Genomic DNA, 56550 nt, shown 5'->3' with positions numbered 1-56550 from the left:
CGCACGTCTCCGCCCGTTGGTCCCTGCCGCTCGCGCTTGCGGCCGGCATGCTCACTCTTGCCGGGTGTTCGAAGCAGCCGGCAAGCAAGGAGCAGGCTACGGCAACCGGCGAACCGGCTGCGGCAGAGACCTCCACGGTCACGGAAGCGCCGCTGCCCTCCGAAATTCCGGAGAGCCTGCGCGGCCGCTGGGGCCTTGTGAATGGCGATTGCACAAGCACGCGCGGCGATGCCAAGGGCCTGCTCACGATCGATGCCACGCGGCTGACTTTCTACGAATCGGTCGCCAGCCTCGGCACCGTCAAGTCCGCCGCCGACGATGCAATCGAAGCCGAATTCGCCTTTTCGGGCGAAGGCCAGAGCTGGAAGCTTGACGTCTCGCTCGCCAGTCCCGACGGCGGCCACACGCTTGTCCGCAAGGACACCGGGCCCGACGCCGCGCCCGAAACGCTTACTTACACGCGGTGCCCCTAGAGGCGCGCACCAGCCAGCAGCAGGATTGAGATGAGCGCACAGTTTGAAACGGGGCAGTTTGGCCTCACCGAAGACCAACTCGCGATCCAGGAAACGGCGCGCAAGTTCACCGCCGACCGCATCACGCCATACGCTGCCGAGTGGGACGAGAAACACCACTATCCGGTGGACGTGTGGAAGGCGGCCGGCGAGCTTGGCTTCGGCGCGATCTATGTTTCCGAGGAAAACGGCGGCATCGGCCTCGGCCGTCTCGACGCGGCGCTCATCATGGAGGCCATGTCCTACGGCTGCCCGGCCACCAGCGCTTATGTCTCGATCCACAACATGGTCGCCTGGATGATCGACACGTTCGGCGATCAGCAGATCAAAGATCGCTACCTGCCCGATCTGGTGACGATGGAGAAGATCGGCTCCTATTGCCTCACCGAACCCGGCTCGGGCTCGGACGCGGCGGCGCTGAAGACAACGGCGCGGCTGGACGGCGATCACTACGTGCTCAACGGCACCAAGCAGTTCATTTCCGGCGGCGGCGTCAACGACGTCTACGTGGTGATGGCCCGCACCGGCGATCACAAGTCGCGCGGCGTATCCTGCTTCGTGGTGGACAAGGACACGCCCGGCCTGTCCTTCGGCGCGCCAGAGAAGAAGCTGGGCTGGAACGCCTCGCCCACCGCGCAGGTGGTGTTCGAGGATTGCCGCATCCCGGTCGAAAACCGCGTCGGTGCGGAAGGTGACGGTTTCAAGTTCGCGATGGCCGGCCTCGACGGCGGCCGCCTCAACATCGGCGCCTGCTCGCTGGGCGGTGCGCAGCGCTGCCTTGATGAGGCGATTGCCTATGTGAAGGACCGCAAGCAGTTCGACCAGCCGATCGCCGAATTCCAGAACACCCAGTTCCGCCTGGCCGACATGGCTGCCGAACTGGAGGCCGCGCGCGCGCTGCTCTACCTCGCCGCCGCCAAGGTCACGGCCGGCGCGCCGGACAAGACCCGCTTTGCCGCCATGGCGAAGATGATGGCCAGCGACACCGGCTCGTCGGTTGTCGACCGGGCGCTCCAGATGTTCGGTGGATACGGCTATCTGAAGGATTATCCTATCGAGCGCTTCTGGCGCGACTTGCGCGTCCATCGTATCCTCGAAGGCACCAATGAGGTCATGCGCATGATCATCGGGCGTGACCTCCTGAAGTAACCCGCGCGAGGACGATCATGACCATCGATATCCTGACTGAAGAACTGCTTACGTCCCGCGAAGGTGTGGCCGGTGTGATCGCGCTGAACCGTCCGAAGGCGATTCATGCGCTCACTTTGGGCATGTGCGAGTCGATGAGCGATTCGCTGGCCGAATGGGCCAATGACCCGGCCGTGAAAGCCGTGTGGATCGAACACAGCGAGGGCCGTGGGTTCTGCTCGGGCGGCGATATCAATCTCTTGCGCCGCTCGGCGCTGGAGGATGGCGGTCATTCGGGCCGCAGGTTCTTCTTCGAGGAGTATCGGCTGAACCACCAGCTCTTCGAATATGCCAAGCCCGTGGTCGCCTTCATGGACGGCATTACCATGGGCGGCGGCGTCGGCATCTCGCAGCCCGCGCATTACCGCGTTGCCACCGAGAACACGCGCTTCGCCATGCCTGAAACAGGGATCGGCCTGTTCCCCGATGTCGGCGGCGGCTGGTATCTCTCGCGGCTGGACGGGCGGCTCGGCCAGTTCCTGGCGCTCACCGGTGCGCGGCTTGACGGGGCGGAGTGCCTCTGGGCCGGGCTCGCGACGCATTACCTGAATAGCGAGGACCTGCCTGAGGCCAAGCGCCGCATTGCTGCCGGTCACGAGATTGGCGCCGTGCTCACCGCGCTTGCCGTCACCCCGCCTGAGCCGAAGATCGCGGCCCACGCGGCGCAGATCCGCAAGCACTTCGCCTTCGACACGCTGGAGCAGATCCTCGCGTCGCTGGACGGCGACGACAGCGAGTGGGCTGCCCGCGAACTCGCCACGCTGCACACCAAGAGCCCGCAGGCCTGCAAGGTTTCGCTACGCCAGCTCGCCACTTCGCTGACGTTCGACACGTTCGCGGAGAACATGGCGATGGAATACCGCATCGGCAGCCGCGTGCTGGTCCTGCCCGATTTCGCCGAAGGCGTCCGCGCGGTGATCGTCGACAAGGATCAGGCGCCGAAGTGGAACCCGGCGGCGCCGGAGGGCGTGATCGATGCGATGCTGGACGCGATCTTCGCGCCGCTCTCCCCGGAAGAGGAATGGAGGCCCATTTGACGCCCAGCCGCCGGTTCGAAACGCCGATCGATCTCTACCACGCCGTCAAGAAATCCTGGTCCGCCGATACCATTTCCGATCCGTTCGACCCGGCCAACCCCGCGCGCAACCAGTGCGCGGTGACGTCGCTGGCCGTGCAGCACTATTTCGGCGGTGAGATCTGCAAGACGGCGACCAAAGGCGGCACGCACTTCTACAACAAGGTGGACGGCCGCTTCTGGGATCTTTCGACCGACCAGTTCGACGAGCCGATCCCCTACGACAACACGCCGACCTCGAAGGACGAGGCGCACGAACATGCCAGCCCAGCGCATCTCGCCGCGCTGATCGCCAACATCGAAGCGAATACCTGAAGGAACCCGCGATGAGCTACGAAACGATCCTGGTCGAAACGAAGGGTGCCGTCACCCTCATCACGCTCAACCGTCCGCAGGCGCTCAATGCGCTGAACTCGGTGGTGCTGGAGGAGCTGATCGCGGCCTTCGCCGCGTTCGAGGCGGACAAGACCCAGGGTTGCGCCGTCATCACCGGCTCGGGCGAGAAGGCCTTCGCGGCAGGCGCCGACATCAAGGAAATGTCCGATAAACCGGGCGCCGAATTCTATTCGGAGGACTTCTTCGCGGGCTGGACCAGCAGCTTGGTCAAGACCACCCGCAAGCCCTGGATCGCGGCCGTCAACGGCTTCGCGCTGGGCGGCGGCTGCGAAGTGGCAATGATGGCGGACTTCATCATCGCGTCGGAAAACGCCAAGTTCGGCCAGCCGGAGATCAAGCTGGGTGTCGCGCCCGGCATGGGCGGATCGCAGCGCCTGACGCGCGCGGTCGGCAAGTCGAAGGCCATGGACATGTGCCTCACCGGCCGCCTGATGGACGCTGCCGAGGCCGAGCGTTCGGGCCTTGTCAGCCGTGTCGTCCCGCTCGACCAGTTGCTGGACGAAGCGCTGAAGGCGGCCGAGGCGATCGCGGCAATGCCGCCGCTGGCCGCGATGATGAACAAGGAATTGGTCAACATGGCCTTCGAGACCACGCTCGACACCGGCCTCATCATGGAGCGCCGCATGTTCCAGGTGCTCACCGCTACCGAGGACAAGGCCGAAGGCATGGCCGCCTTCGTCGAAAAGCGTCCGGGCGTCTGGAAGGGCAAGTAAGTCGGATAGCGCGACGGGGGGCGGCGCGTTCTGTCTCCCCTCCGTATCGTCATTCCCGCGAAAGTGGGAATCCCGCTTCCGGCAGGTGACACAAGGGCGGTTTCGCAAGCGGGATCCCCGCCTGCGCGGGGGGGCGGGATAAAGACATGCCTGTCCAGCAGGCTGCCGTACTCGGCGTGATTTGGGAGAGAATGTCATGAAAATCGCTTTCATCGGCCTCGGCAACATGGGCGGCGGCATGGCCGCGAACCTCGTCAAGGCGGGGCACGCGGTGAACGCTTTCGACCTTTCCGCCGAGGCCGTCGCCAAGGCGGCCGAACACGGATGCGCGACTTTCGACAGCATCCCGGCTGCGGTTGACGGCGTCGATGCCGTCGTCACCATGCTACCCAATGGCGCCATCGTGCGCGCGGTCTACACGCAGGACGTTTTCGGCAAGGCTCCGAAGGGCGCGCTTTTCCTCGATTGCTCGACCATCGATCTCGCCACCGCACGCGAAGTGGTCGAACTGGCGCAAGCGGAAGGCTACGAGATGGTCGACGCGCCCGTCTCGGGCGGCATCGCGGCGGCCAATGGCGGCACGCTCACGTTCATGGTGGGTGGCAGCGACGCGGCCTTCGAGCGCGCGAAAACCGTGCTCGAACCGATGGCCAAGGCGATGATCCATGCCGGCGAGACCGGCGCTGGGCAGGTCGCCAAGATGTGCAACAACATGCTGCTGGCGATCCACATGATCGGCACGTGCGAGGCCCTGGCGCTGGCACAGAAGGCTGGGCTCGATCCGCAGACTTTCTATGACATCAGCTCGAAGGCCACAGGCTATTGCTGGTCGCTCAACGATTATACGCCAATGCCCGGCGTCGGCGCGACGAGCCCGGCGGATAATGGCTATGCGGGCGGCTTTGCTTCCGCGCTGATGCTCAAGGATCTGCGCCTTGCGATGGCGGGCGCCGAGACTTCCGGCGCGACCGTGCCGATGGGCGAGCACGCGATGAAGATCTACGAAGCGTTCGTGGAGGCCGGCAACGGCGGCAAGGACTTTGGTGCGATCTTCACGACGCTCTGAGACACCGCAATTATCGCGTCAAATTTCCCTCGTCATTGCGAGCGTAGCGAAGCAATCCAGGGGCAGTCTCACGCCGCTCTGGATTGCTTCGCTACGCTCGCAATGACGGAATAGAGCGATCCGGAGAATGCTACCGGATTGCTCAACGAATAGAGGTGAGGTCCGGCCCGGCCCGCCTCGGCTCTTCCGATTAAGCCGCCATGGATTCCGCGCGGCTGTCCAGCACCACGCGGTTGCGGCCTTCGCGCTTGGCGCGATAGAGCGCGGCGTCGGCGACCTTGATCAGGGTCGAGCCGTCGCGCTCCATGTTCTCTTCCCACACGGCGATGCCGAAGGACATCGTGGTCGCGCCCAGCGTGCGTCCGCCCTGGTGGATGTTGAGTTCGCCGATAGCCTGCCGCACGGCCTCGACGCGCTCGGCCAGCGCCGCTGCTGATGTGCCGGGGGCGATGATAGTGAACTCCTCGCCCCCGAAGCGACAGACGACGTCGCCGTCGCGGAAGCGGCTGCGCATTTCGGCGGCTACGGCCTGAAGCACCGCATCGCCGGCCTCATGGCCGAACTCGTCGTTGAAGCGTTTGAAGTGGTCGACATCGCACATGACAAGGCCGAGTGGCGTACCCCCGCGCGAGGCGCGCGCGATTTCCAGCGCCAGCGTCTCTTCCATGTAGCGGCGGTTGAACAGCCCGGTCAGCGGATCGCGGATGGTCTGTTCGCGCAGGCCGCGCTGGAGGCGGTGGTTGACGAGGGCCGAGGCGATGTTTTCGGTCAGCACCGTCATGCGGAAGCGGTTCTCGGCCTCGACCACGCCCTTCAAGTAGAGGACACCGATCACTTCGCCGCCTGCAAGCAGCGGCTCGCAGTGGTAGTGGTCGGTCTCGTTGCCGACATGGGCGCAGACGATGTCCGATTCAGGATCGATCACGAAGTGGCTCTGGCCGCGCCGGAGCGCCCAGCACTGATCAGGTGCGAAGCCGCCAGCCGCGACTTCGATACCGCCCCATGCGGCGATCGGGATCAGCAGGTTACGCGAATTGTTGTGCGCGAACAGCGCGCCGGGGACTTCCGGCAGCACGCGCGGCACGAAGACGCGGATGATCGAGGCCAGTTCCTCATCGGTGCGGGCGGCCTGCATGCGGTGGGCCATGCCGCCGAGTAGTTCGATCACCTCGCCACGCTCGCGCAGCACTTCGGCATTGAGGCTGAGTTCGTGGTTGGCGTGATGCAGTTGCTGCGCGCTCACAACCTGATCGGCGACGGCGGATTCCAGCTCGTCGGCCATCCGGTTGTAGCCTCGGGCAAGGCGCTGGAATTCGCTCGATTCCATGCGTGCGGTGATGCGCGCGCTGCGGTCCCCGGCGCCGAGCTGGCCCATGACCGCCATCATCGCGTCCACCGGACGACGGATGCGGCGGATCAGCGCGCTTGCCAGGAAGGTGATCGTGATCACCGTGATCGGCGTGCCGAACAGGACGAGCCAGCGGATGTAGTCGAGGCGTTCCTTCACCGCGTCCATGCGATTGGCGGCAAGCGCGCGCTCGGCTTCGAGCAGGTCATTCGTGCGTGCGGTCACCAGCAGCATCAGGAAGCGCCCGTGGCCGGCCGCGACATAGGCGCGCGCGGCTTCGAAATCGCCGCGGCGGGTGAGGCGGGCGGTTTCCTCCAGGCTTTTCGCGCGCTCGTCGATCAGGTTCTGGACCTGCTTGGCACGGGTGTTCTGAAGCGGATTGTCGGATGTCAGCGCGACGAGGCCGGCAGCCTCGCGCCGAGCCTCGGCCAGTTCGGTGGGAAAGCTGACTGCGAATTCAGGGTTCTGCGTCAGCGTGAAGCCGCGCTGGCCGGATTCGGCGGCCTGAAGGTGCCGCAAGGCCCGGTCGGCGGTTTCCAGCACTTGCGAGGAGTGGGTGATCCACGTCAGGCTCGCGCGCATCTGCGCCGAAGCGTCAAGCAGCAGTCCGGCCAGCCCGGCCAGCACGATGCTGAGAATGACGCACAGGACGACGATGCGCCTGGACAGGGATCCGGCCAAGATAAACTCCGTAGGGACTGGGCATCAGCCCTCCGTCAATCCTAGGATTGTTGCAACCTCAATCGGAACCGACCCGGCATATTTTGCCGCAGATCCGACACAATTTCGACGAACCGAGTTCAATCCGGCGCAATTGCCGACCTGACCGGCGTGATTTCACTCAAGGCGCCTCCGGCTCGCCCTTGCGCCGTTCGCGCTCGAAACGAGGCAGCCGCATGCCTTTGGTGCGGCTCGTCAGATGATATTGGCGGCACAGCGGACAGCGATAAGGGCGCAGGGCGATCGATGCCCGTGCGGCCACTTCCAGCGCCGCCGCTTCGGTGGGATAACGGGCCTTGCGCTGGCAGGTGCCGGGGCGGGTGCGCATGGCATCAAGACCAGACCGCAAGCGCTATGGAGGCGGCGCCAAGGAGAACTTGCAGTGTCCCGTTGATGCGCATTTTGGTGTCGGATTTCGGGGGAGGATAGGCAAATATCGTACGGCGTTCCTCGAAGAAGGTTTCCTCCGCCCCTGAGTCCAGCTGATCAATTCTCCGGCGTTGGTGCGCCTCGGCCTCGGCACGCTTGCGGCCGGGCCAAAACACCTTTGGTATTCCTGCCGCCAGGCAAACGGCCGCCTGGATGAATAGTATCGGGTTCACAGGTTTTGGCCCGATCAGCCCAGCATTCGCGCGCCGAGCAGGAGCAGCAGCTTCACGTCCAGCGCATAACCCGCCTTGCGCCATTCGGCGATGGCTTGCTCGATCCCGGCCAGCGGCACGCGGTGGACGATGATATCCTCGCTATCGACGCCGCCGCCTTCGCCCACTTTCACAAGGTCATGCGCGCGGAACAGGCTGAAGCTTTCGCTCACCATGCCGGGCGAGGAGTAGAATTCGCCGAGGTTTTCCATGCGGCCGGCGTGGTAGCCGGTCTCTTCCTCCAACTCGCGCGCGGCGGCGATGCTGGCGTCCTCGCCCGCGACATCGTCATGATCGCCGACGAGGCCGGCGGGAAGTTCGATGCAGCGCTTGCCCAGCGGCACGCGGTACTGGTCCACCAGGATCACGTGGTCTTCGGCGTCCACCGCAAGGATCACGGCGGCGTGAATGCCGCGCGCGCGGCTCACATATTCCCAGCGGCCCCGCTTGCGGGTGGTGATGAACTTGCCTTGCCACATGATTTCATCGGGTTCGTCGGCATCGGGGGGCAGGGGCAGGGAGGCCAGTTCGGTCATACTTCGATAATCCTGTCGGGAAGTTCGTTCACGTCGTCATCGGCGCGGGGGAAGTGTTCGGAGAGGATGTCACCCACTTTGCCCACGGCGACCACCATGCCGTCAGCCACGCGCTCGTCGCCCACGTGGGCGAGCATGGCGGCCATGACGTGGCCCCAGATCTCGGGGTCGACTTTGGCGGCGATGGCCTTGTCGGCCACGATCTCGGCGCGGTGCTCGCGCATGGAGAGGTAGATGAGCACGCCGGTGCGGCCGGTGGTGCGCTGTTCGGCGCCGATGCGGAAGGCGCGCAGGGCATGGGTGTGCACCCGCATGGTCTTGACTGGACCCGGCACCAGCCAGAACCGCAGCGGCTGCCAGAGCTGGAGCGCCAGCATGGCGCCGAACTTGATTGCGGCAACTCCGCCGGCCAGTCCGATAATCATCCGCGGGGTCCATTCGTGGCCCCAACTGGCCAGCAGGCGGTCGTAAAGTCCCATGTAGAAGCCGGGCGCGAATACCAGCGCGGCCAGCGCAAGGAAGGCGACGACCGCGCTCCACGCAAGCGCGACATCGGTGTAGCCGTCCGAGCGTTCGGCCAGCACGGTCACGATCTCGCCCGAACTGCGCATCTCGGCTTCGCCGACGGCAGCGGTGATGCGCGCGTGGTCTTCCTCGGAAAGGTAGATGGGTGAGGGCATCTCGTTCTCTCCTCTACCAGCTTCCGCTCGCGCCGCCGCCGCCGAAGCTGCCGCCGCCGCCCGAGAACCCGCCGCCTCCGCCGAAACCGCCACCGCCACCCCAGCCGCCGCCACCGCCCCAGTGGTCATCGTCGTCGCGGCCGCCGGGCATCCAGATGATCGGGCCGCCCAGACCGCGCCGACGCCGTCCGCCGGCGCGTGCCTCGTTGATCATCGGCAGGGCGACGAAGAACACAAGGAAACCGATGAAGATGATGGTCCCCACAGGAAATCCGCCTTCCTGCGGCTTACGCGCGGCGTCGGCATTGGCAGCCACCTGACGCGCCTGATCGGGCGGCAGAGTGAGTTGCTTGGCGATCGCGTCTGTCCCGGCCTCGATGCCGCCGGGCATGTCGCCCGCCTTGAAGCGGGGGAGAATCTGCTGGTTGATGATGAGGAACGAGAGGCCGTCGGTGATGATCGGCTCCAGACCGTAGCCGACCTCGATCCGCACCTTGTGTTCGTTGGGCGCGACGATCAGCAGGGCGCCGGTGTTCTTATCCTTCTCACCGATGCCCCAGGCGCGACCGAGCTGATAGCCGTAGTCGGAGATATCGTAGCCCTGAAGGCTGGGGAGGGTGACGACGACGAGCTGGCGGCCGGAGTTCTTCTCCAGCGCGTCCAGTTTCTGCGTCAGCCGGGCCTCGACATCGTCGGGGATGACGTTGGCGTCGTCCACGACCCGGCCAGTGAGCTTGGGGAACGTGGGCTCGGCGGCTGCCTGCTGGGCAAGCAGCACGCCGAAGGCCAGAAGAACGGCCGCAAGGACGGCCCGGAAAGGGTTCACCGGATCACATCTTGCCTTCGAGGCTGGGCGCGACGTCCGCGCCCGGCGTCGACGCCGTGTAGGGCACCAGCGGATCCGCGCCGCGCAGCTTGGCGCCGATCATGGTCGGGAAGGTGCGGACGGCGGTGTTGTAGGTCTGAACCGCTGCGTTGTAGTCCCGCACGGCGATGCGGATGCGGTTTTCCTGCCCTTCGAGCTGGGTTTGCAACATCTGGTAATTCACGATCGACTTCAGCTCGGGATACTGCTCGACGCTGACCAGCAGGCGCGAAAGGCTCTGGCCGAGCTGGCCCTGCGCGGCCTGGAACTGCTGCATCTTGGCCGGATCATTGAGGTCATTGGCGCTGAGCTGGATCGAGGTCGCCTTGGCGCGCGCTTCCACCACGCCGGTCAGGATTTCCTTCTCCTGCGTTGCCGCGCCCTTGGCCACGGCGGCAAGGTTGGGCACGAGGTTGGCGCGTTCCTGATAGGCGGCCTGCACGTCGGCCCACTTGGCCTTGGCGGCTTCCTGCTTGGTCGGCACCGAGTTGAAGCCACAACCGGCCAGCCACAACGCGGCCGCAAGGGCAAGGCTGTTGCGTCCGGCACGAGCGGCGAGGGAAAGGCGCATAGGGTGTCCTCCAGGTCGATCGGGCCGAAACGGCCACGTCGCGTCCTTGGCATAGATAGCAGGGGTGGGGGCCGGTTCAAGGACCGTCCGGGGGGCAACCGTGCCCGCAACCGATTGTTACCAAAGGGCCAATGTGGCAACCTGCGGCTTATGCTGCGTGGCAGGCCTGCCCGACAACCATTTGAAAATTCGTAAGAACACCTGAAATCATAGGGGATCAGCGGAAGATGCTTCAGGAATTCAAGACGTTCATCGCGCGCGGTAACGCGCTTGATCTTGCCGTGGGTGTGATCATCGGCGCCGCTTTCGGCAAGATCGTTTCCTCGCTTACCGACGATGTCATCATGCCGTTCATCGGCCTCATCACCGGAGGTATCGATTTCAGCAACAAGTTCGTGGTGCTCGGCACGGTTCCGGCCACTTACCACGGCCCGATGACTTATGCCGCGCTCAAGACGGCGGGTGTCGCCATGCTGGGTTATGGCTCGTTCATCACGGCGGTGCTCAACTTCCTGATCCTGGCTTTCGTGATCTTTCTCCTCGTGCGTCAGGCCAACAAGCTGATGCCGGCGAAGGAAGCCGCGCCCGCCGGGCCGACCGAGGTCGAACTGCTCGCCGAGATCCGCGACTCCCTGAAGAAGGGGTGATCGGGGCAAACCCTTTGTGATCGCGAGAGAAGGGTGGGAGTGATTCCCGCCCTTTTCTTTTGCGCGGCGGACCCTATATGGGTCCCTGCCAGCTTGCTGGCTATGATGATAAACTGCGCCGTTCAATAGGCACAGCGGACCCGGGGGCGGTACCCGGCGGCTCCACCATCACCCGTCCAGCTTATGGCGGGACAACCCTGTTGTCGCAGGGGTGATGACGGGGCCGAACTAGGATCGACGTGTGTTGAAAAGCGGTGTTTTCTTCCGGGCTGAGTAACCCGTTCAAGGCTCAAAACTCACAAGTGCCAACGACAACGAAGCACTCGCTCTCGCCGCGTAATTCTAGGGCCTAACGGCCTGAAGTTACAAAGCTAAAGCGCGGTTGGACCCACCGGGCAACAGAAGGGATTCCAGGGGTCCGGGGTGTACCTTGCAACAGAAACACCCCACCTTCCTTCAGATCAGGCAGGCCTTCAGGTCGGACAGGCACGGATCGTCGTCAGGCGGCGTTGCGGTCCTGCCGTGCCGTGTGGCTTTTGGGCTTTGGAGTCGCCGATTCCAGCAAGGGCGCCAGCCTTTGCGCCTTCTCGTATTTGATTGCGTCCAGAATCTTGGCACCCGCCATGAACACCGCGCCGGTGCAGGCCAGGAACAGCAGTTTGCCACCGAAGCCGGGAAAGCGCGTGAGGTAGACGCTGCCGCGTTCCACCGCGCCCAGCGCGAGGGCGTAGATAATCATGTACGCTTCCCAGTGCGTCTTGATGACGAATAGGCGGGTAATCTTGCGCAGCATGTCCTTACCTTTGCGGACTTCGCCCCCACCTCCACTCACTAACTCTGAGCAACGTCCATGCCAGTCACGGGTTCCCGGCGGACTCGATGGTTGACGAACCGTTGCAATGTAAGCGTTTCCGACGCCAATGTAAGCCGGTCCGACGGACTACTCCCTTTGCGGCACAGTCTCGAACGGCCTGTTGCCATTGCGGCAGCGATCGGGCATAGAACCCGCGATTCCTCCCCGGGACAGACTTGAAAAACAGTGTCACGGACGCGCGCGCCCACAACCGGCCCGCGTGCATTGGATATGCGAGGAATGATGACTGACAGGATGGAACGTTCGGGCCTGCGGGTCGACACCGCACTGGCGCGCTTTGTCGAGGAGCAGGTCCTGCCCCCGATCGGGCTGGACGCCGCCACGTTCTGGAGCGGGTTTGCCGCGCTGGTGGGGCAACTCGCCCCGCGTAACCGTGCACTGCTGGCGAAGCGTGACGAACTCCAGTCGCTGATCGACGCCTGGCATATGAGCCGCCCGGGCAAGCCCATCGATCAGGGCGATTATCAGGCCTTCCTGCGTGAGATCGGCTATCTCGTTCCCGAGCCCGGTCAATTCGCCATCGGTACCACCGGCGTCGATCCCGAGATCGCCACGATGGCAGGGCCGCAGCTCGTCGTTCCCGTGCTCAATGCGCGGTTCCTGCTCAACGCCGCCAATGCCCGCTGGGGCAGTCTTTACGACGCCTTCTACGGCACCGACGCGCTCGACGCGGCGCCTGCACAGGGCAAGGGCTATGATCCGGTTCGCGGCGCGGCGGTGATCGCGGCAGGCCGCGCGTTTCTCGACAAGGCCCTGCCGCTAGCGGCGGGAAGCTGGTCCGATGTGGAGACGGCCGACGCGCCGCTCGCCGATCCCGCGCAATACCTGGGGGAGACGGCGAAGGGACGGCTCTATCGCTCGAACGGGTTGGCCATCGAGATCGTGGTCGACCGCTCGACCGAGGTCGGCGGTGCGGACAAGGCGGGCATCGCCGACATCGTTCTCGAATCCGCGCTCACCACAATCGTCGATCTGGAGGATTCGGTCGCGGCGGTCGATGCCGAGGACAAGCTGGCGGCCTATGCCAACTGGCTGGGTGTGATCCGGGGCGACCTTACCGAAACGTTCGAGAAGGGCGGCCGCACGCTGACCCGCGAACTGGCGGGTGACAAGCGCGTCACGCTGCCTTCGGGCGAAACGGTCGATCTGCCGGGCCGCAGCCTGCTGTTCGTGCGCAATGTTGGCCATCTCATGACCAATCCGGCGATCCTGCTGCCGGACGGTTCGGAAATCCCAGAAGGGATCATGGATGCCGTCCTTACCAGCGCGATTTCGGCGCAGGACGTGAAAGGCCTCACGCGGTTCGGCAACAGCCGCCAGGGCAGCATCTATATCGTCAAGCCGAAGATGCACGGGCCGGAGGAATGTGCCTTCACCAACGACCTGTTCGATGCGGTGGAGGATCTGCTGGGGCTGGATCGTCACACCATCAAAGTCGGCGTCATGGACGAGGAGCGGCGCACGTCCGCGAACCTTGCCGCCTGCATCCACGCGGTCCGGGATCGAATCGTCTTCATCAACACCGGCTTCCTCGACCGTACGGGTGACGAGATCCACACCTCGATGCGGGCCGGACCGATGATCCGTAAGAGCGCGATCAAGGGCTCGACCTGGATCGCCGCTTACGAGCGCCGCAACGTCGCCATCGGTCTTGCGCACGGGCTTTCGGGCGTGGCGCAGATCGGCAAGGGCATGTGGGCTGCGCCGGACATGATGAGCGACATGCTGGAGCAGAAGATCGGGCATCCCAGGACCGGCGCGAACACCGCATGGGTGCCGTCGCCCACGGCCGCCACGCTCCATGCCATGCACTATCACGAGGTCGACGTTTTCGGCCTGCGCGGAGAGATCGCGGAAGGCGAAATTCCGGGGCTAGACCTGCTGCTGCAAGTTCCGCTGGCCCAGGGTGCGAACTGGTCGGAAGACGAGATTCGCGAGGAACTCGACAACAATGCGCAGGGCCTGCTCGGCTATGTCGTGCGCTGGATCGATCAGGGCGTCGGCTGTTCCAAGGTCCCCGACATCAACGACGTGGGCCTGATGGAGGATCGGGCGACGCTGCGCATCTCCAGCCAGCACATGGCCAACTGGCTGCTGCACGGCGTTTGCAGTGAGGAACAGGTCATGGCGTCGCTGAAGCGCATGGCCGCCAAGGTCGATGCGCAGAATGCCGGCGATCCGCTCTACGAGCCGATGGCGGGTAACTGGGACACGTCCTTCGCCTTCCGCGCGGCCTGCGACCTCGTGTTCCGGGGCGTGAAGCAACCCAACGGCTATACCGAGCCGCTGCTTCATGCCTGGCGCCTGCGCAAGAAGGCCGCCATGGCCGGATCGCCTATGCTAGCGGAAGTCTGACACGGAGATTTATTTTATATCGTTTTCAATTCATTAACTTCCCTCTGCAAGATTGGTAGGTAGAGCAGTCTCATCGGAACGGCTGGGGGGCCTTATCCTATGAACGAACAGAGGGTTCTCGTTGCGGACCGGGCGCGTGCGATGGTTCAGGCACATCTGCGCCACGCGACAGCTACCGGAATGGTGGAGGATGAGGCGATAGTGGTCGGCGCCAGCGTGCGTGGGCTGTGCCTGCTGATGTCCCAACCTCCGGAGACGGGTGAAATCGTCGATGTACTGGTTGGCCGGCAAGTGCTGGCCGGCCAGGTGCGCTGGCGGCGGGGCAAGCGTTGCAGTGTTTCCTTGAGCGAGCCGATCTGCGTTATGGCGCTTCTCGAAGGGGGGGCGGTCCCGATCGTGCTCAGTGCGGAAGCGGCGGCCGCCTACGAGCACCGCCGCCCGCTCGCGGCGGCACTGGCGTCGGACGGTCCTTTGCCTGCGCGGCTGCTTCAGGCCTTCTTGATCCTTGGGGTTCTGGTGTGTTCCATTGTCGTGGTGGCGCGAGTTGTCACGCCGACTATGGAACCGCTCAACACCCTGCATATCGCCGCGACGGGCGAAAGCGACCTCGGCACCAAATAGTCGGGCCAGCGCTCAGCGTTTGGTCAGTTCGCGGGCGAGGCTCACAAATTCATCGACGGAAAGCGTTTCGGCGCGGCGTTGCGGGTCGATTCCCAGCCGTTCCAGCGCGTCCAGCGCGCCGGGCACGCCCTTGACGCTCTGGCGCAGCATCTTGCGGCGCTGGCCGAAGGCGGCCTCGGTCGTCCGTTCCAGAACGCGCATGGAGACGTCTTCGGGCGCCTCGCCCGGTTCGACATGGACGATGGCCGACATGACCTTTGGCGGCGGTGTGAAGGCGCTGCGGTGCACTTTCATCGCCAGCTTCGCCTTCGCGCGCCACTGCGCCAGCACGGCAAGGCGGCCATAGGCGGAAATGTTCGGCTCGGCGATGATGCGGCGGGCCACTTCCTCCTGGAACATCAGTGTCAGAGAGCGCCACTGCGGCGGCCATGTCTCGCCCGAGAGCCAGCCGGTGAAGAGCGCCGTGCCGACATTGTAGGGCAGGTTGGCGACGATGTGGTACGGCCCCTCGAACAGCGTGGCGGGGTCGATCTTCATCGCATCCCCTTCGATCACCTTGAGCTTGCCGGGGAATGCCGCTTCGACTTCGGCGAGCGCGGGCAGGCAGCGCCGGTCCATCTCGATCGCGGTAACTTGTGCCCCGGCGCGCAGCAATGCGCGGGTGAGGCCGCCGGGACCGGGGCCGATTTCCAGCACTTGCGCGCCGTCGAGATTGCCGGGAATCGCGGCGATGCGGTCGAGCAATTGTTCGTCGAACAGGAAGTTCTGGCCGAGCGCCTTGCTGGCCGAGAGCCCGTGCTTGGCGATGACTTCGCGCAAGGGGGGGAGAGTGGTCATGCCGGAATTCCTTCAGCGGCCCTGCGTGCCGCGCATTCGCCGGCCATCCGCAGCGCCGCGATCGTCGCGCCCGGGCTCGCCACGCCCTTTCCGGCGATGGCGAAGGCGGTGCCGTGATCGGGCGAGGTGCGGACGATCGGCAGGCCGAGCGTGACATTGACGCCGGCATCGAAGTCGAGCGTCTTGATCGGGATCAGGGCCTGATCGTGATACATGCAAAGCGCGACATCGAAGGCGTCGCGCTGGTGAGCGGCAAAGAGCGCATCGGCCGGGTGCGGGCCAGTGACGGCCAGTCCTTCGGCCGCGAGCGCTTCGATGGCGGGAATGATGGTGTCGATTTCCTCGCGGCCCATGCGGCCGTCTTCGCCGGCGTGGGGATTGAGCCCGGTGATGGCGATACGTGCGGGTGACAGGCCGAAATCGCGCGCCAGTGCCTGCGCGACGATCCGCGTCTTGCGCGCAATCAGGTCGCGGGTGAGCAGGGCGGGTACTTGAGTCAGCGCCACATGGACGGTTAGCGGTACGGTCCGCAGGTTCGGCCCCGCCAGCATCATCACGGCATCGTCATGGGCCACGCCGCAGGCATCGGCGCAGAATTCGGTCTGGCCGGGCTGGGTGAAGCCGACTTCCGCGAGTTTCGACTTGGCGATGGGGCCGGTAACGATCCCCCCCGCTTCACCTGAAACGGCGAGACGCACTGCCTGCGTGAGCGAATGGAGCGCGAGTTCCGCGCCTTCCCGTGAAGGCATTCCGAATGCGGGGGAGGCGTCTTCGTCGCCCAGAACGGGCAATCCGTGCGCGAAAGCGGTGATCGCTTCGGCCGGGCTGGCAATGCGGATCACCGGCAGCGCGATGCCCCGGCTGTGGGCGGCAGCGGCCAGCAGGCCGGCGCCGCCGACGGCGAAGAACGGCGCGAGGTTGGAACCTTCACGGCGCGTCCACGCCTCGGCGATCAGTTCCGGGGCGATCCCGGCAGGATCCCCCAGCGAAACGGCAAGCGGCGCCGCAGACATCGTTACGGTGCCGCTCATGAACGCATCAGTTGTATTCGATGATCGCGTCGCGCCTGAGATCGCGCAGGTACATCTGCGCGCGCTTGTTCACGCGATCGTCCTCGATCTGCGACTGGAGCTGTTCGAAGCTCGGGCCCGAATCGACCTGCGGGTCGTCGCGGCCGCAGAGCATCAGGATGCGCACGCCCTCGGTCAGCGAGCCGAACGGCGGCAGCGTTTCGCCGGGCGAAAGCTGAAGGATCGAGGTCTGGATCGCGGCGGGAAGGTCGCGCGCCTTGACCTGATCGTTGGCGACGACTTGCGCGCCGACGCCGGTGGCTACCTTGTCGACATCGCCGCAGCCCTTGGCGGTGCTGATGGCCTTGGCGAAAGCCTGCGCCTTGGTATTGGCTTCCGCTTCCGAAATGCCCTTCGGGAAGTTGAGCGAGATCTGCTTGAGCGCCAGAACCGCGTCGCGCGGATCGGCGGTGAGGACCTGACGCTTGTCGATCAGATAGATGATGTCGTAGCCGCCGGGCACCTGGATCGGGCCGACGAGCTGGCCGGGCTGCATGTCGTGCGCGGCATTGGCGAGTTCGGCAGGAAGCTGGGCAAGGCGGATCCAGCCAAGGTCGCCGCCGACCGCGGCAGTCGATGCCTGCGAATACTGGCGGGCATAGGCCACGAAGCTGCCGCCCTGCTTGAGCTGCTGCACGATCTGCATGGCATTCTGGTAGACCTGCTGCTGCGAATCGTCCGTCGAGGCGAGGTAGATTTCGCCGATGCGGTACTCGTCCGTGCCCTTGGCCGCCTTGAGACGCGTCAGCATCTCGTTCACTTCATCGTCCGAGACGTTGATGTACGGCTGGACGTTGCGCTGGAGCAGGTGCTGCCACGACAGTTCGCCGCGAATCTGGCGCTTCAGCGAATCGGTGGAGGAGCCGACGCGCTTGAGATAGGCGTCCATGGCCGCAGCGTTCTGTCCGAAGTTCTGCGAGGCGACGCGGGCGTAAGTCTGGTCGACATCGGCATCGGTCACCGCGACATCGGCCGCCTTGGCTTCCTGAATCTGGAGCGTTTCGTCGATCAGGTTGCGCAGCACCTGAAGGCGCAGGCGCTTTTTCTCGTCATCGTCGATCTTGCCCTGGTTCGCGGCCAGGATCAGCGCCAGGCGCTGGTCCACGTCCGTACCGGTGATGATGTCGCCGTTGACCACCGCGGTGGCGCGGCGGACGTTCGGGTTGTCGTTGCCGAAGATCTTGACGTCGTCGGGGATCACGATGTCGCCTTGCTCGGTCGTCTGCGTGGCGGCAGCCTGGGCATAAGCCGCGGTCGACACTGCGAGCGGGGACAGGGCGGACGCGATGGCGCCGCCCGCGATCGCGCAATTGCGCACCGCACGCTTGATGGACCTGCTACGTTGGATTGCTGTCACCGTTGATCTCTATCCCGTCTGCGACCAGTCATTTCCGGTCCCCGTTCGCAAGGTGACGGACACCTTGCGGACGTTTTCCGGCCTATGTCGGCCTGCGGCTTAACCGAAACTGAGTGCGTCCGATAGCGGCTTTGACATGACCTGCCAACGCCCCGGGCGTGCCCCAGTCAACTTGTGCCTGTTGGAGGGTTTTTCGCTCAGTGGACGCCGATGTTCTTGAGCGCGAAATGGAGTGCGAAGGAGTTGCCCTTGCGCGCGTCGCCGTTGGAGACGTAGTCGCGGCGCCAGGTCAGCGCGATTTCGAGGCAATCGTCCTCATAGGCAACGCCGAACCGCGTGCGCAGCGGCTGGAAGCCGTCCGAGCCGTAAATCGGATCCTCGCTGTGGTTGGTGAGATTGACCACCGCCGAACCAAACATCGACCAGTAGTTCGCGAAGGCGACGCGGCCGGCGGCGCGCACTTCCTCGCGGTTCTGGAGATCCTCGATATTCTCGGTAACGTCGCGGTTGAGCTTGGTATAGCCGAGTTCGAAATAGGTCTGGTTGCTGCCCAGCTCCAGATCGACTTCGTTGCGGCGCACGGCCAGATTGTCCTTGTCCAGCCGGAAGCGGTGGATCAGGCTGACGAAGTTGCGATAACGGATTTCGGTACGGCCGACGATGTCCGAAGTCTTGTCGGAAAGGCCGGTGCCGTCAGGCAGAATCGACTGATCGTTGCTAAGCCGCACCGACTGGCCGAGCGTGCTCTTGATGCGCCAGCGCGGCCGCTCGAACATCCAGTCGAAGCCGTACGTGACGCGCACGCCGTCCTCGAAACGGTCGTAGCCGGGGAAGCGGTTGAGCGAGAAGAGGTTGGTGTCCTCCAGCTCGATCGCGCGTGAATCCTCGTTGGGAATCTCCAGATTCTTGATCGACGGCGTCGCCACCAGCTGGACGCGCGGCGTCAGGACCTGGGTGCCGCCGAAGACCTGTCCCACCAGCGGCCACTTCACGTCGACTGCTGCTAGGGCGATCGCGCGGCTCTGCCAGCCGGGCATGCCCTGATAGGCTACCGTCGTGGTCGTGTCATTCTCGTCCGAGTGGTAGACATCCCCGCGCACAAGGCCGGTGAACACCACTTCCTGACCCATTCCGGTGACCTTGCGCAGCGACCACTGGGCGCTGGCGAACGCACGCTGAGTATCCTGCCCGTCGACGCGGGTGATACCCATGGTGTTCACCTGTGTCTCGATCTTGCCGCCCAGCAGCGATTCGTCGAAGCGGCGGCGATAGTCGATCACCGGGATCGCCACGGGCATCAGCCCCTGATCCTGGCCCGAGCGCATGGTCTGCGTGGCGTAGCCTGCGAACGAGAAGTAGCTGTCTTCGTCGATATGCTCGACCTCGACGCTCGAACGCAGCCGGTCGTCGCGGCTGATGTCGTAGCGACGCAGGAACGTGCGGTCGGTGGCGCGGCGGATCGAGGCGGTCACGCTCCAGCCCTCGTCGAGCTGGAACCTGCCGTTGGCGAAGATGTAGCCGCGGAACGAACGCTCACGGTTGGGATCGGGATTTGTATCGTCGATCGGGATCTTGTTGCTCGACGTGGCATAGCCGGTGATCTGGTACGCGCCCTTATCCGTGAGAGCGCGGTACTCAAACGAAGCCATCGGCGCGGCTTCGGTATAGACGTGCAGCGTGCCGGTCAGATCGCGGTTCGGAGCGATCTTCCAGTAATAGGGCTGCGCCACTTCGATGCCGTTCGACGGGCTGGACCGGAAATCGGGAACCAGGAAGCCGGACACCGCGCCGCCATTGGTGCTGACCGACATGCCGAACAGCGGGATCTGGACTTTGCCGAACAGCTCAAGCCGGGCATCCGAGAAGCGCACGAGGTTCTTATCCTCGCTGTAAATCACGGACTTGGCGAGCACGCGCCAGGTGGGGCTCTTGGGGCAGCCCGAATCGTCGGACACGGCGCAACCGCTATAGGCGGCGTGCTGGAGCACGACATCGCCATTGGCGAGGCGCTCGCCCTTGTTCGCTGCCAGGCGCGCGCCTTCGCGCAGCACCAGCAGCAGATTTTCCATCGCCCCGGTCTTCAGCTCGTCGGTAAGCTCGACATGGTCGGAATAGACCTGGTTGCCGTTCTGGTCGACGACGCGCACGTTGCCGGTGCCGACGATCTGGCCGGTCGTCCGGTTCCATGTGACGGTATCGGCGCGAACCGATTGCTTGTCCTTGCGCAGGACGACGTTGCCCTTGGCGGTAACCGTTTCGCCGTGTTCGTCGTATTCAACGGTATCGGCCTCGAAGGCGACCGGCACCAGGTCCGCAGTTGCGGGCGGAGGCGCGGGCGGAGCACCTTGAATCGGCCCGGTATCCACCTGCCGCGACAGATCCTGTGCAAACGCAGTGCAAGGCAATGAAAGAGATACAAATCCGGCAGCCAGCAGCGGCAACGGAAGGTGGTGCAGGCGCAGCTTGCGGGCATGCAGCAGGGTCGGGGCGGCCGGGAGCATGGCTTGCCTATCGCACCGCCTGTGCCTAACTGCAATCCGCTGTTGTGGCGAAGCGCACAAGTCCGTCGCTCGCCCACAAGAATTCAGGAGATCCCATGAATATCCAGTTCCTTGACGCAGCTGCCGCCTCCGCGGCGCGTCTCGTTGCCCGCTTCGTGAATCAGGACGCGATTCCCGCCGACCTTGAGCCGGTGCTGGTCGAGGGTGCCAAGGCATCGCGTTTCACCGCGAAGGCAGGGCAGGTGTTCGAGGGCTTTGTCGAGCGTAACGGCAAAGTCGTGCGCGTCGCGCTGGCCGGGATCGGGTCCGCTGACGGCAAGGACCGCAAGGGCGCCATCGAGCGCGCTGGTGCGGCCGTCGTCGCCAAGTACCTCACTTCGGGCGAGACGGCGGTGACGCTGGACCTCACCGGCGCGGGCCTCTCGGCCGACGAAGCGGCCGGCGCGCTGCTGGGCGCGGTGCTGCGCGCATGGCGCCTCGACACGTATCGCACCAAGCTGGCCGAAGACGCCAAGCCGAGCCTCGTGGACATCGCCGTGGTCGGCGCGCCCGAAGGCACCGAGGCGGTCTGGGCCGTGGAGCAGGCGATTGTAGAGGGCGTGTCCTTCACCCGCGAACTGGTCACCGAACCGGCGAACGCGATCTACCCGGAAACTTTCGTCGCCCGCTGCGAGGCGAAGATGGCGGGCAGCGGCCTGAAGGTCCGCGTGCTCGACGAGAAGGAAATGGCCGATCTCGGCATGGGCTCGCTGCTCGGCGTGGCACAAGGTTCGGTGCGCCCGGCGCGCCTGCTCGTGCTCGAATGGCTCGGCGGCAACGCGGGCGAGGCGCCCGTGGCGTTCGTCGGCAAGGGCGTGACCTTCGACACCGGCGGCATCTCGATCAAGCCCGCAGCCGGCATGGAAGACATGAAGTGGGACATGGGCGGCGCCGGTGCGGTGGCCGGTACCATGCTCGCGCTTGCGCTGCGCAAGGCCAAGGCCAACGTGGTCGGCGTCTGCGGCCTTGTGGAAAACATGCCCGACGGCAATGCCCAGCGCCCCGGTGACGTCGTCACCTCGCTCTCGGGCCAGACCATCGAGGTCATCAATACCGACGCCGAGGGCCGTCTGGTCCTGTGCGACGCGTTGACCTGGGTGCAGCGCGAGTACAAGCCCGCCAAGATCGTCGACCTCGCCACGCTGACCGGCGCGATCATCCTCAGCCTCGCGCACGAATATGCCGGTCTGTTCTCGAACAACGACGAGCTGGCTGGCCAGCTCAACGCTGCCGGCGACGCCTCGGGCGACCGCCTGTGGCGCATGCCGATGGGCCCGAACTACGACAAGATGATCGACAGCCCGATTGCCGACATCAAGAACGTCGGCCCGCGCTTCGGCGGTTCGATCACGGCGGCGCAGTTCCTGCTGCGCTTCATCGAGAACGACACCCCCTGGGCGCACCTTGACATTGCCGGTACCGTGTGGACCGACAAGCCGGGCGCGACTTGGGACAAGGGGGCCTCGGGCTTCGGCGTGCGCCTGCTCGACCGCTTCGTGCGCGACAATCTTGAAGCGTAAGTAAAAGGCTCGGGTCGCGACATGCGCGTGGATTTCTATCAGCTCAGTCGCGACCCTGCCGAAAGCGCGCTTGCGCTGATTGCCGGAAAGGTCGCGGGGAATGGCGAGCGGCTGCTCGTCGTCTCCGCCGACCTCGGCCAGCGCCAGCGCATCTGCCAGGCACTGTGGTCGACCGGATCGGAGAGCTTCCTCGCCAACGGCTTCGCGGGCGAGGGGGGCGAGGACCGCCAGCCGATCCTGATTTCCGAAGTGCCGGAGCCTGCCAACGGCGCAAAGTTCATGGCGATTGCCGATGGGCAATGGCGCGAAGGCGATACTCCGTTCGAACGCATGTTCTTCCTGTTCGACCAGTCCACGCTCCAGCATGCGCGCGATACCTGGCGTATGTTGCGGGGCCGTGAGGGCGTGGAACACTATTACTGGAAGCAGGACGGCGGGAGATGGGTTCAGGCTGGATGATTCTCCCCTCCTAGGGTTCATCATTACGCAGCCTAATTCTTGCGATCCGGGCCGTTCCCGGCTAGGGGCCCGCCAACAATTCAAAACCCCTACCTCGCAAGGAACCTACCATGGCGGTTACCCGCACCTTCTCGATCATCAAGCCCGACGCGACCCGCCGCAACCTGACCGGCGGCGTGACCAAGATGCTTGAGGAAGCCGGCCTGCGCGTCGTCGCCTCGAAGCGCATCCAGATGACCCAGGAACAGGCCGAGGGCTTCTACGCCGTCCACAAGGAACGCCCCTTCTTCAACGACCTCGTTTCGTTCATGGTCTCGGGCCCGGTGGTCGTGCAGGTTCTCGAAGGCGAAGACGCCGTGAAGGCCAACCGCGACGTGATGGGCGCCACCAACCCGGCTGATGCCGCCGAAGGCACCATCCGCAAGGTTTACGCCGAATCGATCGAAGCCAACTCGGTTCACGGTTCGGACTCGGAAGAGAACGCGGCGATCGAAATCGCCTACTTCTTCAAGCCCGAAGAAATCGTCGGCTGAAGCATCCGCTTCTCCGAATGAATGAAAAGGCCGCCCGTTTGGGCGGCCTTTTTGTTTTGGGGCGATATGGCTTCGACGGGCGGGCCCGTTGTCCGGGCCGCGCAAAACAATCTTGCGCGCGAAGAGGTAAAACCTGATCGAAGACTGCGCTTTTCGGTTTTGCGGCTGCGGGTTCTGGGTTACTTTGCCCGGAATAGGAGAGCGATAAATGCAAGGCATGGGTGAGACGGGCGAAGCCTGCCCCTTTGAATTCAATTTCGACGCGGCGAGCTTCAAGGTCGGCGATACGGTGAGCTACCGCGTCAACGGCAGCCTTGAGGGGTTCCCGTTCGTGGGCACGCTGGTCGCGGTGCATGATGATCACGTCATGATCGCCGGGGACCCGCGCGAACCTGACAAGCTCTATCGCGGTACGCGCGAAAGCCGGCCGCAGGTGGATTACTCGCAAATCTGAATTTCCCGCCTTGCGCTTTGATCCCGCGCAAGGCGCGGGAAGGGCGAGGGGCTAAAATCGAAGCTCTATCGAGCGTTGAGGAGAGCCGATGACCTACAAGCCCCACGAACTCGTCGAGGAATTCCCGGAGGATATTGCGGTCCTCCACCACCTCAAGGCCACGCGCGGGCACTTCGCCGCGCTCGCGGATCGCTACGGCGAGGTCAACGGCGCCATCAACCGCATCGAGGAGCAACTCGATGTGGCTTCCGACACGCGGCTGGAAGATCTCAAGAAAGAGCGGTTGACCCTGCTCGACCAGATCGGCCGCATGATCCGCGATGCGCGAGCGGTTGGGGCCTGAGGCGGTAAGTCAGGGCAATCCGTCGGGCGCAGATTCGTTGACATAAAACCCCGTAACCCCCGCGAAGGGGGCGCTTCCATTTCGCTATGCGGCCAGAAAAGCGGGGTCCCCGCCTGCGCGGGGACGACGAGGTTTGGGGTGCATAGAACGCGGCTCGATATTGATGAGGAGATGGTAAGTGCCCCGTCTCCGATCCTCAGGGCTGACCAATCGGATGCTCCACGACGCGTGGAGGCATTGAGAGCCGACAACTAATCGGCGGGGCACAGGTCCCGAGGTTCCTCACTTCGTCGCCCCCGCGAAGGCGGGGGCCCCGCTGCCTTTTCGCTACGCTGCCAGAAAAGCGGAGTCCCGGCCTTCGCGAGGACGACGTGGATTGGGATACAGGAATCAGGAACCAGCATTGAGGTGGAGGCCAGGACGCCGCCAATTCCCTCAAAACTGATCGGCCACATCCAGCAGCGTAGTCAGCTTTTTCGGCGCCACGGCGCGCCATGAGCGGGACAGCCAGTCGGCAATCGCATCCCAGTCATTGTCGCCAAGGTCGAGGCGGATGCCGACCCAGCCGTCGCCGAAGTAGGCGGGGCGATAATAACGCGCCTCGTCCTGTTCGATCAGCATGGCCTGCTCGTCCGGCCCGCTGATCTTGACGAGCAGTGCGGTGCGGCCGTCGCCGTGATGGTCGGCGGTGAAGTACGCGAACTTTTTGCCTTTGACGATGCCGAAGCAGGGCATGCCGTGGCTGGCGATCTCGTCGGTCTCCGGCAGGGCCATGGCCCGTTCGCGAACCCGGGCAAGCAGCCATTCGGGACTCGTTTCGCGCGTGACCAGTTCGGCGAGGCAGCGCGAGTAGAGCTGATGCTCGGCGATCAGCACGCGTGCGGCAAGGCTCTCCGCCGTGTCGCCGGGCACGATGGCAACCGGGATCTGGCCGAGAATCGGGCCTTCGTCGAGTTCGGGAATGACGAGATGGACTGTCGCCCCGCCATGGCTGTCACCCGCCTCGATGGCGCGCTGATGGGTGTGAAGGCCGGTGTACTTGGGCAGCAACGAGGGGTGGATATTGACCATCCGGCCATCCCAGCCCGCGACGAATTCGTCGGTGAGGATGCGCATGTAGCCCGCGAGCGCAACCCATTGCGCACCCGACTGGCGAATCGCCGCATCCATCGCCGCGTCATGCTCGGCGCGCGAGAGGCCCTTGTGGCTGAGCGCGAACGTTGCCACGCCCTCGGCTTCGGCAAGGGCAAGGCCCCCGGCCTCGGGCTTGTTGCTGGCGACGAGGACGATCTCGTAAGAACAGTCCTCGCGCCGGCTGGCGTAGAGCAGTGCCGCCATGTTGGTGCCGCTGCCCGAAAGAAGGACGGCGACTTTTGCCTTCTCAGGCAAGATGGACGGCCTCCCAGTCCTCACGGGCGGACCATTCCTCGGCCTTGCCCTGCACGGTGCATCCCTTGTCGCCCGCTTCGATGGCGCCGATCACGAAGACCGTCTCACCGGCCGCTTCCAGCTCGGTCTTGAGCGCGGCGGCCTCGTCGGCCGAGACCGCGAGCACCATGCCGATGCCGCAGTTGAAGGTGCGGGCCATCTCGCCGGGCTCGATGTTGCCCTGCGCTTGCAGGAACGCCATCAGGCGCGGCTGCGGCCAGGCGCCGACGTCGATGCGGGCATGCAGGCCTTCGGGCAGCACGCGCGGGATGTTTTCCAGTAGACCGCCGCCGGTGATGTGGGCCAGCGCATGGATGCGGCCCGAGCGGATGAAGGGCAGCAGGCTCTTCACGTAGATGCGCGTGGGCGCGATCAGGGCGTCGATCAGCAGCGTGTCCGAATCGAACAGGGCCGGGCGGTCGAGCTTCCAGCCCTTGTCCTCGGCAAGACGGCGAACCAGCGAGTAGCCGTTCGAATGCACGCCAGAGGAGGCAAGGCCCAGCAACACGTCGCCGGCGGCAACCTTGTCGCCGGTAAGCTGTTCGCCGCGCTCGACGGCGCCGACGCAGAAGCCGGCAAGGTCATAGTCGCCGGCGGCATACATGCCCGGCATTTCGGCGGTTTCGCCGCCGATCAGGGCGCAGCCCGACATCTTGCAGCCTTCGGCAATGCCGGCGACAACACGTTCGGCAACGCCGTTTTCAAGCTTTCCGGTGGCGAAATAATCGAGGAAGAACAGGGGCTCCGCACCCTGCACGATAAGGTCGTTCACGCACATGGCGACAAGATCGATGCCGATGTGGTCATGGCGATCGTGGTCGATGGCGAGCTTGACCTTGGTACCCACGCCGTCGTTGGCGGCGACCAGCAGCGGATCCTTGTAGCCCGCAGCACGCGGGTCGAAGAATCCGCCAAAGCCTCCCAGCTCGGCGTCGGCGCCGGGGCGCGCAGTGGATTTCGCGAGCGGGCCGATGGCTTTCACCAGCGCGTTTCCGGCGGCGATCGAGACGCCGGCCTGCTCGTAGGAGTAGCTCTTCGTGGAGTTATCGTCGGACATTGCGCGCCCCTATCGCTTTCCGGCTTGGATTTCCATTCCCGTTTAGGCAAAAGGCCCATCGGTTTCGACGATGGCGATGACGTTCCCCCAGAAATTCCGGCAATTGGCCGGCCGTGACACGGGTCGGCGCTGGACTGCGGCACGCGCAGCCGTGCTTCTTGGCAGTGCGTCCGCGCTGGGCGTGGTCGGATTCGGTGCCTGGCGAATCGCCGCGCAAGTCGAAGGCGACCGCGGTATTGCGCCGCTCGCCAACTCCGAAGACATTCAGGTCAACGGCATTCATGTCGATGTGACGGCCAAGACGGGCGCGGAAGCGCGACTCGAAGGCTGGAAGCAGGCCGAGAAGGAAGCCTGGAAGAAACTGGGCGGGCCGGACATGCCGGTCGAATCGATCGATGCCATGGTTTCCTCGGTGGTGATCGGGCAGGAACAGGTCGGCCCGCGCCGCTATATCGCCACGCTGGGCGTGATCTTCGACAAGGGCAAGGCCGGCCAGTTCGTGGGCGGCGGCGGGGCCATGGTGCGTTCGGCGCCGCTGCTCCTCCTGCCGGTGCTGAATTCGGGCGGCGTGCAGCAGGTCTTCGAAGTGCGCGGGCCCTGGCAAAAGGCCTGGGCCGAGTTCCAGGCCTCGCAAAGCGCCATCGATTATGTCCGCCCGGTGGGCGCAGGCGGCGATTCGCTGATTCTCACCGCCGGTCAGGCCACGCGTCGCAGCCGTCTGTGGTGGCGCGGTCTGCTTGACCAGTTCGGCGCGACCGACGTGCTGATCCCGATCGCGCGGCTTGAACGGCAATGGCCCGGCGGCCCGATCCACGGCACGTTCACCGCGCGCTATGGCCCGGACAACACGTTCCTCGACAGTTTCGAGCTGGACGCTGCCAGCGATCAGGAACTGCCCGGCATGATGGCCAAAGCCGTCGAGCGGACTGACGAGATCTATCGCAACGCGTTGGCGAGCGGGCAGCTCAGCCCCGATCCGACGCTGACGATGAGCCAGGTCGCGCTCGACCGGGCGTTTGCCGAATTGCGCCAGAAGCTGATGCCGCAAGGCGGCGTACTGCCGCAAAGTGACGTTGTGCCGGTAATTCCGGCCGCGCCCGTGGGTCCGGTGGCTCCCGTCGCAGCGCCGGTCACGGTAGAAACCGTGTCTGTCCAGTTCGCCAGCCCCGATGCCGCCGCGGTCGATGCCGCGCTGGCTGCCGTGCGCGGCGTGCCGGGCGTGAAGGGGGCGGCGACGGTCAGCCTTGCCATTGGCGGCATTTCGGTGCTGCGTGTCAGCGTCGAGGGCGGCGCCGACAAACTGGCCGCCGCGCTGCGCGCGCAGGGCTGGAAAGTCTCGGCAGGAGGCGGCGCGCTGAGAATCAGCCGCTAGAGGGTTCGGGGGATGAAGCAGATACCACTTCCGCTGTCGACCGCGAGCGACAGCCCGCCGCGCATTGTCGTCGGCAACGCCAATGCGGCGGCGATCGACGCGCTGCTGGAGACGGGTCGCTGGCCGTTCCACGCGGCGATTCTCTCGGGCGCGCCGCGCTCGGGCAAGTCGCTGCTGGCGCGCTGGTTCGTCGAGGCCGGACATGGCGACGCGCTCGACGATGCGGACCGCATGGAGGAAGACGCGGTTTTCCACGCCTGGAATCGCGCACAGGAAAGCCGTCGGCCGCTGCTGATCGTGTCCAGTCATCGCCGCGGCGAAGGCGAGGGGCGCTGGCAGGTGGCGCTGCCCGACTTGCGCTCGCGCCTCGGCGCGGCGCTGGAGCTGGAAATCGACGCTCCGGACGAAGCGATGATGGCGGACCTGATCGAGGTTCACGCGCAGATGCGCGGCCTTGTTCTCGATCCGGCGGCGCTGGACTATCTTGTACCGCGCGCCGAGCGTAGCCATCTGGGCGTCGAACGACTGGTCGCCGCGATCGATCGTCTCAGTCTGGAGCGCAAGAGTCCGCCGACAATGGCGATCTGGCGCGACGCGCTGGAAGAGGTTAAGGGCGGCGATCCGAAAGGCACCTGAGGCCAGCTTGCCAAGCAGCTTGCCAGACGGGCCGTTTGATGGGAGATTCGCGCGATGCTGGGTAATCTTGTCCGCTATCTGGACTCGGTCGTCGCGCGCGACCCTGCACCGCGTTCGCGGTGGGAAGTGCTGCTCTATCCGGGCGTCTGGGCGCTGTTCTTCCACAAGATCGCGCACCGGCTGTTCCGGGCGGACCTGTTCTTCCTGGCCCGCGTGGTCAACCACGTCTCCCGCTTCCTGACCGCGATCGACATCCATCCGGGCGCCACGATCGGGAAGAACTTCTTCATCGACCACGGCTTCACCGTCATCGGCGAAACCGCCGAGATCGGTGACAATGTGACGATCTACCAGTGCGTGACGCTGGGCGGATCGAACCCCACCAACGGCAAGGGCGGCAAGCGCCACCCGACTCTGCTGGACAATGTGATTGTCGGTTCTGGCGCGCAGATCATCGGCCCCGTCACGGTCGGCAGGCGCGCGCGCGTGGGCGCCAGTGCGGTTGTTACCGAAGACGTGCCCGAAGGCGCGACGATGATCGGCGTCAAGGCCCGCTCGACGCTGGTCAAGGCGGAGACGTACGCCAAGGAATTCATGCCCTACGGCACGCCCTGCAAGGAGCCGTGCGAGCCGGTGGGTAGCCAGCGGGTGGACGAGCTGGAAGAGCAGGTTGCCGCGCTTCGTGCGCAAGTCGATGCGCTGCTGAAGCTGCGCGAGACTGAGCTGCGCGAAGCGGAATTGGCAACCGAGCCGGCCCGCAAGGGGGTGTGAACGGCGGATGGCGGCAGGCTCCATCGGCAGTCCGAATCCGCTTCCGGCAGGCGTCGTCGCCTTTCCGGCGCGCGTACCGCTCCAGACGGCGTTCGACCGGATTGAACTCCAGCGCATTCTCGATCTCTATGGCCGCATGGTTGCCGCTGGAATGTGGCGCGACTATGCCATGGACTTCGGCAAGGACGCGGCCAATTTCTCGGCCTTCCGCCGTGCGGCCGAGCGTCCGCAGGCGCGCATAGAGAAGCGTCCGGCACTGCGCGGCAAGCAGGGCATGTGGACGCTGTTCGGAGAGGCGGGGCAAATCCTCAAGCGCGGGCACGAACTGGCGGGTATATTGAGCCCGCTGGAACGCAAGCTGCTGAAAGTGGTCGAGGGCTGAGCGCGGCCCTTTGGCGGCTGCGCGAACGTATTCTCAATCCTGCGATTTGAGCAGGAGCGAGAGCGCGTGATGCGCCTGTTCCATGCCGGTATTCATCACCCGGTCGCCGTGACGGTCGGCAATGCGGTCCCACGCTGCCGCGAAACCTTCCACGGTCAATTGCTCCCCCGAAAGCAGCACGCCGTCGTTCATGGTGATGAACGCGCCTTGGCAGACGCCGCCTCCGGCCGCGACGATGGCGTCGTTGGGGGCGTCCTTCGAGACGAGGTAGAGCGCGGCGGGGACCACGGCTTCGGGCTCGAAGGCGGCATAGGCCTCGTCCGGGAAGATGTCGGCGGTCATCCGCGTGCCGGCGGTGGGGGCCAGCGAATTGACGCGGATGCCGTACTTGGCGCCTTCCATGCGCAAGGTCCGGGCAAGGCCCAGAACGCCGAGCTTGGCGGCGCCATAATTAGCCTGCCCGAAGTTGCCGCCCAGCCCGGAGGCGCTGGTGGTCATCAGCACGCGGCCATAGCCCTGTTCGTGCATGGTCGCCCACACCGCCTTGGTGGCATAGGCGCTGCCGAGCAGGTGGACGCGCACCACCAGCTCGAAATCGGCCATGTCCATCTTGGCGAACGTACGGTCGCGCAGGATGCCGGCGTTGTTGATGAGCACGTGGATGCCGCCCCACGCTTCCTTCGCGCGGGCGGCCATGGCTTCCATCTGCGCGAAATCGGAAACGTCGCCGCCGTCGGCCATGGCTTCGCCGCCAAGGCTGCGGATTTCCTCGACCACGGCGAGTGCTGCGTCGGAATGCCCCGATCCGTCGCGCTCGGCGCCTAGGTCGTTCACGACCACTTTCGCGCCGCGTCGCGCCAGTTCCAGCGCATAGGCGCGGCCAAGGCCATGACCGGCTCCGGTGACGACGGCGACCTGGCCAGCGAACGAGATGGGATCCTGCATGAAGCGGGAATGGCAGGTTGCCGGCCCCCCATCAAGCGCCCATCAAGTGCTCTTCGCTTGCAAAGATGACACGCTTTTGCCCCTCGGATCTTGCCCCGAGGCGCTCTCGGCGTCATAGGCGCTCTGAAACGAATCTGCGCTGCGCAAGCGAAAGGTCCCCAGATGAAAGTCCGCGTCCACGTCAGCCTCAAGTCCGGCGTCCTCGACCCGCAGGGCCGTGCGATCCACCACTCGCTCGAAGGTCTCGGCTTTGCCGGCGTCAACGACGTGCGTGCCGGCCGCCTGTTCGAATTGGATGTCGACGAGAGCGTGACCGACGAAGCGCTTGATGACATGTGCCGCAAGCTGCTCGCCAACATGGTGATCGAGAACTACCGCATCGAGAAGGTCGCCTGATGTCGTTCCGCTCCGCTGTCGTCACGTTCCCGGGCTCCAACTGCGACCGCGATCTGGCGGTGGCGCTGGAGAAGATCTCGGGCAACGAGTGCATCCGCGTCTGGCATGGCGATGCCGATCTGCCGGATAATCTGGATTTCATCGGTCTGCCGGGCGGGTTCTCTTACGGTGACTACCTGCGCTGCGGTGCGATTGCCTCGCGCTCGCCGGTTATGCGTGCCGTGATCGATGCCGCCAATCGCGGCGTGCCGGTGTTCGGCGTCTGCAACGGCTTCCAGGTCCTGACCGAAAGCGGCCTGCTGCCGGGCGCGCTGCTGCGTAATTCGGGCATTCGCTTCGTCTGCCGCGACGTCACGCTGAAGGTGGAGAACGCCCAGTCGCTGTTCACCTCGGGCTATGAGGCCGGGCAGGAGATCTCGATCCCAGTCGCCCACCACGACGGCAACTATCACGCCGACGCGGAAACGCTGGATCGCCTCGAAGGCGAGGGCCGCGTGGCCTTCCGCTATGTGGGTGAAGTCAATGGTTCGGCGCGCCAGATTGCCGGCGTGCTCAATGCGGCTGGCAACGTGCTGGGCATGATGCCGCACCCCGAGCGCGCCATCGATGCGAAGCATGGCGGTACCGACGGCCGCGCGCTGTTCGAAAGCGCTATTCGCGGGTTGGTGGGGGCCTGAGGCCGCTGCTCCCTCCATAACGAATCGAACGAACGCCCCCGGTTTCGGGGGCGTTTTTCGTTTTGGTCAGTGTAGTTAAAGCATCCACGCTCTCAATTTCGCAGCCCCTTCCTAATCTCGTCATCCCCGCGAAGGCGGGGATCCCGCTTTTCTTCCGGGCGTAGAGAGAAAGAAGCGGGGCCCCCGCCTTCGCGGGGGCGACGGAGTGTTATCGTGGAAGGTCGTTCGCTTTCACATAAGCAGCGCTTCCGGAATCGAAAAACCGCGCCCCGGAATGCGGGAGCGCGGTTTTCGAATTCTCAGCTGCATCGCGCCTCAGGCGGCGGTCTGGCCGTGTGCGAAACTGCGGTTATGGAACAGCCCAAGCGCATCCTTCGCGATCATCGGACGGCCGAAGTAGTAACCCTGGATCTTGCGGCAACCAAGTTGGCGGATCATCTCGACCTCCTTTTCCGTCTCGCAGCCTTCCGCAGTGGTCGACATGTCGAGGCTGTCGGCCATGGCGACAACGGCGCGGATGATGGCGAGGCTTTCGGCATTGCCGGTTGCTGCGCCCTGCACGAACGAGCGGTCGACCTTGATCGTCGAAAATCGCAGTTTGCGCAGATAGCCGAGCGAGGAATAGCCGGTGCCGAAGTCATCGAGCGCCACCTTGCAGCCCAGCGCCATGACCTGTTCGAGCGCCGAACGCGCCAGCGTGGCGTCGCGCAGGAAGATGCTTTCGGTCACTTCCAGTTCGAGCCGCGCGGCGGACAACCCGCTCTGGGTGAGGGCGGCGACCACGCTTCCCGCGAAATTGTGATCGAGCAACTGCTCGCCCGAGACATTGACGGCCACGCGCACATGCTCGGGCCAGTTCATCGCTTCGAGGCAGGCTTCCTTGAGTACCCATTCGCCGATGGGGACGATCAGGCGGGTGTCCTCGGCCAGCGGAATGAACTTCGCCGGGCTGACGAAGCCGTGTTCCTTGCTGTTCCAGCGCAACAGCGCCTCGAAGGAGACCACGCCTTCGGTCAGGGCATCGACCACGGGCTGGTAATTGAGCGTGAACTCCCCGCGCTCGATGGCCGAACGCAGCGAGAATTCAAGCTGGCGGCGCTCCTCGGCATGGGCGTGGAGCGCGGGTTCGTAGGTGTAGTGGGCGTTGCCGCCGCCGTCCTTCGAACGGTAAAGCGCGAGGTCGGCATTACGCATCAGCGTTTCCACCGTCTGCCCATCGCGCGGGCCAATGGCCGAGCCGACAGAGGCGCCCACATAGAGCGTGTGGTGATCGACGTGATAGGGCTGCGACAGCGAGTGGATCACCCGCTGGGCCACGCGGTTGACGTGTTCCAGATCGCTGGCGTCGCGGATGACGACGGCGAATTCGTCCCCGCCAAGGCGGCCGCAGAGTTCCTTTTCGGTCATCTGGGCCTTGAGCCGTTCCGATACGCGGGCCAGCAACTGGTCGCCGACGAGGTGGCCAAGCGTATCGTTGACCGCCTTGAACCGATCGAGGTCGATCATCAGGAAGGCGCAGCGGGTGCGCCACTTCTCCGCATAGGCGAGCGCTTCGCCCAGCGCTTCGGTAAGCATCAGGCGGTTGGGCAGGCCGGTCAGCGTGTCATAGCGGGCAAGCCAGGCGATCTTGTCGCTGTTCTCGCGTGCTTCGGTGACATCGGAGCCGACGCCCCGGAAACCGTCGAACTGGCCGTTCTCGTTAAGCTTGGGCGTACCGGAAAGCTCCCACCAGCGCGGCTTGCCATCGATGGTCACGCGCACGAGCAGGTTGGAGAAGCTTTCGCGGCGCTTGAGGCGCTCGGCCAGATCGTGAAGGCTGGGCGGGAACTGGCCGCTGTCCCAGGCCGACCCGGCAATGAGCTGGATGAAGGGAACGCCCTCGATCTCGGTCGCGTCGCGGCCGAGGGCATAGGCAAAGCGCGGCGAGATAGCGCGCACGCGGCGGGCGGTGTCGATCTGCCAGAGCCAGTCGGCCTCGCCTTCCTCGAACTCGCGCAGCAGCATCGAGACGACTTCGTCGCGCTCTGTCATGCCCGCTTCGGCGACTTTGGTGGAGAGGTACTGGCGCGCGCTTTCAACGGCGCCGGCGATGATGACGCCTGCGAAGGCCAAGCCCACCAGCGCCATGTCATAGCTGCCGAGCACCACGAAATAGGCGATCGTGGATCCGCCGACGATGCCGGTGAAGATCAGCGTGCCCAACGGAATGCCCGGCATCAGCACGGTGCAGCCGGTCATCAGCATGGCCACCACGGTCCACAGCTTCACCTGGGCCTGAGGATCGATGAAGGGGCCGAAGGCACAGACCGGGATCGACCAGACCACGGCCCGGGCAACCACGGTGATCGCATGGCGGCGGATCTCGGCGTGGGTCAGGCGGCGGCGGTCGGCGTCGGCAAGGTCGCTCTCGATTCGCGCGCTCCACCAGAGGGTGGCGCAGACGAGCGCGGCCCAGCCGCCGATGGCGGCGGGGTGAATATGGCCGAACAGCACGGCCACCGCAGCGGCCAGCGCCGCCAGTTGCGTCGCGATTCGCGCCGTCCGCGCTCGGCCTAGGCAGGAATATTGGAGACCGCGAAGACGCGCCCAATCACCTTCCGCCGGTTCGGTGAAGCCGAGTACGGCGAGGACGGGCAGCTCCTTCGGAAGAGCTTGTGGGGGTTGCGACCGTTTGTTCACGTCCCGGCGTTTACCCGCAGAAGGGTTATTACCAGGTAAACCTTTCCGATCATCCGGCCGCACTTCCCTTATTCGACGGTGACGCTCTTGGCGAGATTACGGGGCTGATCGACGTCCGTGCCCTTCACGCAGGCGACGTGATAGGCCAGCAGCTGCACCGGCACCGCATAGACCAGCGGCGCGATCAGCGGGTGGACGCGCGGCATCTCGATCGTGGCGATGCAGCCTTCACCGGCCTCGGCAATGCCCTCGGCATCGGAGATCAGCACGACCTTGCCGCCGCGTGCGCGCACTTCCTGCATGTTGCTGACGGTCTTCTCGAAAAGCGGGCCGGAAGGGGCGAGCACGATCACCGGCACCGCCTCGTCGATCAGAGCGATGGGTCCGTGCTTCATCTCGCCCGACGCGTAACCTTCAGCGTGGATGTAGCTGATTTCCTTCAGCTTCAGCGCGCCTTCAAGGGCGAGCGGATAGTCCGGACCACGGCCGAGGTAGAGCACATCGCGCGCCGGCGCGATAAGGTGCGCCATGGCGGCGATTTCTTCGTCGAAAGCGAGCGCAGCGTTGAGGCTGGCCGGGGTCTGGAGGAGGTGCTGGACGACCTCGTTCTCTTCCTCACGGTCCATGCGTCCATGCTTGACGGCAAGGTGCGCGGCAAGCGCGGCAAGCACGGCCAGCTGGCAGGTGAAGGCCTTGGTGGAGGCGACACCGATTTCCGGACCGGCGTGGGTCGGCAGCAGCAGGTCCGCCTCGCGCGCCATCGTGCTGGTGGGCACGTTGACAACTACGGCGATGGTCTGTCCGGCCGCCTTGCAGTGCTTGAGCGCAGCGAGCGTGTCGGCCGTCTCGCCGGACTGCGAGATGAACAGGGCAAGGCCGCCCGGCTCCAGAACGGGATCGCGGTAGCGGAATTCGGAAGCCACATCGATGTCGACCGGTAGGCGGGCGAAAGTCTCGATCCAGTACTTCGCGACCATGCCAGCATAGAAGCTGGTGCCGCAGGCGACGATGGTGATGCGCTTGATCGCCGAAAGGTCGAAATCGATCTGCGGCAGGGCGACCGACTGGTCCACCTGGTGGATATAGCTGCGCAGGGTCTGCGCCACCACGGTCGGCTGCTCGAAGATCTCCTTCTGCATGAAGTGGCGATAATTGCCCTTCTCGATGGCGACTGCCGAGGCGCCCGAGGCGACGATCTCGCGCTCGACCGGGTTGTTGTCGGCATCGAAGATCTGCGCACCTTCGCGGGTGATGACGACCCAGTCGCCCTCTTCAAGATAGGTGATGCGCTGGGTGAGCGGGGCGAGGGCGAGCGCGTCGGAACCGAGATAGGTCTCGCCGTCGCCATAGCCGACGACCAGCGGCGAACCGAGGCGGGCGCCGATCAGCAGGTCGGGGTGCTGGCGGAACGCGATGGCGAGGGCAAAGGCGCCGCGAAGCTGCGGCAGCACAACCTTCACCGCATCCTGCGGCGAAAGTCCGGCTTCGACTTGCTCGGACACGAGGTGGGCGACCACTTCGGTATCGGTCTGGCTCTCGAACGTGCGGCCGCGCGATTCGAGGGCTTCGCGCAGCGGGCGGAAGTTCTCGATAATGCCGTTGTGGACGAGGGCGAGGTGCTCGGTCGCGTGCGGGTGGGCATTGACGGCCGTGGGCGCGCCATGCGTGGCCCAACGGGTGTGGGCAATGCCGATCAGGCCGGGCGCGGGATCGCGGGCCAGTTCGTTGACGAGGTTGATCAACTTGCCTTGCGCGCGGCGGCGGATGAGTTGGCCGTTTTCGACGGTGCAGACGCCCGCGCTGTCATAGCCGCGATATTCCATGCGCCGCAGTCCGTCGACCAGTCGATCCGCGACCTGTTCCTTGCCGACGATGCCGATGATTCCACACATTGCGCTTACGTTACCTTGTTCGAGCGGAAAGAGCTTTGCCCTACACCGTTAAAGGTTGGCGTTTGCTGGCGCCACCATGAAGGCTTGGTAATGTGTGCAAAGCGAGAGGGTTATTTTAGGGATCGCGAGGCGTGATTGCCACTGTCGCCCGATTCCGCACGAGCGGACATCGATCAGCGCCCAGTCGTGAAATAATGCTTCCCGTGATTGGGGTGCGGCGAAACTTCTTGTCAAACCTTGCTCGTCGGATACTCTACCTGCTTCGACGAAGGCCGTTCGATGAAACAGCCCGGCATAGACCGGTGCGAGCGGCTCGATCGGGAGAGGACACTGCCGATGAACTTCGCTTTGAAGTCGGTTTCTTTGATGGCTTTAGGTATCGCGCTGACGGTGCCGGAGATGGCGATGGCGGGCGAGGCTCCCGCCCTGGCGCCCGTTGCGCTGGTCAGCGGAGCCGCCCATGCCGAGTATGTCGGCACGGTGAGTCGCGGGTTCGACATGATCCGCGCGGGTAAACCCGAAAAGGCGGTGAAGCTGTTCGACTCGGTCATTTCCGCCAGCGAGCAAGGCCTCGCGGGGGATGCGCGGCCGCGTCTTTGCCTGTCCGATAACGGCGGCCATGCGGCACCGTCCAATGCGATCATGGTGAGCAGCGCGGTATGCGATGCGCATTTCGGCAAGGGCTACGCGCTCGTCGATCTCGGCCGGGGCGACCTTGCAGAGAACGAATTGCGCCGGGCGACCGAACTCGCGCCCGATAACGCGCATTATGCCAACGAATATGCCGAACTGTTCAAGTCGCGTCGGCAGTTCCAGAAGAGCTATGATCTCTTCGCCCATGCCTGGGCTATCGTCGACAAGAATACCAAGGGATCGGATGCCGGAATCGCCGGGCGGGCGTTACGCGGCATGGGCTTCAACCTGATCGAACTCGGCCGTCTGGGCGAGGCGAAGCAGATGTTCGAGCAGTCGCTGCTCTATGACCCCGGCAACAGCGGCGCGAAAAGCGAGCTGGACTTCATTGCGCAAAGGCAGGCGATCGGCGCCTGATTGCCATGAATTGACGAGGAGGGCGGTTTTGGCCGCCCTCCCGGTCAATCACTTGCCGCCGGCTGCCCGTTCGGCCTTTTTCTTCTTCATCGCATCATGGAAACGGTCGGCCCAGCCAGGCTTGACCAGTTGTTCCCCGCGCACCAGCCGCAGTTCGCCATCGGCGACATCGCGGGTGACCGTGCTGCCTGCCGCGACAATGGCGTCGGCGCCGATCTTCACGGGCGCGACGAGGGCGCTGTTCGAACCGATGAAGGCGCGCTCGCCAATCACGGTGCGGTATTTGAAGTAGCCGTCATAATTGCAGGTGATCGTGCCCGCGCCGATGTTGGCTTTCGCGCCCACGCTGGCGTCGCCGATGTAGGAGAGGTGGTTGGCCTTGGCGCCTTCGCCCAGTTCGGCGTTCTTGATCTCAACAAAGTTGCCGACCTTGGCGCCCTTGCGAAGCACCGCGCCTGGGCGCAGGCGGGCATAAGGTCCGACCGTGGTACCGGTGTCCAGCGTGGCGCCCTCAAGGTGCGAGAACGCGTGAATGGTAACGCCGTCCGCCACGGTGACGCCGGGGCCGAACACCACGTTGGGTTCGATGGTGACATCGCGGCCGAGCTTGGTGTCGAACGCAAAGAACACGGTTTCGGGCGCGATCAGCGAGGCGCCGTCGGCCATCGCCTGCACGCGGCGGCGGGCTTGCCAGCGGCCTTCCGCCTCGGCCAGTTCGCCGCGGCTGTTGATGCCGCCCACTTCGTGCGGATCGTCGGTGACGATGACCGCGCACGTCCGCTCGTCCAGCGTCGCCACGTTGACGATGTCGACAAGGTAATATTCGCCCTGCGCATTGTCGTTGCCGACGCGCGAGAGCAAGTCGAACAGGTCGGCCGATTTCACCGCCATGAGCCCCGAATTGCACAGGCGGCAGGCGCGCTGCTCTTCGTTCGCGTCCTTGTATTCGACCATCATGACGATGCGTCCGTCATCATGTGCGAGCACGCGGCCGTACTGGAGCGGATCCTCCGGTTCGAAGCCGAGCACGACAACGGCGGGCGCGTCGGGCGCATGAAGGCGCTCGATCATCGCGCGCATGGTCTCGGTGGTGACGAAAGGCACGTCGCCGTAGAGAATCAGCACATCGCCCGAGAATCCGGCGAGGGCGCCCTCGGCCTGCTGCACCGCATGCCCGGTGCCGAGCTGCGGTTCCTGCACGGCAATCGCGGCGCGGCTGCCCAGCGCTTTTTCAAGCTGTTCGCGGCCATGCCCGGCCACCACCACCTGCCGCTCCGGCGAGAGCGCGGCGGCGCTTTCCAGCAGGTGTTCCAGCATTGGGCGGCCGGCGATCGGGTGAAGGACCTTGTGAAGATCGCTCTTCATGCGAGTGCCCTTGCCGGCGGCGAGGACGACGATTGCGAGCGGGTTGGAATTTTCGACCATGTTCATCACTTGCCAGCAAATTGTTGCGGTTTCCACATCGGCAGGCCACGGAAGGGCGGATGACGGATTTCCCCTTCGACGTAGTCGGCTTCGATCTCGACGGTACTCTTCTCGATACGCTGGGCGATCTCGCCCTGGCGCTTAACCATGCGCTGGCGATCGAGGGGCGACCACCCATTGCGGTGGACGCCGTGCGCGATCTGGTTGGCGGCGGCGCCCGGAAGATGCTCGCCAAGGGCCTTGAAGTCACCGGCGGCGGCGTTTCCGACGCGCGGCTGGAAGAACTGCACCAGGCACTGCTTGCCTTCTACTCCGACCATGTCGTCATGACCACGCGGCTCTATCCGGGCGGCGCGGAAATGCTGGACGGCCTTGCCGCGCGCGGGGTGAAACTGGCGATCGTGACCAACAAGCTCGAAGCGCTGGCGGTGCAGATCTTCGCCGAACTCGGGCTGTCCGATCAGTTTTTCACCGTGATCGGCGGCGATACGCTGGGCCCGGGCCGCGCGAAACCCAAGCCCGATCTGATCGAGCTCATGCTGGAACGCGCGGGCGGCGGCAGGGCTGCTTTCGTGGGAGACACCACTTACGATACCGGCGCAGCAGCGGCTGCGGGCATTCCCTGCGTCGCGGTCAGCTTCGGCTTCAACGACAGGCCGCCACACGACCTTGGCGCCACGGCGGTGATCGATCATTTCGACGAGTTGATCCCCACGCTCGAAAGCCTTTGATTCGTGCTCCGGGCAGGGAGCCGAATCAGGCTTCCACGCTGTCGAACACGTAACCGAACGAGCGGACGGTGCGGGGCAGGTGCGGGACCTGCATCGAGCGCAGCTTGCGGCGGAGGCGGCTGACCCACGAATCGACCGTGCGTTCGTCGCAAACGGCGATGCTCTTGCCGAGCACGCCGATCAGCTCGCCGCGCGTGAACACGCGATTGGGATTGCGTGCGAAGTGGTTGAGCAGCCGCTGCTCGTTCGACTGGAGCGGCACGACAAGGCCCTTGTAGCGCGTCAGGTGGGAATCGGGCTGGATGACCAGTTCGCCGATCTGGATCGCGGGAGCTTCCTTGCGGGCGGCCGAAACCGGCTGATAGATGCGCAGCCGCTGCACCAGCGCCTTGGGCGTGAGCGGGCCGATCAGATAGTCGTCCGCTCCGGCATCCAGCGCGCGGGCCTGAGCGCGGGGATCCGGCTCGCCAAGCACCATGGTAATGTGCAGCGGATGGTCGTTGATCCGGTCACGCAGCAGGCCGCAAAGCTGCAGGCCCGACATTTCCGGCAGCAACCAGTCCACGAAAACCCAGGTCGGCCCTCGCGGTATGCGGGCGCAAAGCGCGGTCGCATCCATCACTTCCGCCTCGAAGGTGAGGAAGTTGTCGCGCACGGCGCTGACGTGGGCAAGGTCGCCCGAAGTCAGCATGATATCGCCGGATTTGATCATGGCATTCCGTAACTCAGTGGCATTTATGCGTCGCATTAGGCCCACTGCGGCCGCCACACACGTGTCAAATTTGTCATGTTCTGCGCGTCACAATCCGGTCAAGAAAAGCACAAAAAAGCAACACAGTTCTGACCTGTCCCAACCCTAGTGAGCCTCCATGTCGCCCCAGCGGGCGCATCTTCCACTCTGTCCGAGCGGAAGAAATTCAAAAGAATTCAGGGAGTTTCTCATGATTCGCCACGCCATTCGTCTGGCGGCCACCTGCAGCGTCGTCGCGCTGAGCCAGGCGCCCGTCGCTGCTTACGCCGATGATGCCGCCGCCAGCCCTGCTGCCGAAAGCAGCGGAAATACGACAATCATCGTCACCGCCACCAAGCGGGAAACCGACCTTCAGAAGACCCCGATCGCCATCTCGGTCATCGGCGCCGACGATATCGAGAAGCAGCACGTCCAGAGCCTTATCGACCTCGCGAGCGGCAGCGTGCCCTCGCTGCGCGTCGCCACGTTCGAAGCGCGCCAGTCGGCACTGACCGTCGGCATTCGCGGCATCGTGCCGTTCGACGCCAACCAGACCGCGCGCGACCAGGGCGTGGGCGTCTACCTCGACGGCGTCTACCTCGGCCGCCAGCAGGGTCTGAACGCCGCGCTGTTCGACGTGAAGCGCATCGAAGTGCTGCGCGGTCCGCAGGGCACCCTGTTCGGCCGTAACACCGAAGGCGGCGCGCTTAACATCGTCACCGCTTCGCCCACCGGCGAATTCGGCGGCCGCGTTGTGGCGGGCGTGGGCAACTACGGCCAGCGCAACGGCGAAGCGCACATCGACTTCCCCGAATTCGATCACATCTCGATCAAGGTCGACGGCGTCTACCAGCACCAGGATCCCACGGTTAAGAACCCGCTGGTCGGCGAAAAGGGCTGGAACGCTTACGACCGCGTCGGCGGCCGCGTTCAGGCCCTGTGGAAGCCGATCGACGGGTTCACCGCGAACATCTCGTTCGACAAGTCGCGTGACGAAAACACGCCGAACTACAGCCAGCTGGTGAACTACAACCCGAACGGGTACGCGGTTTCCACTCTCGACTACATTAACAGCCATGGCGGTAAGGCGGCTTCCGGCACCATCTCGCCGCTTGCGCCGATCGTCGACGTTACCGGCGACAAGCGCGTGAAGACCGCCGATGTCGGCGTGCCGCAGCAGTACAGCGTTGACCGCACGCAGGGCATCATGGGCAACCTTAGCTATGAGATCAGCCCGGAACTGACCGTGCGCTCGATCACGGCATGGCGCCAGGTCGATACCGACCAGTACGACAACTCGGGTGGCCCCGCCCGTACCGTGTTCCTGCCGAACGCCAAGTTCAGCCGCTACTCGCTTTCGTTCCTCAGCCAGCGCCAGTTCAGCCAGGAACTGCAGCTGGTCGGCAGCCTGCCGCAGGTCGATTTCGTGGCCGGCGCCTTCTACTTTAATGAGCATGCCAACGAAAACGCCGCGACGCCGAGTTCGAACCTGTGGAACGCGGACGGCACCGGCTACACCGTGCTCAGCCCGATCGTGACTGGCCCGGTGACCTCGAACAACCAGGGCTGGGACGACACCTCGCTGTTCATCCAGCGCGACAGCCACGCCAAGGCACAGAGCATCGCAGCCTTTGCGCAGGCCACGTACACGCCTGCCGGTCTGGACCAATTGCACCTGACTGCCGGCGGCCGCTACACGCATGACAAGCGCGATGGCGCGCTGGACATGGTCAACGGCGTCGCGGTCAACGACATTCTCCGCTTCCGCAAGGACCGCTTCGACCCGATGGTCACGCTGGCCTTCGACGCGACGCAGGACATCAACCTCTACGCCAAGTACGCGACCGGCTACCGTGCCGGCGGCGCCAACGACCGTTCGCAGACCTTCGCCGCCTTCGGGCCCGAATCGGTCAAGTCCTACGAAGTCGGCGCCAAGATGATGTTCCTCGACCGCATGGTTCGCCTGAACCTGGCCGGTTACATCATGGATCGCACCGGCACCCAGGTGGACTTCGACAACGTCAACAACGATCCCACCAGCCCGTACTTCAACTTGCACACGCAGGAGACGATCAACGCCCCGGGTACGACCAAGATCCGCGGTGTTGAAGCGGAACTCAGTGTCCGTCCGATGGACAACCTGACGCTCGGCGCATCGTACGCCTATACCTACACGCACGTTCCCAAGACGCTGAATCCGTTCCTCAGCACCGATACCAACCCGGTCTACCAGAACGTCTTCATCGTCTACACGCCGAAGAACGCGGCTGCGGGCTACATCGACTACAGCATCCCGGTGGGTGTGCGCGACGAAAGCGTGCTGTTCCACCTCGATGCGGCTTATTCCGATCCGCAGTACAGCTTCGAGGACGAAGACACGAAGACGCAGAGCAGCTTCATTGTCAACGGCCGCATCGCCCTTGCCGACATTCCGCTCACCGATGGTGGTTCGAAGCTGACGGTTTCGCTGTGGAGCCGCAACCTGCTCAACGAAACGAACATCTATCGTCGTTCGGCCGCCAACTCGAAGTACACGACGGACCCGAAGACCGGCGTCAGGAACTACGCTGGCGTACTGGGCGACTATGCCAACTTCAACCCGCCCCGGACTTTCGGCGTGGAAGGCACGGTCAGCTTCTAATTCAACCAGTCCTATCCTGGCAGGCCCTACCCTGGGGTCTGCCGGCGGGCTCCTGCCTGCTTCCTGCACGCGGCGCGACTTCGGTTGTGCCGCGTGTTCTTTTTGGGGCTCTCATCGTGAGCGGGCATCCTTCGCGGGGCCGATGAACGCGGGGGCGATGGCGGCTCTGCTTGTCGCTGCGGCCCGATCATGCGAGCCATTCGCCGTGACGGACCCTTCCGCGGGATGGGCCGCGAGAATGGGAGACGATGACGATGCCGACACCGGGTGAAAAGCTGCGTGCGCTGATCGAGAACGGCGAGCACTTCGTCGCGGCCGAGGCCTATTCGGCGATCACCGGGCGGGCCGTTGAACATGTCGGCTTCAAGGCGGCCTATCTCGGCGGCCATGCCTGCTCTGCTTTCCACTACGCGGTGCCGGACAATGGCGTGTTCAGCCAGGTCGAGATGATCGAGCAGTCGGGCCGGATCGCGCAGGCCATCGACATCCCACTGATCGTCGATGCCGACACGCTGGGCGAGACGGTGGCGGATGCCTATCACTTCACGCGCCGCTATGTGGCCGCCGGGATCGCCGGCTATCACGTCGAGGATGAAGTGAATCCGAAGCATTCCAAGCACGTCAACGGCCTCTGCTCGATCGAGGACATGCAGCTGCGGATCGAGGCAGGGGTGAAGGCGCGGGGCGATTCCGGCCTTGTGATCATCGCCCGCTGTGACGAACTCTATACCGTGGCCAACGGCGGCGGTGGCAGCGGTTCGGTCGAGGAGGCGATCCGGCGCGGCAAGGCCTATGCCGAGGCGGGGGCCGACGCGATCGTTTTCGCCAGCGCGCCGCCGGAGCAGCAGGCTGAAGTGATCCCGCACATGCCGATTCCGGTCTGCACGCTGGGCTTCAATCTGCCGAACACGGCCTTCACGCTTTCGACCGGCTGGGGCTGGGTCTCGGCCGCGGTGGGCCATCTCCGGATGGCGCGCGAACTGATGGAGACCGGTTCAGTGGCGAGTGCAATGAACGCATTCACCAACTTCCCCGAGAAGTACGACCTGATCGACCAGAAGCTTTATGACGATCTGATCGTCGAATGGGCAGAACGCACCGGACGGCCGACAAGGCCCAACCACGCGCGCTAGACGGGCAGGGGCTTCCTCATCGGGAAGCCCCCCGTGTTACCACTCCGTCGTCCCCGCGCAGGCGGGGATCGCGCTTTTTTCTATTTCGCCGATTCGGCAACGCCTTCAGGCAGTGCCAAAACCTCAAGCCCCTGTGCCGGATCGAGATAACGCTTTGCCTCCGCCTGCACATCGGCGGCGGTCAGGGCAGCCAGCCGGTCGTGCGCCCGGTGGAAGCGGTCGATCCGGTCGCTTTCGGTCTGGGCACGGTCAACCAGCGAGAGCCACCCGCCATTGCTCTTGAGCGCGTTCTGATAAGCTTCGAGCAGCGGCTGGCGCGCGCGCTGCAGTATGTCGTCGCTGATCGGCGCCTTCCGCAGCGCGGTCATGACCACGCCGATCGCCTTGCGCGCGGCCGGAACGTCGGCAACGTCGATCGAGGCAACCACCGCGAACGTGCCGTAGCCCTTCCAATGGCGTGAGAGCGAGACGCCCGCCGTGGGGGAATAGGCCTTGCCCAGCGCCTGGCGCAGGCTGTCGGTCAATTCGATGCGGACCACGCGTTCGAGCAGTTGGAGCTTCAGCGATTCCACCGGATCCGAATCGTCGCGTGTCGGCCATGTCACGCGCAGCATCGCCTGATCGGCGGGGCCGGTGTGGCGGACCACGTGCGGGGTGCGGTCTGCCGTGAACGTGCGCGGCGGCTGGTCGCCGTAAGAGCGGAATGCAGATTCGCGCGCGGGCAGGGCGCCGAATGTGCCCGCGACCATGGCGATGGTCTTGTCCTCGTCGATGTCCCCGACCACGCCGATTTCGATAGCGCCGTGTACCAGCCTGTCGCCGATATCACGGCGCAACTTATCGAAGGTGACGGCGCGATAATCCTCAACCTTGCCGAGGCTGAAGCGGGGGTCGTTGTCCGAGATGATCGTGCTGAGATCGGCCTGAAGCGCCGAGGCCGGCGTTGCGCGCAGTCGGGCAAAGTAGGTGTTGATCTGTTGGCGATATTGCACTTCGCCTTCGGGTCGGAAACCCGGATCGGTGATCATGGCGGTCAACAGTTGCAACTGGAGTTCCAGATCGCGCGGTGTGGTGCCGTCCTGCGCCACGAAGCTCGCCTCGCCATTGCTCATGCCGATGCCCAGCGTGTGGCCCGCCATGATCGTATCGAGTTCGTCGCGGCTGTGCTTTCCGAGGCCGCCTTCGTCGATATAGGGCACCATGTCGGTCGCGCGCGGATTGTCCTTGGTGTCGAGCATGTCGCCGCCATCGATGGCGAGGCTGACGTCGACGCGGTCCTTGACGATATCGGTATGCTTGAGGTTGAGCATGACGCCATTGGCGAAGCGCACCTCGCGGATGCCCAGCACCGGATCGCGCGTATCGGATACGACCGTGCCGGGCTTGCCGAAGTCGGTATAGGCGAAGGCGGCCACTGCGCCGGCTTCCTCCGTGGCGATCGGCGCGCGCATGGCCTGCTGCCAGGCATCGCGGATCGTTTTCTCGCCGCCGGTGGGCGCGGTGCGGCCCTCGAACCGGATCAGCGGCTCATCGAGCGCGATGGCTTCCCGCTTGAGCGCGGCGAGCACGGCGTCCGGCTTGATCTGCGGAGCAAAGGCCACGAAGCGGTCGAGCACCGACTTCGGCGTCCCGGGGACCTGCCGATCATCGACCAGCGAGAGCGCGGCGGCGGCGAGCGCGCCATTGCTGCGGGTGGCGGCGGAGCCGGCGGCATCGGTGAGCGAGGTCCGCAACTGGGCGACCTGCTCGGCAATCTCGGCCTCGGTGAAACCCTGGGCGAGAGCGCGGCGATATTCGCGCGCGGCGGCCTCCAGCGCGGTTGCCCACTTGCCGTCGACACTGTCGATGATGAGGCGCGTCGAGCGAGCGGCCTTGAACATGTCGCCGGTGCCGAAGCCGGCGCCCCGGAACGGCGGCTCGGCGGTGCGCGAGAGGCGTTGGAGGCGGCGGTTGATCACATCGTAACCGATCGAACGCAGAAGGTTTTCCTGCCGCTGGGCCACGCTGTCGGGCTCATCGAGCCAGGCGCCGTTGCGCTGGATCACAAGGCGCTCGGAGAGGGCAGGATCGATCCAGATACCGGTGCGGCCCTTGTCTCGGCCGTCGACGGGCCCGGCATCGGGCTGCGCTTCCGCCGGTCGCGGAGCCCAGTCGCCGAACCGGCTGCGGATCGCGGCTTCGACCACATTCGCGTCGAAATCGCCGATCACCACCAGCGTGGCGTGAGCAGGCACATATTCGCGCGTGTAGAAGGCACGCAGGGTCTCCGCCGTGGCGCCGTTCAGCGTCTCGGCCGTGCCGATCGGAAAGCGGCGAACATAGCGCGAGGCGGGATAGAAGAAACCGGATTGGGAGACGACATTGCGGTAGGAAAACGTGTTGCGGTCACGCATTTCCGAGAAGATGACGCCCCGTTCGCGTTCCAGCGCGGATTGCGAGATCGTCAGCTCGCTCGCGGTTTCGCGCATGAGCATGAGCGCCGTATCGAGCAAGTGCTGGTCGGCGCGGGGCAGGTCGAGCTTGTAGACAGTGCGCTCGAACGTGGTCGAGGCATTGGTATCTGCCCCGAAGGCCAGGCCCTCACGCTCCAGCAGCGGCACCATCTGGCCTTCGGGAACGTGCGTGGAACCTTGAAACGCCATGTGTTCGAGGAAGTGGGCAAAGCCTTGTTCACTGTCGCTTTCATCAAGCGATCCGGCCGCGACATCCATGCGTACAACGGCGGTGCCGGCAGGGGTGGCATTGTGGCGGATCACATAGCGCATGCCGTTGGCAAGGCGTCCGAAGCGGAAATCCGGATCCACCGGCACGTCGCTCTTCTCGAAAGCCCAGCTGGTGTCGTCGGGTCGGGGAGCAGACGCGGGGGCAGGCGCTTCCTTCGCGGCCAGCGGAAGCGGGGCAAGAACGATGAGAACGGCGATCAGGGCGGTACGCATGGGCGTTGGAGTGCCCCACCGGGCCGAACTCCACAAGCCGGAGTTCCGCAGCCCCCTGTTAAAAAACGAAAAGGCCCGGCGTGCCGTGGGGCACGCCGGGCCTTTTCAACGTGTTCGCTTGCGCGCGGCTTACTTGCCGCGCAGCTTGCGGTGCTTAGACAGGTCGAAGACTTCGCTCGGGCCGTTGTCGTCCTGAAGCAGGCCGAGGCGGCGGGCGACTTCCTGATAGGCCTCTTCCTCACCGCCGAGATCGCGGCGGAAGCGGTCCTTGTCCAGCTTTTCGCCGGTGAACATGTCCCACAGGCGGCAGCCGTCGGGGCTGATTTCGTCCGCGAGGATCACGCGGCTGTAGTCGCCGTCCCAGATGCGGCCGAATTCGAGCTTGAAGTCCACGAGGCGGATGTTGATCGCCGCGAACATGCCGCACATGAAATCGTTCACGCGGATGGCCATCGCGGCGATGTCCTGCATCTCCTCGTTGGTGGCCCAGCCGAAGCAGGCAATGTGCTCTTCGGCGATCATCGGATCGCCCAGCGCATCGTCCTTGTAGTAATATTCGATCAGCGTGTGCGGCAGCGGCTCACCCTCAGGGATGCCGAGGCGCTTGGAGATCGAACCGGCGGCCACATTGCGCACCACGACCTCGATCGGGATGATCTCGACCTGGCGGACCAGCTGCTCGCGCATGTTCAGGCGGCGGATGAAGTGGTTGGGCACGCCAATGTGGTTGAGGCGCGTGAACACGTACTCGCTGATACGGTTGTTGATCACGCCCTTGCCCTGGATCGTGCCCTTTTTCTGCGCGTTGAACGCAGTGGCATCATCCTTGAAATACTGGATCAGCGTGCCGGGTTCGGGGCCTTCGTAGAGGATCTTGGCCTTGCCCTCGTAGATCTGGCGGCGACGGGACATGCGTGTTCGTCCTTGAATGGGTAAAAGAGCAAGCCACGGCGCGCGGGGCGTCGCTGGGCGACCGCGCAGCCGGGGCGTTCGAGCGGGCATATAGTTCAATGGGGGGCAAAAGCAAACCGGCTTGGTTGCAAGGGCTGACAGGCCGGTACAATCGAAGCGGCGGGGGGTGATACAGGGCGGGACGGAGGCAGGGATTGCCGATGCCGGAGGCGGGGGCTATCCGCTTGAGCGAACCCATTTTGGGCCGTGATGGCACAAGGAAGGCAGGGCACATGACTGTCACGATCCGTGCTCTCACCGGCAGCGAAATCCTTGCCGCAATGGACGATCTGGCGCGCCTGCGGATCGCGGTCTTCGCGGAATGGCCCTATCTCTACGACGGCGATCCCGGTTACGAGCGGGACTATCTTGCCGCCTTCGCCGCCGCCCCTGACGCGGTTCTGGTGGCCGCCAGCGTGGACGGCCGGATCGTCGGCCTCGCCACCGCTTCGCCGCTCGCGGCGCAGGAAGAGGCGCTGCGGATTCCGTTCGAGGACGCGGGGTTCGATGTCGGATCGCTCTATTATTTCGGCGAATCGGTGCTGCTGCCCGCGTGGCGAGGGCAGGGGATCGGCCATGCCTTCTTCGACCACCGCGAGGCACAGGCGCGCCGCTACGGCGCGGCGGCAGCGACTTTCGCGGCGGTGATCCGCCCGGAGGACCATCCCGACCGGCCGCGAGACTATCGGCCGCTGGATGCTTTCTGGGACAAGCGCGGATATGCGCCGGTCCCGGGGCTTACTTGCGCGCTGTCGTGGAAAGATCACCGCGACAGCGAGGAAACCGCCAAGCGGCTGCAATACTGGATGCGCCCGCTTTAGGCGCGGATCGCGGCGACGAGATTGCGGGCCGCTGCGCTGACTTGATCCCAAGTCGTCACGAAGCCTTCCGGTCCGCCGAAATAGGGGTCGTCGACATCATGGCCTTCCCAGCCCGGCACATGATCGAGCAGCATCGACAGCCGCGCGCGGGAAGAACGTGGCTCCAGTCGCTCCAGGTTGGCGAAATTGCTGCTGTCCATCGCGATGATGTGGTCGAAGCGGGTGAAGTCGGCCGTGACTACCTGCCGGGCGCGATAGCCCGAAATGTCGATGCCATGGCGCAGTGCCTCTGCCTGCGAGCGTGGGTCGGGGGCCTTGCCGATGTGCCATGAACCTGTCCCCGCTGAATCGATCATGAGGTCGAGACCGGCGGCCTCTGCCTCATGACGCATCGCCGCCTCGGCAAGAGGCGAGCGGCAGATATTGCCGAGGCAGACGAAGAGGAAGGAGGGGTACGCACTCATATGCCCGGGCCTAGCGCCGGGGGGCATATGGCTCAACGGCGAATCGGCCTTTTGTGCATCTCAGCGTTGCCGAGTTTCGCGGCCTCCTTCGGCTTGAGATAGCCGAAGGAGGCATTTTGCGCTTCTACTCCGTAGACCAGTAAATTGTCATTGGACCAATCGAACGGTCTGGAGCGCTGTCGAAAACAGCTGCTGAAGCGCCGTCGTAATGTTGTCGGTCGTGGTCACGGTCTGCACTAGAGGTTGCCCATTGGTGCCGGGCGATGCGCAGCTTTGAAGTGCGGTAAGGACTTGGTCGGAAGATCCCGCGCCGCCCGCTGGATAGGGCGACGGAGGAGCTGGCAAAAATGGAGCGACGTTTGTTTGGGACCAAGAGTCGCCAGCGAGCGATTCCGGCAAGTATTGCGTATAAAGCACTGCAATCTTGATTCCCTTGGCCTTGATCGCAGTGCATTGCGTGAGATCACTTGTACGCAGTGGCCCAAAATAACGACCGCCTCCATCAGGCTGATCAAGCATACCATCAGTTACGATGAACAGAATTTTTTGCGGAGTCGATCCGGTCGCACCCGTGCCCGCGGTAGGAATAATCGCGTTCATGGCGGTCAACATATTGGTCATTTCGGTGGATTGGTCGTTGTTGTTCGTGCTGCTGGTGGGCTGGCTGTTTTTCCACCAGTAGTCATCTGCCGGGAAGAGGGATGCGACAGAAAAACCACTGCCATACGTCGCGACGTCTTTCAGAGTGTTCAGCGAGGTTACCGGCGTGCTTTTGCCAGACCTTGTCCAGTCGAAAGAAAACATCTGCGCCCTGTAGGTGACTTGATATTGGGCAGCCTGGTTGGCAGCGAATGGAATCAACTGCGAGGCGGCCGAAACAACATCGTCCTTCCGCAAGGTGAGGCTGGAGGGGCTACCATAAAGAAGCCCGTAATTGTGCGTTAGCCAGTAACCGTCGGCCCAGTATCCAGTGTCGTAAGTTGAGGATCCGAGGTTGTTTTTAGGTCCTGTGGACGTGGAGGTCGTGGAGTTTCCATACTGCGTGACGGTTGTTGTGGTCGTGTCCTGCGACGACATGCTTTTGGTTATTTTAACTGGGCCGCTTGTGCTGTCGGTGATCGAGTAGGTCGTGCTCGTTACAGTCGAGATGCTCTTGGCGGTAGTGGTCGCTGATGTGCCGGATCCCGAAGTCGTCGGCGCGGGGGTTGCAACCGACGTAGACGATGTGTTCATGGGCGTGCCGGAACTGGTGTAAAGAATGCTGTTGGTACTATCGTAAAGATAATACACTTTTTCATTGGAAGATCCCGATGTGTAATAGCTCGTGGACAGCAGAACCTGGCGGTTACTGGGGTCTTTGACATTAATGCTGTCGCTATGCGGCATCTGCTGATGACATGCAAAAGCGCAGCCCGTCACATCTTGAATTTTCTTAATGCCATCCGAAGTCGCAGGCAGAAGCATGGATGGAGAATTGTCCATTGCCAGGTAGAAATCGACGTTGGGCGGCTGCTGCGCGCTTGCGGAAGAAGTGCCGGTTACTGTGAGGGTATTGTGCCCCAGTATGCCGCCAAACAGGTTGATGGATTGCACCGTGTAGCTGATGGTAGCTTTGCGCAAGTAGCCCAAGGCGCCGCTACTTCCGGAGGAAGTGCTTGCCGTGATGGTGGGCGTCATTTGCAAGTTCTGGTAGCCACTCAGTAGAGCGGCCTGTGAATTGAACATGCTCGTTGCGGCAGCGGCCGACGCGCTGTCCGATTGAAGAATCATGGTGGGTGCGACGGCTGCCAGCACGGCAGCGTCGGCCGCTGCATTCAGCTGCGTCCGCAGGCGCATCGCGCGAGCATAATCAATTCCGAAACCTACAGTGAAGGTTAGCGGAACGATTGCAAAACCCATCAAAATCAGCATATTGCCGCGCTGATCGGACTTTAGCTTGGCGAGGCGCCGCACAAATCGCGAAGACATCAATGAAGAGGGCGTCAGTTTCATATGCGCACCTAGTAAAGACGAGGAACCATATAAATGGTCGAGGTCAATTGTGTGGTGTTCAGCGTGACGAAGCTGACCGCCGGTGTGTACGTGTAATTGATCTGCCCTACGAACAGCCAGCCACCTGCGGTTCCGACTTGAGTTTTGGTGCTGGTGCCTGGGGCATAGTTGGTGCAGACATTCGATCCATCCGGAGACGTCGGCACCATGGGCGTGGTGATCATGTTGCTTGGAATACTGACGACGTTGCTTGCCGATTGCGTTGCGCTCGTGGGTAGTGTTCCGGCACTTTGACTCGAAGTTATGGCGGCAACCGTGCTGCCGTCCACATTCTGTGTCTGGGCTTGGGTCCACACCACATAAGCATGCGTCGCATCGCAGACTCTCAGTAGCGAGATCTGCTGTGTGGCGTTGTTCAGCTTGTAGGGTGCCAGGACGACTGCGCTGGCGCTGAGATACGATTTGGCGTCGGCGCTCGTCGGATCGTTGTAGATGATTGTTGGCGACATGGTTCGGCTGACGAGATCGACCAGCGAACGGGTTGCGGTGGCAACCTTGCGATTACAGGCAATCGCATCGGACAGGCCGGTGCCGCCGATGTACAGCAGGAGAAGTACCGGCATGCAGAACGCAAACTCCACAAGGACGGAGGCATTGGTGCTACGTGCCAGGCGCTTCAGCACGAGGTTTGTCCTGCCGAATTGCATGAGAAGTTCTCTGTCGTGAAAACGGAGGTTGCCGTGAGTAGGCGATTGCCGTTGGGCTGATTGATGAGATTGACGCCTAAAGGACCCGCTCCCGTTGGCCACAGGTAGCTTAGCTGCAGGACAATGATGCGGCTTTGGCCGCTTCCACCGGACTGGTAATTGTAGCCCGTGCCGGTCGAGGTCAAAACGCCACTGCTGTTATAGGTGAATGTAGGAGCAGCCGTACTGGCCACGTTATAGGTGGCTGCCGTGGTGACATTCACCGTGAGCTTTGAGCATGAGAGCATCGGCGGCAAAAGCACGGGAATGGTGATGGGGTTGCCGCTCGAGTCAGTGCCGGAAGCGCCGTTGCAGATTGCGTTCTTGAAGTCAGCTGCCGTCAGGCCGTAGGTGCCGTTGGACTGTTTTATCGTCTGTGCGGAACCAATGAGCAGCAGGCGTCCTGCATCCTGTGCTGCCGTTTCCAGCATCTGCTGCGCCAGGAGGATAAGAACGGTGTACATGGTGGCGAGCATGAGCGCGATGAACATGGGTCCGGAGAAGGCAAACTCTATCGCTGCCACGCCGCTGCGGTCTCTCGACAACTCGGTGCCATGTCGGCGAACCGTTCTCAGAACTCGAATGGAACTGCGCAACATCGCCACAAGGCCCCCCTTATGTCCATTTTGGAAGTTCAGGGTTTAGATTTCGTAAATGGCCAGTAACGCAGGGAAAACGGAAGTGTCTGAGGCATTCGGCGCTGGTTCTCGCGGTCCTTCTCACACTCATACCGGAGCCACGCCGACAACTTCTCGGTTACGCAGACTCTGTTCGTCCAGAACAATACCGTGTTCAAGCAGGAGACGGCCAATCCGCTTGACTGATGCATGGGGCGGCCGTCAAACGGCCGCCCCATGCATCAGTTTCGGAGTAGCCAGCCCATGTCCGCGTCCCAAACCGGAGCCCAGCCCCGCGAAGCGGTGGGCCCGAATTATGTGATCGAGGATCTTCGCGCGGCGCAGGCACTCTCGTGGCAGGCGCTCGACCGGATCGCCGCATTGATCCGCCCCGGCATGCGCGAGAGCGAGGCCAATGCAGTCGGTCTCGCCATTCTCGAAGAGCTGGGCATGGAGCGTTCCTGGCATCCCCTGCTGATCCGCTTCGGCAGCAACACGCTCAAGATCTTCAGCGACCGTTCGCAGGGGGACACCGTCCTTGCCGAGAACGACATCTTCTTCATCGACATGGGCCCGGTTTTCCTGGGACATGAAGGCGATGTCGGCGCGACTTATACGGTCGGCGACGATCCCGAGATGCAGGCCTGTGCCGAAGCGGTGCGCACGCTGTTCGACCGCGTTCGCGCAATCTGGGACGGCGGGGCGGTCTCGGGCCGCGCTCTCTATGAACGGGCGGAGGAAGAGGCGCGGGCGATGGGCTGGGTGCTCAATCTCGACATTCGCGGGCACCGGGTGAGTGACTATCCGCATTCGGTGCACAAGGGCGGCAATCTGGGCGACTTCGATGCCGTGCCGGGGACGGGGCTCTGGATCCTCGAAATGCAGATCCGCCATCCGACGCGCCCGTTTGGCGCTTTCCACGAAGACCTTCTGGCCTAACCCATAACGGCAAACGGCCCGCCCCTCGGTGAGGGACGGGCCGTTCGTTTAAAGCGTCTGGTCTCAGTACTTGACGTTCAGCGTCAGGATCGCGGTACGACCCGGAGCCTGGCTGGCGAAGTGTGCCGTGTAGGCCTTGTCGTAGTACAGTTCGTTGAAGACGTTCTGCACATTCAGCTGAAGCTGTGCGATGTCGTTGATCTTGTACGAGGCGCTGGCGTCGAAGCGCCAGTAGCTCGGCACCATGCGGGCGAGGGTGCGCGGCATGGTGATTTGCCCATTGGCCAGAGTAGGCGATCCCACGTTTTGGATACCGCCGTAGATCTTGCTCATGTAGATCGCACCGCCGCCGAGCGTGAACTTCGACGTCACGTTGTAGTTGGTGAACGCGGTGAAGCTGTGCTTCGGCGTGTTCGGGAACGGCGTGCCGGTGCTGGGCGACGGCGTATTGATCGTGACGGTCTGGCCGGTGACGGTGTCCTTGACGGTAACGGGCGCGGAGTTGCCGCCGTCGACGATCTTGGCGTCCATGTAGGTGTAGCCGCCGAAGACGCTCCATTCCGGCGTGATGTTACCGTTGAAGCCGAATTCGATGCCACGGATGCGGCGGTTGCCAACGAAGACGACAGTGTTGTTGTCACCGGTGGTACGCGCGTTCTTGGTTTGGGTCTGGAACGCTGCGAGCGACAGTGAGAGCGTGTTGTCGAACAGGTTCCACTTGGTGCCGACTTCGTAGGACTTGGTCCGTTCGATCTTCAGCGCGTCGGTCAGTTCCTGCGGTGTTGGCGCGGTCGGGGACGTGGGTATCGTGGTGTTGAGCGCGTTGCCTTCGCTACCCTGGCCCAGATACGCGCCCGGAGGCGTCGCGGCGCTGGAGGTCGAGATGTAGATGCTGCTGTCGGCAGTGGGCTTGAAGACCAGGCCGGCCTGGTAGTTCCACAGGTTGTCCGTACGGCTGACATAGAGGCGGTTGGCGGTTGAAGTCGCGGCGAGGCCCGGGCTGACCACGGTCTTGTAGTGGTCGTAGCGGCCGCCGAGGTTCAGCAGCAGATTATCGGTGATGGTGACGGTGTCGAACAGCGAGGCGCCCCAGCTGTCGATGCGCGTCAGCGTGCGGGTCTTGGGCAGGCTGCGCACGATGTCCGTCGGGATGGTCGTCCCGTCGCCGGTGTAGCTCACCCAGGGATCGCTCGGATTCGGGTTGTCGACCGAGGTGCAGTTGTAGCGGGCAACCATGTTCGCGCTGCAGCGGGGGCTGACCGTCGAGCCGGTCGCGATGGCGGTGCCGGTCGCGGCGTTCGACACGTAAGAGCCGGTCGAGGCCTTTTCGCGCGCGAATTCAAGGCTGGCGGCGAAGCTGTTCTTGAGACCGAAGAGGTTGGCATCCCCGAACAGGTCGGTCTGGTTGATCAGGCCCTCGGCATAGCCGTAACGAGTGTTGGCACGGCGCCAGACCTGATTGCCCGGAGCGGTGATCGTGCCTGCGGCATTCTTGACGCCGTAGACGTTGCCCTGCTGGTCGTCCGGCTGGGTGAGGACGTAGTCCTGCTCGCTGCGGCCATAGCGCGAGGTGTTGCGCAGGGTGATGCCGTTGTCGAACTCGTGCTGGGCGCGGATCGTCAGGTTGTTGACGTTGGTCTTGCGGAAATCGCGGTCCTTGAGGCCGTAGAAGGCATCGCGCGGACGGTCGACATCGACACCGCTGATCGTCGTGAAGTGCTCGGCCGGAGCGGTTTCGGTCACGCCGGCGGGGGCGTTGGCCGAAGTGTAGAGATAGGGAATGCCCGAATCCGGCAGTTCGTTGGATTCGAGGTGATAGTAGCCGATGGTCAGGCTGGTCGGGCCATTGAGGCCGAGCTTGACGGAAGGCGCGACGCCCCAGCGCTTCGACCAGACGGCATCGCGGCCGGCAATGTCCTGATCGTGGTACATGGCGGCGAGGCGAACACCGACGAAGTCGTTCAGCGGCTGGTTCACGTCGAGCGTGACGCGCTTGTAGTCGTCGGTGCCGACGCTGCCGCTGGCGGCGGCGAAGCGGTCGGCCGTGGGGGTCTTCGACACGAGGTTGATGCTGCCACCGGCGCTGCCACGGCCGCCCATCGAGCTGTCGGAGCCCTTGACGACCTCGATCTGCTCAACCGCAAAGACTTCGCGGCTCTGCGCGCCGATGTCGCGAACGCCGTCGAGGTAGGTGCTGGCCTGGCTGTCGAAGCCGCGAATGAAGGGGCGGTCGCCCTGCGGGTTGCCGCCTTCGCCGGCGCCGAGCGTGATGCCGGGCACAGTGCGCAGGGCTTCGGTGAGCGAGGCCGAGGCGGTGTCGCGGATGACCTGCGAGGGGATGACGGTGATCGAGCGGGGGGTGTCGACCAGCGGAGCGGTGTATTTGGGGGAATCGACCTTGTCGACCTTGTAGCTATCCTCGTCGATGGCCGTGTCGGTCACGGTCACGCCGCCGAGCTTGGGTGCGCTGGCGGTCTGGGCTTCCTGCGCCAGCGCGGGGGAAGCAGCAAGAACGCATCCCAGCGCGAGGAAGGCAGGCGACGACGAATTGCGGAAACGGGACAGAGACACGAAATTCCCCCTTGTTGCTAATGAGTATCAATTATGCGGCGCTAATGCGAATGATTCGCGATTCATTCAAGGGAAATTTTCGCGGCCCTGCGACAAAGGTGAAATCTGCGACAAAAGTGTAACCATGCGGACGCACCAAGGCGCCCATGGCACTGACCTGCCTCCCAAAAGGTTCCTCGCGGCGATCTATGGGATGCCCATCAGGAAGTGGCACCAGGGCAAGCCGTTTCGCCAAGGTGCGGATTTTCGGGATGGTCACGGCATCGGAGGCGGGGCTCTCACGGTGCACGTTTGCAGCAAGCACGGCTTAAGGAAGGCGATCTTCTGCAAGTTGAAAGCACGGATGGCGGCATGGAGGTCCCCGATGCCAGCTCCCTGATTGGCGTCGATCTGAGGGTGGCTCGGAGCCAACACCCGTCCGGCCATGGGGACAAGCTTCGGTGGAACGGCTGCTACACGATGTTCAGCCACACTCGTCGGTTGGAAGTCGAGCGCGCCGGATCTTCAACCGCAAGGCACTCGTTATAGTCGAGGGGCTGCGACGGACAGGTCGCGCTCAAAAAGAGGCCCGGCCGGCTTGGAAAGCCGACCGGGTAAGGAGGAAGCTTGCAAATTGTGGTGGCCTGCCTTGGGCAGCGCTGTCGGGC

Annotated in this window: 51 protein-coding genes and 1 other RNA gene (1 of these 52 only partly in view); 27 read left to right on the top strand and 25 right to left on the bottom strand. The window is 64.1% G+C overall.

Annotated elements, in window-relative coordinates:
- From EDF56_RS22530 to mmsB, 6 genes are all read left to right on the top strand, one after another.
- Positions 1-473, top strand: the 3' portion of a protein-coding gene (locus EDF56_RS22530) for a hypothetical protein (protein ID WP_165912335.1). Its footprint begins 25 nt before the window's first position; 473 of the gene's 498 nt are visible here — the last part of the coding sequence; the start codon falls outside the window, past its left edge; it ends in the stop codon at positions 471-473.
- 30 nt (positions 474-503) lie between these two features.
- Positions 504-1661, top strand: a complete 1158-nt coding sequence (locus tag EDF56_RS22525) for an acyl-CoA dehydrogenase family protein (protein ID WP_132391815.1) — start codon at positions 504-506, stop codon at positions 1659-1661.
- Between the two features lie 17 nt (positions 1662-1678).
- Positions 1679-2737 (top strand): enoyl-CoA hydratase/isomerase family protein, encoded by a 1059-nt coding sequence (locus tag EDF56_RS22520; protein ID WP_243652788.1) that lies wholly within the window; start codon positions 1679-1681, stop codon positions 2735-2737.
- On the top strand, positions 2734-3090 hold the full coding sequence (locus EDF56_RS22515; protein ID WP_207904927.1) for a hypothetical protein: 357 nt from the start codon (positions 2734-2736) through the stop codon (positions 3088-3090). The genes EDF56_RS22520 and EDF56_RS22515 overlap by 4 nt, the downstream gene beginning before the upstream one ends.
- Before the next feature lie 11 nt (positions 3091-3101).
- Positions 3102-3884, top strand: coding sequence for an enoyl-CoA hydratase-related protein (locus EDF56_RS22510; RefSeq protein WP_132391813.1), 783 nt, complete (start codon positions 3102-3104; stop codon positions 3882-3884).
- Between the two features lie 196 nt (positions 3885-4080).
- Positions 4081-4950 carry a 3-hydroxyisobutyrate dehydrogenase gene (gene mmsB, locus EDF56_RS22505; protein WP_132391811.1) on the top strand — a complete coding sequence of 290 codons (870 nt, stop codon included), beginning with the start codon at positions 4081-4083 and terminating at the stop codon, positions 4948-4950.
- Between the two features lie 190 nt (positions 4951-5140).
- Here mmsB and EDF56_RS22500 read toward each other — a convergent pair whose 3' ends face one another.
- The 6 genes from EDF56_RS22500 to EDF56_RS22475 all read right to left on the bottom strand — a co-directional run bounded on the left by EDF56_RS22500 (position 5141) and on the right by EDF56_RS22475 (position 10311).
- Positions 5141-6979 carry a diguanylate cyclase gene (locus EDF56_RS22500; protein ID WP_243652787.1) on the bottom strand — a complete coding sequence of 613 codons (1839 nt, stop codon included), beginning with the start codon at positions 6977-6979 and terminating at the stop codon, positions 5141-5143.
- A 160-nt stretch (positions 6980-7139) separates the two neighbouring features.
- Entirely contained in the window at positions 7140-7346 is a 207-nt protein-coding gene (locus EDF56_RS22495) for a hypothetical protein (RefSeq protein WP_132391809.1), read from the bottom strand.
- Positions 7347-7634: 288 nt separating this feature from the next.
- Positions 7635-8195 carry an NUDIX hydrolase gene (locus tag EDF56_RS22490; protein ID WP_132391807.1) on the bottom strand — a complete coding sequence of 187 codons (561 nt, stop codon included), beginning with the start codon at positions 8193-8195 and terminating at the stop codon, positions 7635-7637.
- Positions 8192-8875 (bottom strand): hypothetical protein, encoded by a 684-nt coding sequence (locus EDF56_RS22485; RefSeq protein WP_132391805.1) that lies wholly within the window; start codon positions 8873-8875, stop codon positions 8192-8194. Before EDF56_RS22485 ends, EDF56_RS22490 begins: the two co-directional genes overlap by 4 nt.
- Before the next feature lie 13 nt (positions 8876-8888).
- A complete protein-coding gene (locus EDF56_RS22480) occupies positions 8889-9701 on the bottom strand; it encodes a TPM domain-containing protein (protein WP_132391803.1) in 813 nt (270 codons plus the stop codon).
- 4 nt (positions 9702-9705) lie between these two features.
- Complete coding sequence (locus EDF56_RS22475) at positions 9706-10311, bottom strand: LemA family protein (protein ID WP_132391801.1); 606 nt, start codon at positions 10309-10311, stop codon at positions 9706-9708.
- A gap of 227 nt (positions 10312-10538) precedes the next feature.
- Here EDF56_RS22475 and mscL point away from each other — a divergent pair, with 227 nt between their 5' ends.
- Both mscL and ssrA read left to right on the top strand, forming a co-directional pair.
- On the top strand, positions 10539-10958 hold the full coding sequence (mscL, locus tag EDF56_RS22470; RefSeq protein ID WP_132391799.1) for a large conductance mechanosensitive channel protein MscL: 420 nt from the start codon (positions 10539-10541) through the stop codon (positions 10956-10958).
- A 48-nt stretch (positions 10959-11006) separates the two neighbouring features.
- Positions 11007-11409: a transfer-messenger RNA gene (ssrA, locus tag EDF56_RS22465) on the top strand.
- Between the two features lie 48 nt (positions 11410-11457).
- Here the strand turns inward: ssrA and EDF56_RS22460 are convergent.
- The gene (locus EDF56_RS22460) at positions 11458-11751 is read right to left on the bottom strand and encodes a hypothetical protein (RefSeq protein WP_243652786.1); all 294 of its coding nucleotides are present in this window, start codon (positions 11749-11751) and stop codon (positions 11458-11460) included.
- 303 nt (positions 11752-12054) lie between these two features.
- Here EDF56_RS22460 and EDF56_RS22455 point away from each other — a divergent pair, with 303 nt between their 5' ends.
- Positions 12055-14187 (top strand): malate synthase G, encoded by a 2133-nt coding sequence (locus tag EDF56_RS22455; protein ID WP_132391952.1) that lies wholly within the window; start codon positions 12055-12057, stop codon positions 14185-14187.
- A gap of 99 nt (positions 14188-14286) precedes the next feature.
- Positions 14287-14808: a hypothetical protein gene (locus tag EDF56_RS22450; RefSeq protein WP_132391797.1), complete on the top strand. Its 522-nt coding sequence runs from the start codon at positions 14287-14289 to the stop codon at positions 14806-14808.
- A 12-nt stretch (positions 14809-14820) separates the two neighbouring features.
- Here the strand turns inward: EDF56_RS22450 and rsmA are convergent, their stop codons facing one another.
- The 4 genes from rsmA to lptD form a co-directional block, all read right to left on the bottom strand.
- A complete protein-coding gene (rsmA, locus tag EDF56_RS22445; protein ID WP_132391795.1) occupies positions 14821-15645 on the bottom strand; it encodes a 16S rRNA (adenine(1518)-N(6)/adenine(1519)-N(6))-dimethyltransferase RsmA in 825 nt (274 codons plus the stop codon).
- On the bottom strand, positions 15642-16676 hold the full coding sequence (pdxA, locus tag EDF56_RS22440) for a 4-hydroxythreonine-4-phosphate dehydrogenase PdxA (RefSeq protein ID WP_243652785.1): 1035 nt from the start codon (positions 16674-16676) through the stop codon (positions 15642-15644). Before pdxA ends, rsmA begins: the two co-directional genes overlap by 4 nt.
- A 7-nt stretch (positions 16677-16683) precedes the next feature.
- Positions 16684-18072 carry a peptidylprolyl isomerase gene (locus EDF56_RS22435; RefSeq protein WP_132391793.1) on the bottom strand — a complete coding sequence of 463 codons (1389 nt, stop codon included), beginning with the start codon at positions 18070-18072 and terminating at the stop codon, positions 16684-16686.
- Between the two features lie 197 nt (positions 18073-18269).
- Positions 18270-20573 (bottom strand): LPS assembly protein LptD, encoded by a 2304-nt coding sequence (gene lptD / locus EDF56_RS22430; protein ID WP_132391791.1) that lies wholly within the window; start codon positions 20571-20573, stop codon positions 18270-18272.
- 95 nt (positions 20574-20668) lie between these two features.
- Here lptD and EDF56_RS22425 point away from each other — a divergent pair, with 95 nt between their 5' ends.
- The 5 genes from EDF56_RS22425 to EDF56_RS22405 all read left to right on the top strand — a co-directional run bounded on the left by EDF56_RS22425 (position 20669) and on the right by EDF56_RS22405 (position 23921).
- Positions 20669-22132, top strand: coding sequence for a leucyl aminopeptidase (locus tag EDF56_RS22425; RefSeq protein ID WP_132391789.1), 1464 nt, complete (start codon positions 20669-20671; stop codon positions 22130-22132).
- Positions 22133-22153: 21 nt separating this feature from the next.
- Positions 22154-22591 (top strand): DNA polymerase III subunit chi, encoded by a 438-nt coding sequence (locus EDF56_RS22420; protein ID WP_132391787.1) that lies wholly within the window; start codon positions 22154-22156, stop codon positions 22589-22591.
- 110 nt (positions 22592-22701) lie between these two features.
- The gene (gene ndk, locus EDF56_RS22415) at positions 22702-23124 is read left to right on the top strand and encodes a nucleoside-diphosphate kinase (protein WP_132391785.1); all 423 of its coding nucleotides are present in this window, start codon (positions 22702-22704) and stop codon (positions 23122-23124) included.
- Positions 23125-23332: 208 nt separating this feature from the next.
- A complete protein-coding gene (locus EDF56_RS22410; protein WP_132391783.1) occupies positions 23333-23578 on the top strand; it encodes a hypothetical protein in 246 nt (81 codons plus the stop codon).
- An 88-nt stretch (positions 23579-23666) separates the two neighbouring features.
- Positions 23667-23921 (top strand): DUF465 domain-containing protein, encoded by a 255-nt coding sequence (locus EDF56_RS22405; RefSeq protein ID WP_132391781.1) that lies wholly within the window; start codon positions 23667-23669, stop codon positions 23919-23921.
- A gap of 435 nt (positions 23922-24356) precedes the next feature.
- On the opposite strand, the gene purN is transcribed toward EDF56_RS22405, so the two are convergent.
- Together purN and purM are read right to left on the bottom strand one after the other, a co-directional pair.
- Complete coding sequence (gene purN, locus EDF56_RS22400) at positions 24357-25310, bottom strand: phosphoribosylglycinamide formyltransferase (RefSeq protein WP_132391779.1); 954 nt, start codon at positions 25308-25310, stop codon at positions 24357-24359.
- Positions 25303-26406 (bottom strand): phosphoribosylformylglycinamidine cyclo-ligase, encoded by a 1104-nt coding sequence (gene purM / locus EDF56_RS22395; protein WP_132391777.1) that lies wholly within the window; start codon positions 26404-26406, stop codon positions 25303-25305. The genes purN and purM overlap by 8 nt, the downstream gene beginning before the upstream one ends.
- A 70-nt stretch (positions 26407-26476) precedes the next feature.
- Between purM and EDF56_RS22390 the strand changes: the two genes are divergently transcribed.
- Genes EDF56_RS22390 through EDF56_RS22375 form a run of 4 tightly spaced genes read left to right on the top strand, consistent with a single transcriptional unit; the run spans position 26477 to position 29567 of the window.
- Positions 26477-27778, top strand: a complete 1302-nt coding sequence (locus tag EDF56_RS22390) for a heavy-metal-associated domain-containing protein (RefSeq protein ID WP_132391775.1) — start codon at positions 26477-26479, stop codon at positions 27776-27778.
- A 12-nt stretch (positions 27779-27790) separates the two neighbouring features.
- The gene (locus tag EDF56_RS22385) at positions 27791-28414 is read left to right on the top strand and encodes an ATPase (RefSeq protein WP_132391773.1); all 624 of its coding nucleotides are present in this window, start codon (positions 27791-27793) and stop codon (positions 28412-28414) included.
- A gap of 54 nt (positions 28415-28468) precedes the next feature.
- Positions 28469-29185 carry a serine O-acetyltransferase EpsC gene (gene epsC / locus EDF56_RS22380; protein ID WP_132391771.1) on the top strand — a complete coding sequence of 239 codons (717 nt, stop codon included), beginning with the start codon at positions 28469-28471 and terminating at the stop codon, positions 29183-29185.
- Between the two features lie 7 nt (positions 29186-29192).
- The gene (locus EDF56_RS22375; protein WP_207904925.1) at positions 29193-29567 is read left to right on the top strand and encodes a DUF2794 domain-containing protein; all 375 of its coding nucleotides are present in this window, start codon (positions 29193-29195) and stop codon (positions 29565-29567) included.
- A 33-nt stretch (positions 29568-29600) separates the two neighbouring features.
- On the opposite strand, the gene EDF56_RS22370 is transcribed toward EDF56_RS22375, so the two are convergent.
- A complete protein-coding gene (locus EDF56_RS22370) occupies positions 29601-30512 on the bottom strand; it encodes an SDR family NAD(P)-dependent oxidoreductase (protein ID WP_132391769.1) in 912 nt (303 codons plus the stop codon).
- A 162-nt stretch (positions 30513-30674) separates the two neighbouring features.
- Between EDF56_RS22370 and purS the strand changes: the two genes are divergently transcribed.
- Both purS and purQ read left to right on the top strand, forming a co-directional pair.
- A complete protein-coding gene (gene purS / locus EDF56_RS22365; RefSeq protein ID WP_132391767.1) occupies positions 30675-30908 on the top strand; it encodes a phosphoribosylformylglycinamidine synthase subunit PurS in 234 nt (77 codons plus the stop codon).
- Positions 30908-31585: a phosphoribosylformylglycinamidine synthase subunit PurQ gene (gene purQ, locus EDF56_RS22360; protein ID WP_132391765.1), complete on the top strand. Its 678-nt coding sequence runs from the start codon at positions 30908-30910 to the stop codon at positions 31583-31585. Before purS ends, purQ begins: the two co-directional genes overlap by 1 nt.
- 315 nt (positions 31586-31900) lie before the next feature.
- Here the strand turns inward: purQ and EDF56_RS22355 are convergent, their stop codons facing one another.
- Together EDF56_RS22355 and glmS are read right to left on the bottom strand one after the other, a co-directional pair.
- Positions 31901-34264, bottom strand: a complete 2364-nt coding sequence (locus tag EDF56_RS22355; RefSeq protein WP_207904917.1) for a GGDEF and EAL domain-containing protein — start codon at positions 34262-34264, stop codon at positions 31901-31903.
- 68 nt (positions 34265-34332) lie between these two features.
- Positions 34333-36156, bottom strand: coding sequence for a glutamine--fructose-6-phosphate transaminase (isomerizing) (gene glmS, locus EDF56_RS22350; RefSeq protein WP_132391761.1), 1824 nt, complete (start codon positions 36154-36156; stop codon positions 34333-34335).
- Positions 36157-36522: 366 nt separating this feature from the next.
- Here glmS and EDF56_RS22345 point away from each other — a divergent pair, with 366 nt between their 5' ends.
- Positions 36523-37206, top strand: a complete 684-nt coding sequence (locus tag EDF56_RS22345) for a diguanylate cyclase (RefSeq protein ID WP_243652784.1) — start codon at positions 36523-36525, stop codon at positions 37204-37206.
- 48 nt (positions 37207-37254) lie between these two features.
- Here the strand turns inward: EDF56_RS22345 and glmU are convergent, their stop codons facing one another.
- Positions 37255-38631, bottom strand: a complete 1377-nt coding sequence (gene glmU / locus EDF56_RS22340; RefSeq protein ID WP_132391946.1) for a bifunctional UDP-N-acetylglucosamine diphosphorylase/glucosamine-1-phosphate N-acetyltransferase GlmU — start codon at positions 38629-38631, stop codon at positions 37255-37257.
- A gap of 59 nt (positions 38632-38690) precedes the next feature.
- On the opposite strand from glmU, the gene EDF56_RS22335 reads away from it, so the two are divergent.
- Positions 38691-39362, top strand: a complete 672-nt coding sequence (locus EDF56_RS22335; protein ID WP_132391757.1) for an HAD-IA family hydrolase — start codon at positions 38691-38693, stop codon at positions 39360-39362.
- A 25-nt stretch (positions 39363-39387) separates the two neighbouring features.
- Here the strand turns inward: EDF56_RS22335 and EDF56_RS22330 are convergent, their stop codons facing one another.
- Entirely contained in the window at positions 39388-40074 is a 687-nt protein-coding gene (locus tag EDF56_RS22330; protein WP_165912334.1) for a response regulator transcription factor, read from the bottom strand.
- A 229-nt stretch (positions 40075-40303) separates the two neighbouring features.
- Here EDF56_RS22330 and EDF56_RS22325 point away from each other — a divergent pair, with 229 nt between their 5' ends.
- Together EDF56_RS22325 and EDF56_RS22320 are read left to right on the top strand one after the other, a co-directional pair.
- On the top strand, positions 40304-42733 hold the full coding sequence (locus EDF56_RS22325; protein ID WP_132391753.1) for a TonB-dependent receptor: 2430 nt from the start codon (positions 40304-40306) through the stop codon (positions 42731-42733).
- Positions 42734-42987: 254 nt separating this feature from the next.
- On the top strand, positions 42988-43866 hold the full coding sequence (locus EDF56_RS22320) for an isocitrate lyase/PEP mutase family protein (RefSeq protein ID WP_132391751.1): 879 nt from the start codon (positions 42988-42990) through the stop codon (positions 43864-43866).
- 80 nt (positions 43867-43946) lie between these two features.
- Here the strand turns inward: EDF56_RS22320 and EDF56_RS22315 are convergent, their stop codons facing one another.
- On the bottom strand, positions 43947-46802 hold the full coding sequence (locus tag EDF56_RS22315) for an insulinase family protein (RefSeq protein ID WP_132391749.1): 2856 nt from the start codon (positions 46800-46802) through the stop codon (positions 43947-43949).
- A gap of 129 nt (positions 46803-46931) precedes the next feature.
- Positions 46932-47714 carry a phosphoribosylaminoimidazolesuccinocarboxamide synthase gene (purC, locus tag EDF56_RS22310; protein ID WP_054441309.1) on the bottom strand — a complete coding sequence of 261 codons (783 nt, stop codon included), beginning with the start codon at positions 47712-47714 and terminating at the stop codon, positions 46932-46934.
- A gap of 272 nt (positions 47715-47986) precedes the next feature.
- Between purC and EDF56_RS22305 the strand changes: the two genes are divergently transcribed.
- Entirely contained in the window at positions 47987-48574 is a 588-nt protein-coding gene (locus EDF56_RS22305; protein WP_132391747.1) for a GNAT family N-acetyltransferase, read from the top strand.
- Here the strand turns inward: EDF56_RS22305 and EDF56_RS22300 are convergent.
- The 4 genes from EDF56_RS22300 to EDF56_RS22285 form a co-directional block, all read right to left on the bottom strand.
- Positions 48571-49038: a low molecular weight protein-tyrosine-phosphatase gene (locus tag EDF56_RS22300; RefSeq protein ID WP_132391745.1), complete on the bottom strand. Its 468-nt coding sequence runs from the start codon at positions 49036-49038 to the stop codon at positions 48571-48573. The two genes, EDF56_RS22305 and EDF56_RS22300, sit on opposite strands and share 4 nt — an antisense overlap.
- Before the next feature lie 147 nt (positions 49039-49185).
- Positions 49186-51030 (bottom strand): pilus assembly protein TadG-related protein, encoded by a 1845-nt coding sequence (locus EDF56_RS22295; protein ID WP_132391743.1) that lies wholly within the window; start codon positions 51028-51030, stop codon positions 49186-49188.
- 8 nt (positions 51031-51038) lie between these two features.
- Complete coding sequence (locus tag EDF56_RS22290; protein WP_132391741.1) at positions 51039-51713, bottom strand: hypothetical protein; 675 nt, start codon at positions 51711-51713, stop codon at positions 51039-51041.
- On the bottom strand, positions 51707-52375 hold the full coding sequence (locus tag EDF56_RS22285; protein ID WP_279389732.1) for a pilus assembly protein: 669 nt from the start codon (positions 52373-52375) through the stop codon (positions 51707-51709). Before EDF56_RS22285 ends, EDF56_RS22290 begins: the two co-directional genes overlap by 7 nt.
- Positions 52376-52657: 282 nt before the next feature.
- Between EDF56_RS22285 and EDF56_RS22280 the strand changes: the two genes are divergently transcribed.
- The gene (locus tag EDF56_RS22280; protein ID WP_132391737.1) at positions 52658-53332 is read left to right on the top strand and encodes a M24 family metallopeptidase; all 675 of its coding nucleotides are present in this window, start codon (positions 52658-52660) and stop codon (positions 53330-53332) included.
- A 63-nt stretch (positions 53333-53395) separates the two neighbouring features.
- Here the strand turns inward: EDF56_RS22280 and EDF56_RS22275 are convergent, their stop codons facing one another.
- Positions 53396-55903: a TonB-dependent receptor gene (locus EDF56_RS22275; protein WP_132391735.1), complete on the bottom strand. Its 2508-nt coding sequence runs from the start codon at positions 55901-55903 to the stop codon at positions 53396-53398.
- Positions 55904-56550 lie beyond the last annotated feature (647 nt).

The organism is Novosphingobium sp. PhB165, from assembly GCF_004341845.1.
Taxonomy (GTDB): domain Bacteria; phylum Pseudomonadota; class Alphaproteobacteria; order Sphingomonadales; family Sphingomonadaceae; genus Novosphingobium.
This window is presented reverse-complemented; position numbering and strand designations above follow the sequence as displayed.

Excerpts from the sequence above, each read along its gene's own strand:
- EDF56_RS22525 (WP_132391815.1), top strand. The coding sequence starts at position 504 with ATGAGCGCACAGTTTGAAACGGGGCAGTTTGGCCTCACCGAAGACCAA.
- EDF56_RS22520 (WP_243652788.1), top strand. The coding sequence starts at position 1,679 with ATGACCATCGATATCCTGACTGAAGAACTGCTTACGTCCCGCGAAGGT.
- EDF56_RS22510 (WP_132391813.1), top strand. The coding sequence starts at position 3,102 with ATGAGCTACGAAACGATCCTGGTCGAAACGAAGGGTGCCGTCACCCTC.
- mmsB (WP_132391811.1), top strand. The coding sequence starts at position 4,081 with ATGAAAATCGCTTTCATCGGCCTCGGCAACATGGGCGGCGGCATGGCC.
- EDF56_RS22495 (WP_132391809.1), bottom strand. The coding sequence starts at position 7,346 with ATGCGCACCCGCCCCGGCACCTGCCAGCGCAAGGCCCGTTATCCCACC.
- EDF56_RS22490 (WP_132391807.1), bottom strand. The coding sequence starts at position 8,195 with ATGACCGAACTGGCCTCCCTGCCCCTGCCCCCCGATGCCGACGAACCC.
- EDF56_RS22485 (WP_132391805.1), bottom strand. The coding sequence starts at position 8,875 with ATGCCCTCACCCATCTACCTTTCCGAGGAAGACCACGCGCGCATCACC.
- EDF56_RS22475 (WP_132391801.1), bottom strand. The coding sequence starts at position 10,311 with ATGCGCCTTTCCCTCGCCGCTCGTGCCGGACGCAACAGCCTTGCCCTT.
- mscL (WP_132391799.1), top strand. The coding sequence starts at position 10,539 with ATGCTTCAGGAATTCAAGACGTTCATCGCGCGCGGTAACGCGCTTGAT.
- EDF56_RS22460 (WP_243652786.1), bottom strand. The coding sequence starts at position 11,751 with ATGCTGCGCAAGATTACCCGCCTATTCGTCATCAAGACGCACTGGGAA.
- EDF56_RS22455 (WP_132391952.1), top strand. The coding sequence starts at position 12,055 with ATGACTGACAGGATGGAACGTTCGGGCCTGCGGGTCGACACCGCACTG.
- EDF56_RS22450 (WP_132391797.1), top strand. The coding sequence starts at position 14,287 with ATGAACGAACAGAGGGTTCTCGTTGCGGACCGGGCGCGTGCGATGGTT.
- rsmA (WP_132391795.1), bottom strand. The coding sequence starts at position 15,645 with ATGACCACTCTCCCCCCCTTGCGCGAAGTCATCGCCAAGCACGGGCTC.
- pdxA (WP_243652785.1), bottom strand. The coding sequence starts at position 16,676 with ATGAGCGGCACCGTAACGATGTCTGCGGCGCCGCTTGCCGTTTCGCTG.
- lptD (WP_132391791.1), bottom strand. The coding sequence starts at position 20,573 with ATGCTCCCGGCCGCCCCGACCCTGCTGCATGCCCGCAAGCTGCGCCTG.
- EDF56_RS22425 (WP_132391789.1), top strand. The coding sequence starts at position 20,669 with ATGAATATCCAGTTCCTTGACGCAGCTGCCGCCTCCGCGGCGCGTCTC.
- EDF56_RS22420 (WP_132391787.1), top strand. The coding sequence starts at position 22,154 with ATGCGCGTGGATTTCTATCAGCTCAGTCGCGACCCTGCCGAAAGCGCG.
- ndk (WP_132391785.1), top strand. The coding sequence starts at position 22,702 with ATGGCGGTTACCCGCACCTTCTCGATCATCAAGCCCGACGCGACCCGC.
- EDF56_RS22410 (WP_132391783.1), top strand. The coding sequence starts at position 23,333 with ATGCAAGGCATGGGTGAGACGGGCGAAGCCTGCCCCTTTGAATTCAAT.
- EDF56_RS22405 (WP_132391781.1), top strand. The coding sequence starts at position 23,667 with ATGACCTACAAGCCCCACGAACTCGTCGAGGAATTCCCGGAGGATATT.
- purM (WP_132391777.1), bottom strand. The coding sequence starts at position 26,406 with ATGTCCGACGATAACTCCACGAAGAGCTACTCCTACGAGCAGGCCGGC.
- EDF56_RS22390 (WP_132391775.1), top strand. The coding sequence starts at position 26,477 with ATGGCGATGACGTTCCCCCAGAAATTCCGGCAATTGGCCGGCCGTGAC.
- EDF56_RS22385 (WP_132391773.1), top strand. The coding sequence starts at position 27,791 with ATGAAGCAGATACCACTTCCGCTGTCGACCGCGAGCGACAGCCCGCCG.
- epsC (WP_132391771.1), top strand. The coding sequence starts at position 28,469 with ATGCTGGGTAATCTTGTCCGCTATCTGGACTCGGTCGTCGCGCGCGAC.
- EDF56_RS22375 (WP_207904925.1), top strand. The coding sequence starts at position 29,193 with ATGGCGGCAGGCTCCATCGGCAGTCCGAATCCGCTTCCGGCAGGCGTC.
- EDF56_RS22370 (WP_132391769.1), bottom strand. The coding sequence starts at position 30,512 with ATGCAGGATCCCATCTCGTTCGCTGGCCAGGTCGCCGTCGTCACCGGA.
- purS (WP_132391767.1), top strand. The coding sequence starts at position 30,675 with ATGAAAGTCCGCGTCCACGTCAGCCTCAAGTCCGGCGTCCTCGACCCG.
- purQ (WP_132391765.1), top strand. The coding sequence starts at position 30,908 with ATGTCGTTCCGCTCCGCTGTCGTCACGTTCCCGGGCTCCAACTGCGAC.
- glmS (WP_132391761.1), bottom strand. The coding sequence starts at position 36,156 with ATGTGTGGAATCATCGGCATCGTCGGCAAGGAACAGGTCGCGGATCGA.
- EDF56_RS22345 (WP_243652784.1), top strand. The coding sequence starts at position 36,523 with ATGGCTTTAGGTATCGCGCTGACGGTGCCGGAGATGGCGATGGCGGGC.
- glmU (WP_132391946.1), bottom strand. The coding sequence starts at position 38,631 with ATGGTCGAAAATTCCAACCCGCTCGCAATCGTCGTCCTCGCCGCCGGC.
- EDF56_RS22335 (WP_132391757.1), top strand. The coding sequence starts at position 38,691 with ATGACGGATTTCCCCTTCGACGTAGTCGGCTTCGATCTCGACGGTACT.
- EDF56_RS22330 (WP_165912334.1), bottom strand. The coding sequence starts at position 40,074 with ATGATCAAATCCGGCGATATCATGCTGACTTCGGGCGACCTTGCCCAC.
- EDF56_RS22325 (WP_132391753.1), top strand. The coding sequence starts at position 40,304 with ATGATTCGCCACGCCATTCGTCTGGCGGCCACCTGCAGCGTCGTCGCG.
- EDF56_RS22320 (WP_132391751.1), top strand. The coding sequence starts at position 42,988 with ATGCCGACACCGGGTGAAAAGCTGCGTGCGCTGATCGAGAACGGCGAG.
- EDF56_RS22315 (WP_132391749.1), bottom strand. The coding sequence starts at position 46,802 with ATGCGTACCGCCCTGATCGCCGTTCTCATCGTTCTTGCCCCGCTTCCG.
- purC (WP_054441309.1), bottom strand. The coding sequence starts at position 47,714 with ATGTCCCGTCGCCGCCAGATCTACGAGGGCAAGGCCAAGATCCTCTAC.
- EDF56_RS22305 (WP_132391747.1), top strand. The coding sequence starts at position 47,987 with ATGACTGTCACGATCCGTGCTCTCACCGGCAGCGAAATCCTTGCCGCA.
- EDF56_RS22300 (WP_132391745.1), bottom strand. The coding sequence starts at position 49,038 with ATGAGTGCGTACCCCTCCTTCCTCTTCGTCTGCCTCGGCAATATCTGC.
- EDF56_RS22295 (WP_132391743.1), bottom strand. The coding sequence starts at position 51,030 with ATGAAACTGACGCCCTCTTCATTGATGTCTTCGCGATTTGTGCGGCGC.
- EDF56_RS22285 (WP_279389732.1), bottom strand. The coding sequence starts at position 52,375 with ATGTTGCGCAGTTCCATTCGAGTTCTGAGAACGGTTCGCCGACATGGC.
- EDF56_RS22280 (WP_132391737.1), top strand. The coding sequence starts at position 52,658 with ATGTCCGCGTCCCAAACCGGAGCCCAGCCCCGCGAAGCGGTGGGCCCG.